Source organism: Deltaproteobacteria bacterium, assembly GCA_022340465.1.
Lineage (GTDB): Bacteria > Desulfobacterota > Desulfobacteria > Desulfobacterales > B30-G6 > JAJDNW01.
In genome coordinates, this window is sequence record JAJDNW010000056.1 from 1 (window position 1) to 57,671 (window position 57,671).

General features: G+C 54.8%; 53 protein-coding genes (1 of these 53 running past the window's edge). 29 read left to right on the forward strand and 24 right to left on the reverse strand.

Features of this window, described 5'->3' with window-relative positions:
• The 11 genes from LJE94_08540 to amrB form a co-directional block, all read left to right on the forward strand.
• The coding region (locus LJE94_08540) for a TetR/AcrR family transcriptional regulator (protein MCG6910154.1) at positions 1-498 on the forward strand (498 nt) is incomplete at its 5' end.
• An 82-nt stretch (positions 499-580) separates the two neighbouring features.
• Positions 581-2,710 carry a methylmalonyl-CoA mutase gene (gene scpA / locus LJE94_08545; protein MCG6910155.1) on the forward strand — a complete coding sequence of 710 codons (2,130 nt, stop codon included), beginning with the start codon at positions 581-583 and terminating at the stop codon, positions 2,708-2,710.
• Positions 2,707-3,696 carry a methylmalonyl Co-A mutase-associated GTPase MeaB gene (gene meaB / locus LJE94_08550; protein MCG6910156.1) on the forward strand — a complete coding sequence of 330 codons (990 nt, stop codon included), beginning with the start codon at positions 2,707-2,709 and terminating at the stop codon, positions 3,694-3,696. Before scpA ends, meaB begins: the two co-directional genes overlap by 4 nt.
• 110 nt (positions 3,697-3,806) lie before the next feature.
• On the forward strand, positions 3,807-5,360 hold the full coding sequence (locus LJE94_08555) for a methylmalonyl-CoA carboxyltransferase (GenBank protein MCG6910157.1): 1,554 nt from the start codon (positions 3,807-3,809) through the stop codon (positions 5,358-5,360).
• 151 nt (positions 5,361-5,511) lie between these two features.
• Complete coding sequence (locus LJE94_08560) at positions 5,512-5,730, forward strand: hypothetical protein (GenBank protein MCG6910158.1); 219 nt, start codon at positions 5,512-5,514, stop codon at positions 5,728-5,730.
• A 96-nt stretch (positions 5,731-5,826) separates the two neighbouring features.
• Positions 5,827-7,860 carry a pyruvate carboxylase subunit B gene (locus tag LJE94_08565; GenBank protein ID MCG6910159.1) on the forward strand — a complete coding sequence of 678 codons (2,034 nt, stop codon included), beginning with the start codon at positions 5,827-5,829 and terminating at the stop codon, positions 7,858-7,860.
• Positions 7,861-8,025: 165 nt separating this feature from the next.
• Entirely contained in the window at positions 8,026-9,186 is a 1,161-nt protein-coding gene (gene sucC, locus LJE94_08570) for an ADP-forming succinate--CoA ligase subunit beta (GenBank protein MCG6910160.1), read from the forward strand.
• Between the two features lie 184 nt (positions 9,187-9,370).
• Entirely contained in the window at positions 9,371-10,243 is an 873-nt protein-coding gene (gene sucD / locus LJE94_08575; GenBank protein MCG6910161.1) for a succinate--CoA ligase subunit alpha, read from the forward strand.
• Between the two features lie 208 nt (positions 10,244-10,451).
• On the forward strand, positions 10,452-10,817 hold the full coding sequence (hypA, locus tag LJE94_08580) for a hydrogenase maturation nickel metallochaperone HypA (protein MCG6910162.1): 366 nt from the start codon (positions 10,452-10,454) through the stop codon (positions 10,815-10,817).
• On the forward strand, positions 10,817-11,602 hold the full coding sequence (gene hypB, locus LJE94_08585; protein MCG6910163.1) for a hydrogenase nickel incorporation protein HypB: 786 nt from the start codon (positions 10,817-10,819) through the stop codon (positions 11,600-11,602). Before hypA ends, hypB begins: the two co-directional genes overlap by 1 nt.
• 258 nt (positions 11,603-11,860) lie before the next feature.
• Positions 11,861-12,706 (forward strand): AmmeMemoRadiSam system protein B, encoded by an 846-nt coding sequence (gene amrB, locus LJE94_08590; protein MCG6910164.1) that lies wholly within the window; start codon positions 11,861-11,863, stop codon positions 12,704-12,706.
• Between the two features lie 13 nt (positions 12,707-12,719).
• Here the strand turns inward: amrB and LJE94_08595 are convergent, their stop codons facing one another.
• From LJE94_08595 to LJE94_08605, 3 genes are all read right to left on the reverse strand, one after another.
• Positions 12,720-13,067, reverse strand: coding sequence for a hypothetical protein (locus tag LJE94_08595; protein MCG6910165.1), 348 nt, complete (start codon positions 13,065-13,067; stop codon positions 12,720-12,722).
• Positions 13,068-13,166: 99 nt separating this feature from the next.
• Complete coding sequence (locus LJE94_08600) at positions 13,167-14,882, reverse strand: glutamine--tRNA ligase/YqeY domain fusion protein (protein MCG6910166.1); 1,716 nt, start codon at positions 14,880-14,882, stop codon at positions 13,167-13,169.
• Between the two features lie 76 nt (positions 14,883-14,958).
• Complete coding sequence (locus LJE94_08605; protein MCG6910167.1) at positions 14,959-16,293, reverse strand: cobalamin-dependent protein; 1,335 nt, start codon at positions 16,291-16,293, stop codon at positions 14,959-14,961.
• A gap of 187 nt (positions 16,294-16,480) precedes the next feature.
• Between LJE94_08605 and LJE94_08610 the strand changes: the two genes are divergently transcribed.
• Genes LJE94_08610 through LJE94_08625 form a run of 4 tightly spaced genes read left to right on the forward strand, consistent with a single transcriptional unit; the run spans position 16,481 to position 21,798 of the window.
• Positions 16,481-17,848, forward strand: a complete 1,368-nt coding sequence (locus LJE94_08610; protein MCG6910168.1) for a cytochrome b N-terminal domain-containing protein — start codon at positions 16,481-16,483, stop codon at positions 17,846-17,848.
• A 5-nt stretch (positions 17,849-17,853) separates the two neighbouring features.
• Complete coding sequence (locus tag LJE94_08615; protein MCG6910169.1) at positions 17,854-18,387, forward strand: Rieske (2Fe-2S) protein; 534 nt, start codon at positions 17,854-17,856, stop codon at positions 18,385-18,387.
• Between the two features lie 18 nt (positions 18,388-18,405).
• Positions 18,406-20,706, forward strand: coding sequence for a tetratricopeptide repeat protein (locus LJE94_08620; GenBank protein MCG6910170.1), 2,301 nt, complete (start codon positions 18,406-18,408; stop codon positions 20,704-20,706).
• 9 nt (positions 20,707-20,715) lie between these two features.
• The gene (locus LJE94_08625; GenBank protein MCG6910171.1) at positions 20,716-21,798 is read left to right on the forward strand and encodes an AI-2E family transporter; all 1,083 of its coding nucleotides are present in this window, start codon (positions 20,716-20,718) and stop codon (positions 21,796-21,798) included.
• A gap of 388 nt (positions 21,799-22,186) precedes the next feature.
• Here the strand turns inward: LJE94_08625 and LJE94_08630 are convergent, their stop codons facing one another.
• Entirely contained in the window at positions 22,187-23,017 is an 831-nt protein-coding gene (locus LJE94_08630; GenBank protein ID MCG6910172.1) for a transporter substrate-binding domain-containing protein, read from the reverse strand.
• A 199-nt stretch (positions 23,018-23,216) separates the two neighbouring features.
• A complete protein-coding gene (locus LJE94_08635; protein MCG6910173.1) occupies positions 23,217-23,759 on the reverse strand; it encodes a DUF4124 domain-containing protein in 543 nt (180 codons plus the stop codon).
• Between the two features lie 666 nt (positions 23,760-24,425).
• Here LJE94_08635 and LJE94_08640 point away from each other — a divergent pair.
• From LJE94_08640 to LJE94_08650, 3 genes are all read left to right on the forward strand, one after another.
• Positions 24,426-25,184 carry a DUF3108 domain-containing protein gene (locus LJE94_08640; protein ID MCG6910174.1) on the forward strand — a complete coding sequence of 253 codons (759 nt, stop codon included), beginning with the start codon at positions 24,426-24,428 and terminating at the stop codon, positions 25,182-25,184.
• Between the two features lie 112 nt (positions 25,185-25,296).
• Positions 25,297-26,949: a glucose-6-phosphate isomerase gene (gene pgi, locus LJE94_08645; protein MCG6910175.1), complete on the forward strand. Its 1,653-nt coding sequence runs from the start codon at positions 25,297-25,299 to the stop codon at positions 26,947-26,949.
• Between the two features lie 105 nt (positions 26,950-27,054).
• Positions 27,055-27,834: an enoyl-CoA hydratase/isomerase family protein gene (locus LJE94_08650; protein ID MCG6910176.1), complete on the forward strand. Its 780-nt coding sequence runs from the start codon at positions 27,055-27,057 to the stop codon at positions 27,832-27,834.
• 128 nt (positions 27,835-27,962) lie between these two features.
• On the opposite strand, the gene LJE94_08655 is transcribed toward LJE94_08650, so the two are convergent.
• The 4 genes from LJE94_08655 to serS all read right to left on the reverse strand — a co-directional run bounded on the left by LJE94_08655 (position 27,963) and on the right by serS (position 33,460).
• Entirely contained in the window at positions 27,963-28,718 is a 756-nt protein-coding gene (locus tag LJE94_08655; protein MCG6910177.1) for a tetratricopeptide repeat protein, read from the reverse strand.
• Between the two features lie 139 nt (positions 28,719-28,857).
• Positions 28,858-30,669 (reverse strand): LysM peptidoglycan-binding domain-containing protein, encoded by a 1,812-nt coding sequence (locus LJE94_08660; GenBank protein ID MCG6910178.1) that lies wholly within the window; start codon positions 30,667-30,669, stop codon positions 28,858-28,860.
• 5 nt (positions 30,670-30,674) lie between these two features.
• Positions 30,675-32,189, reverse strand: coding sequence for a threonine synthase (gene thrC, locus LJE94_08665; GenBank protein ID MCG6910179.1), 1,515 nt, complete (start codon positions 32,187-32,189; stop codon positions 30,675-30,677).
• Complete coding sequence (serS, locus tag LJE94_08670; protein ID MCG6910180.1) at positions 32,186-33,460, reverse strand: serine--tRNA ligase; 1,275 nt, start codon at positions 33,458-33,460, stop codon at positions 32,186-32,188. Before serS ends, thrC begins: the two co-directional genes overlap by 4 nt.
• A gap of 298 nt (positions 33,461-33,758) precedes the next feature.
• Between serS and LJE94_08675 the strand changes: the two genes are divergently transcribed.
• Positions 33,759-34,346 (forward strand): 5-formyltetrahydrofolate cyclo-ligase, encoded by a 588-nt coding sequence (locus tag LJE94_08675; protein MCG6910181.1) that lies wholly within the window; start codon positions 33,759-33,761, stop codon positions 34,344-34,346.
• A gap of 17 nt (positions 34,347-34,363) precedes the next feature.
• Here LJE94_08675 and LJE94_08680 read toward each other — a convergent pair whose 3' ends face one another.
• Positions 34,364-35,389: a potassium channel protein gene (locus tag LJE94_08680; GenBank protein MCG6910182.1), complete on the reverse strand. Its 1,026-nt coding sequence runs from the start codon at positions 35,387-35,389 to the stop codon at positions 34,364-34,366.
• 85 nt (positions 35,390-35,474) lie between these two features.
• On the opposite strand from LJE94_08680, the gene LJE94_08685 reads away from it, so the two are divergent.
• Together LJE94_08685 and LJE94_08690 are read left to right on the forward strand one after the other, a co-directional pair.
• A complete protein-coding gene (locus tag LJE94_08685) occupies positions 35,475-36,134 on the forward strand; it encodes a protein-L-isoaspartate(D-aspartate) O-methyltransferase (protein MCG6910183.1) in 660 nt (219 codons plus the stop codon).
• Positions 36,134-36,724: a DedA family protein gene (locus tag LJE94_08690; GenBank protein MCG6910184.1), complete on the forward strand. Its 591-nt coding sequence runs from the start codon at positions 36,134-36,136 to the stop codon at positions 36,722-36,724. Before LJE94_08685 ends, LJE94_08690 begins: the two co-directional genes overlap by 1 nt.
• Positions 36,725-36,754: 30 nt before the next feature.
• Here the strand turns inward: LJE94_08690 and coaD are convergent, their stop codons facing one another.
• The 7 genes from coaD to LJE94_08725 all read right to left on the reverse strand — a co-directional run bounded on the left by coaD (position 36,755) and on the right by LJE94_08725 (position 43,852).
• Positions 36,755-37,243, reverse strand: coding sequence for a pantetheine-phosphate adenylyltransferase (coaD, locus tag LJE94_08695; protein ID MCG6910185.1), 489 nt, complete (start codon positions 37,241-37,243; stop codon positions 36,755-36,757).
• A gap of 65 nt (positions 37,244-37,308) precedes the next feature.
• Positions 37,309-37,863 (reverse strand): 16S rRNA (guanine(966)-N(2))-methyltransferase RsmD, encoded by a 555-nt coding sequence (gene rsmD / locus LJE94_08700; protein MCG6910186.1) that lies wholly within the window; start codon positions 37,861-37,863, stop codon positions 37,309-37,311.
• Between the two features lie 14 nt (positions 37,864-37,877).
• Positions 37,878-39,245: a sigma-54 dependent transcriptional regulator gene (locus LJE94_08705; protein ID MCG6910187.1), complete on the reverse strand. Its 1,368-nt coding sequence runs from the start codon at positions 39,243-39,245 to the stop codon at positions 37,878-37,880.
• Positions 39,246-39,329: 84 nt separating this feature from the next.
• A complete protein-coding gene (locus LJE94_08710) occupies positions 39,330-41,561 on the reverse strand; it encodes a PAS domain-containing protein (GenBank protein MCG6910188.1) in 2,232 nt (743 codons plus the stop codon).
• 19 nt (positions 41,562-41,580) lie between these two features.
• A complete protein-coding gene (locus LJE94_08715) occupies positions 41,581-42,150 on the reverse strand; it encodes a DUF4390 domain-containing protein (protein MCG6910189.1) in 570 nt (189 codons plus the stop codon).
• An 84-nt stretch (positions 42,151-42,234) separates the two neighbouring features.
• Positions 42,235-43,098, reverse strand: coding sequence for a UDP-3-O-acyl-N-acetylglucosamine deacetylase (lpxC, locus tag LJE94_08720; GenBank protein MCG6910190.1), 864 nt, complete (start codon positions 43,096-43,098; stop codon positions 42,235-42,237).
• 109 nt (positions 43,099-43,207) lie between these two features.
• Positions 43,208-43,852 (reverse strand): lactate utilization protein, encoded by a 645-nt coding sequence (locus LJE94_08725; GenBank protein ID MCG6910191.1) that lies wholly within the window; start codon positions 43,850-43,852, stop codon positions 43,208-43,210.
• Between the two features lie 371 nt (positions 43,853-44,223).
• Between LJE94_08725 and tsaA the strand changes: the two genes are divergently transcribed.
• On the forward strand, positions 44,224-44,655 hold the full coding sequence (tsaA, locus tag LJE94_08730) for a tRNA (N6-threonylcarbamoyladenosine(37)-N6)-methyltransferase TrmO (protein ID MCG6910192.1): 432 nt from the start codon (positions 44,224-44,226) through the stop codon (positions 44,653-44,655).
• A gap of 236 nt (positions 44,656-44,891) precedes the next feature.
• Here the strand turns inward: tsaA and LJE94_08735 are convergent, their stop codons facing one another.
• The 7 genes from LJE94_08735 to LJE94_08765 form a co-directional block, all read right to left on the reverse strand.
• Positions 44,892-45,122 (reverse strand): thioredoxin family protein, encoded by a 231-nt coding sequence (locus LJE94_08735; GenBank protein ID MCG6910193.1) that lies wholly within the window; start codon positions 45,120-45,122, stop codon positions 44,892-44,894.
• Positions 45,123-45,182: 60 nt separating this feature from the next.
• Complete coding sequence (locus tag LJE94_08740) at positions 45,183-46,298, reverse strand: permease (protein ID MCG6910194.1); 1,116 nt, start codon at positions 46,296-46,298, stop codon at positions 45,183-45,185.
• Between the two features lie 181 nt (positions 46,299-46,479).
• A complete protein-coding gene (locus tag LJE94_08745; protein MCG6910195.1) occupies positions 46,480-46,824 on the reverse strand; it encodes a metalloregulator ArsR/SmtB family transcription factor in 345 nt (114 codons plus the stop codon).
• A gap of 267 nt (positions 46,825-47,091) precedes the next feature.
• A complete protein-coding gene (locus LJE94_08750) occupies positions 47,092-47,361 on the reverse strand; it encodes an HU family DNA-binding protein (protein ID MCG6910196.1) in 270 nt (89 codons plus the stop codon).
• A gap of 83 nt (positions 47,362-47,444) precedes the next feature.
• Positions 47,445-48,902 carry a glycosyltransferase family 39 protein gene (locus LJE94_08755; GenBank protein ID MCG6910197.1) on the reverse strand — a complete coding sequence of 486 codons (1,458 nt, stop codon included), beginning with the start codon at positions 48,900-48,902 and terminating at the stop codon, positions 47,445-47,447.
• Positions 48,903-49,039: 137 nt separating this feature from the next.
• Positions 49,040-49,330: a lipid-A-disaccharide synthase N-terminal domain-containing protein gene (locus LJE94_08760; GenBank protein ID MCG6910198.1), complete on the reverse strand. Its 291-nt coding sequence runs from the start codon at positions 49,328-49,330 to the stop codon at positions 49,040-49,042.
• A 37-nt stretch (positions 49,331-49,367) separates the two neighbouring features.
• Entirely contained in the window at positions 49,368-50,099 is a 732-nt protein-coding gene (locus LJE94_08765) for a glycosyltransferase (protein ID MCG6910199.1), read from the reverse strand.
• A gap of 625 nt (positions 50,100-50,724) precedes the next feature.
• On the opposite strand from LJE94_08765, the gene LJE94_08770 reads away from it, so the two are divergent.
• The 7 genes from LJE94_08770 to LJE94_08800 form a co-directional block, all read left to right on the forward strand.
• The gene (locus LJE94_08770; protein ID MCG6910200.1) at positions 50,725-52,263 is read left to right on the forward strand and encodes a YifB family Mg chelatase-like AAA ATPase; all 1,539 of its coding nucleotides are present in this window, start codon (positions 50,725-50,727) and stop codon (positions 52,261-52,263) included.
• A 212-nt stretch (positions 52,264-52,475) separates the two neighbouring features.
• Entirely contained in the window at positions 52,476-53,441 is a 966-nt protein-coding gene (locus LJE94_08775) for a MoxR family ATPase (GenBank protein MCG6910201.1), read from the forward strand.
• A gap of 76 nt (positions 53,442-53,517) precedes the next feature.
• Positions 53,518-54,501, forward strand: a complete 984-nt coding sequence (locus LJE94_08780) for a DUF58 domain-containing protein (GenBank protein ID MCG6910202.1) — start codon at positions 53,518-53,520, stop codon at positions 54,499-54,501.
• A gap of 20 nt (positions 54,502-54,521) precedes the next feature.
• Positions 54,522-55,088 (forward strand): DUF4381 domain-containing protein, encoded by a 567-nt coding sequence (locus LJE94_08785; protein MCG6910203.1) that lies wholly within the window; start codon positions 54,522-54,524, stop codon positions 55,086-55,088.
• 3 nt (positions 55,089-55,091) lie between these two features.
• Positions 55,092-56,069 (forward strand): VWA domain-containing protein, encoded by a 978-nt coding sequence (locus LJE94_08790; GenBank protein ID MCG6910204.1) that lies wholly within the window; start codon positions 55,092-55,094, stop codon positions 56,067-56,069.
• A complete protein-coding gene (locus tag LJE94_08795; protein ID MCG6910205.1) occupies positions 56,069-57,034 on the forward strand; it encodes a VWA domain-containing protein in 966 nt (321 codons plus the stop codon). Before LJE94_08790 ends, LJE94_08795 begins: the two co-directional genes overlap by 1 nt.
• Positions 57,027-57,671, forward strand: the 5' portion of a protein-coding gene (locus tag LJE94_08800) for a hypothetical protein (GenBank protein ID MCG6910206.1). Its footprint extends 27 nt past the window's final position; 645 of the gene's 672 nt are visible here — the first part of the coding sequence; it begins with the start codon at positions 57,027-57,029; its stop codon lies off the right edge, out of view. The genes LJE94_08795 and LJE94_08800 overlap by 8 nt, the downstream gene beginning before the upstream one ends.

Below are 57,671 nucleotides of genomic sequence, written 5' to 3' on the forward strand. Positions count from 1 at the left end.
GTCAGCTTCAGCACCATCTACAGCCATTATGGCAGCAAGGAGCGGCTTCTTTTCGCGTTCGTCGACGTCTGGCTCGGGAAGCTCACGGACAGAATCGTGGACCACCTTAAAGGCATCGAGGATCTTAAAGAAAAGATGAGAAAGGTTCTCTGGCTCCAACTCGATTACTACGAGCGCCATCCCGGTTTAGGGAGAATCCTTTTCATGACGGTTCCCATGAAAACATGGATGGCGGATGAAAGCTTCCGTCAGAAAAAGATGATCAATCTGTATCTGGACGTGCTCAAAGAAGGCCAGCGATCGAGAGTCCTGAACCCGAACGTGCGGGCCGGTGTCCTGCTCGATTTCATGCTGGGGCTTGTTCAACGGTCCTTTTTTATGTGGGTGTCGCGCGGACAGAGGGAAAGCCTGGCTGGGCAGTCCAACGTTCTTTTTGAAATGGTCTGGCGGGCCATTTCAAATCCCGACAACCGGGAGACTGCAACCGCCGCAGCATGAGTCATACACCCCCGGAGCGAAGGCGGGGTACGAATTACGGCCTAATTTGGGTATTGCAAAATCAAAGCATAAGGAGCTGGAGATGACAGAACTTTCGAACAAACAGAAATGGGACGATTTAGCAACCAAGCAGCTCAGGGGCAAACCCCTGGAGTCGCTTAACTGGGAAACCCCTGAGGGGATAAACGTAAAGCCGCTCTACACCGCTGAGGATCTTGAAAAAATGGAGCATCTCGGATCCCTGCCGGGGTTTGCACCCTATGTGCGCGGCCCCATGGCTACCATGTACGCCGGCCGGCCGTGGACCATTCGCCAGTACGCCGGTTTTTCCACGGCCAAGGACTCCAATGCCTTTTACCGGCGCAACCTAGCCGCCGGCCAGAAAGGGCTTTCGGTGGCCTTTGACCTGGCAACGCACCGGGGATACGATTCGGACCATCCACGGGTGGTGGGCGACATCGGCAAAGCCGGTGTGGCTATCGATTCGGTTGAGGACATGAAAATTCTGTTCGACCAGATTCCCCTGGATCAGATGTCGGTATCCATGACCATGAATGGCGCGGTTCTGCCCATCCTGGCAGGCTACATCGTGGCGGCCGAGGAGCAGGGGGTCAAACAGGAGCAGCTGGCCGGAACGATCCAGAACGACATTCTCAAGGAGTACCTCACGCGCAATACCTACATTTACCCGCCCGAGCCCTCCATGCGCATTGTTTCGGATATCATCGGATACTGTTCGCAACACATGCCCAAGTACAACACGGTCAGCATCAGCGGGTACCACATGATGGAGGCGGGCGCCAATTCCGTTTTGCAGACGGCGTTTACCCTGGCTGACGGGCTCGAGTATGTCAAGGCTGCTTTGGCAGCCGGGTTGGACATCGATACGTTCGCGCCGCGCCTTTCCTTCTTTTTCGGTGTGGGGATGAATTTTTTCATGGAGATTGCCATGCTGCGTGCCGCCCGTTTCCTGTGGCACGAGTTGATCAGCCCCTTCAACCCCAAGAACCCCAAGTCGACCATGCTGCGCACCCATGTGCAGACATCGGGCTGGAGCCTGACGGAGCAGGATCCCTACAACAACATCATCCGCACGACCCTGGAAGCGCTGGCCGCAGCCCTGGGGGGGACGCAGTCTCTGCACACCAATTCGTTCGACGAGGCCGTGGGCTTGCCTACCGATTTTTCGGCCAGGATCGCCAGAAATACCCAGATTATCATTCAGGAAGAGTCCCAGGTTTGCCATGTGGTGGATCCCCTGGGCGGTTCCTACTATATCGAAGCCTTGACAGACGGCATCATCCGCGAGTCACGCAAGATCATCAAGGAAGTGGAGGAGATGGGAGGCATGGCCAAAGCCATCGAAACCGGCATGCCCAAGATGCGCATCGAAGAGTCTGCCGCCAAAAAGCAGGCCAGAATCGATCAGGGACTGGACGTGATCGTGGGGGTCAATAAATATAAAATCGAGGAGGAGCCCCTGGATGACGTTCTCGAGGTGTCCGATACGGTGCGTAACGAGCAGGTACAGCGCCTGAACGAGATCAAGGCCGCAAGGGACGCGGCTGCCGTCGAAAAGGCACTGTCCGATCTCACCCGGGCGGCGGAGTCGGGGGCGAATCTTCTGGAAGCCTGCATCCCGGCGGTACGGGCACGGGCCACCGTGGGCGAGATATCCGATGCCATGGAAAAGACCTTTGGCCGCTTTGTGGCGACGACACAGTGTATATCAGGGGTGTATGCCGCCGAATACGGCGACAGCGAGGTGTTTGCCTCGGTGCGCAAGCGGACGGATGCGTTTCTCGAAAAGGAGGGCAGGCGCCCCCGCATTCTGGTCACCAAGATGGGGCAGGATGGGCATGACCGCGGCATCAAGGTGATTGCCACCGCTTTTGCCGACCTCGGGTTCGACGTGGACATAAGCCCCATGTTTCAGACACCCGCGGAGGCAGCCCGGATGGCCGTGGAGAACGATGTGCATGTGGTGGGGGCTTCGAGCCTGGCGGCCGGACACAAGACCCTGGTGCCTCAGCTGGTGGAACAACTGAAAAAAGAGGGCGGTGAAGACATTCTGGTCGTGGTGGGGGGCGTCATTCCGCCCGGCGACTATCAATTTCTTTATGACAGCGGGGCGGTCGGCGTGTTCGGGCCCGGGACCGTGGTGACGGATTCCGCCAACCAGATCCTCAACGCCCTGGAAAAACAGACATGACCCTGAAAGACGAACCATATTACGTTCAGGGGGTTTTGGGCGGCGACAAGCGCGTCGTCGCCAAGACCATCACCCTGATAGAAAGCTCCCTGAGCAGCCACCAGAAGGTTGCGCGCCGCGTCATCAACCGGCTGCTGCCGGAAACCGGCAAGGCCGTCCGACTGGGAATCAGCGGTGTGCCCGGCGCGGGGAAAAGCACGTTTATCGAAAGCCTGGGCACCATGCTGGTGGAAAAAGGGCACAAGGTGGCGGTGCTGGCGGTCGACCCGAGCAGCAAAAGAAGCGGCGGCAGCGTCCTGGCGGACAAAACCCGCATGGAAAAGCTTTCGGTGGCTGACGGCGCCTTTATACGGCCGTCGCCGTCCGGTGGCACCCTTGGAGGCGTGGCCAGAAAAACGCGTGAAACCATGCTGGTGTGCGAGGCGGCCGGATACGATGTGATGATCGTCGAAACCGTTGGTGTGGGCCAGTCGGAAACGACGGTGGCTTCCATGGTGGATTTTTTTCTCCTGCTGATGATTGCCGGCGCCGGAGACGAACTGCAGGGGATCAAAAAGGGGGTGTTGGAGGTGGCCGATGCCATCGCCGTCAACAAGGCGGACGGGGACAATGTCAAGAATGCCGAAAGGGCCCGCAGGCAGTACGAGAACGCCCTGCATTACCTGACGCCCGCGTCTCCCATATGGAAGACCGAGGTATTGACTTGCAGCTCGCTGGAAGCCGATAATGCCAGCGTCCGCCGGATATGGGACACCGTGCTCGAGCACCGCCGGCGCTATGTGGAGAGCGGTGCCCTGGTCAGTAAACGCCGGCAGCAGGCCCTCGACTGGATGTGGTCGCTGTTGGAAGAGGGGCTCAAAGACCGTTTTTTCAGCAATCCGAAAATAGCCGCCAGATTGCCACAGATTGTCAGAAGCGTTGAAAACGGAGAAACCGCGCCAACGGTCGCGGCCGATGAGCTGCTTTTTTCCCTTGACATTCAATAGGCACTTTAGGATTATTTTTGTTTGGCTAAATGCTGGTGGCTCGAACCACAAAGACACAACGTGCACAGAGGATTCGCATCTTTTTTATCATAACGTGAAAGGAAAGAACCATGGGTATCGTGGGAGATAAAATCAAGGATCTGAAGGAGCGGGAAAAAAAGATCCGGCAGATGGGCGGTGAAAAGGCTGTCGCCAAGCACAAGGAGAAAGGCAAGCTCACGGCTCGCGAGCGTCTGAACGTCCTGTTTGACCCGGGCACGTTCAGGGAGATCGACTTGTTTGTCAGCCACCGTTGTGTCAACTTCGGCATGGAGGCTGTGGAGATTCCTTCCGACGGGGTCGTCACCGGTCATGGCCTGGTTGAAGGCCGGCAGGTATTTGCCTTTGCCCAGGATTTTACCGCAAGAGCGGGCAGCCTGGGTGAAATGCACGCCAAGAAAATATGCAAGGTCATGGACATGGCGTTGAAAGCAGGGGTGCCGTTTGTCGGTTTGAACGATTCGGGCGGCGCCCGCATACAGGAAGGCGTGGATGCGCTTTCCGGCTACGGCCAGATTTTTTACCGCAATTCGGTGGCATCCGGTGTCATCCCGCAGGTGTCGGCCATCATGGGCCCCACCGCCGGCGGGGCCGTGTACTCGCCGGCCATGACCGATTTTATCTTCATGGTCAAGAAGTCCAGTTATATGTTCATCACCGGGCCGGAAGTCATCAAGTCCGTTACCGGTGAGGAGATCACTTTCGAAGACCTCGGCGGCGCCATGGCGCACAATGAAAAGAGCGGCGTGGCCCAGTTTGCCTGTGAAAGCGACCAGGACGCCATCGAGAAGATTAAAAAGCTGCTCTCATACCTCCCGTCTAACAACATGGAAGACCCGCCCATTGTCGAAACGGGCGACAGCCCCAAACGGGTGGATGCGGCCCTGAATGCCATCATCCCGGACAGCCCCAATCAGTCCTACGACATCAAGGATGTTATCCGTTCCATCGTTGACGGCGGCGAATTTTTCGAGCCGCACGAACATTTTGCACGCAATATTGTCACCGGTTTCGCCCGTTTGAACGGACGCAGCATCGGCATCATCGCCAACCAGCCCAAAGAACTGGCCGGGTGTTTGGACATCAATGCTTCGGACAAGGCGACGCGTTTCATTCGTTTCTGCGACGCGTTCAATGTGCCCATGCTGACCATCGCCGATGTACCCGGTTACCTTCCGGGCAGCGACCAGGAGTGGGGCGGCATCATCCGGCACGGCGCCAAGCTGCTGTGGTGCTATTCGGAGGCAACCGTCCCCAAACTTCTCCTGGTCACACGCAAGGATTATGGCGGCAGCTATCTGGCCATGTGCGCCAAAGATCTTGGGGCAGACATGGCCTTTGCATGGCCCACGGCGGAAATAGCCGTTATGGGCGCCTCCGGCGCCGCAAACATCATTCACCGCAAGGAGATAAAAGCCGCGGACGACCCGAAGGCCAAACGGGAGGAGAAAATCGAAGAATACAATGAGCTGTTTTCGAATCCTTACTGTGCAGCCAGCAGGGGGTATATCGACGCCGTTCTGGTACCCAGCGAAACCCGCCCGCGCCTTATCGAAGCGCTCGAAATTATGTGCGGGAAGCGTGAAATCAGGCCGCCGAAAAAGCACGGCAACATTCCCGTCTAATATCGCCACGGAACGAAATTAGTAAACGCGGCTTCCGTCTTTGCTCTTCAAGCTACGCCGGACAAGCCGCCGCAATGATCGCAAGCGGGATCAGCGCCCCTGACGATCGATACGTAAAAGAGGGAAATCCACCAAGTGAAGAGGTTTATCGATGAAAGATAAAAGCAAATTAGCGGCTATAGCGGGGGTCATGGCCTACATTCAGGCGGAAGAGGAGGCCGCGTGTCTCGCGGCCGCGCAGGTGCCGGCCGCTGCCCAGGTCAAGCCACCCCCGGCACCGGTAAAACTGTGGGGCATCAGCGGACGCCAGGCCCAGATGCAGTTTCGCAGCCTGATGCAGGCCAAAGCTTTTCACGGCTTCAAGCACTGATGGGAGACATTCAGGTTTTTACATATAAAATGGCGGCGCAGCCGCGTATTATAAAATCGTTGAACGACGATTTTATCGTAAAGAGGAGACCGTAAAATGAGTGATCACGATCAAGTCAAGATGAGGGCCATGGAATACGACGCAGATCGCCCCAAGGCGGAAAATCCGGTACTGGTGGAGGATCTGACGTTGCGCGACGGCCACCAGTCTCTGTTTGCCACACGCGGTAGAACCGAGGACATGATCCCCGTTGCGGAGATGATGGATGAGATCGGCTTCTGGGCCGTAGAAACATGGGGTGGTGCCACCTTCGACACCATGCACCGCTTTCTCAATGAGGATCCCTGGGAAAGAATCAGGACGTTGAAACGGTATATGAAGAAGACGCCGTTTTCCATGCTGCTGCGGGCCCAGAACCTGGTGGGCTACCGGAATTACGCAGACGATGTGGCCGAAGCATTCGTTGAACGGGCCGCGGCCAACGGTATGGACATCTTCAGAACCTTTGACGCCCTGAACGACTACCGCAATTTCGAAACGGTGGTGCCGGTGATCAAGAAGTGCGGCAAGCACTTTCAGGGATGCATCTGCTACACCATGACCGAACCGCGCATGGGCGGAGACGTGTACAATCTGGACTACTACGTCAAAAAGGCCAAGGATCTGGAAGCCATGGGAGCCGACAGCATCTGTGTCAAGGACATGGCAGGCCTCATCGCACCCTATGACGCTTACGAGATTGTCAAGGCCCTGAAAGCGGCGGTCGATGCACCCGTTCATCTGCACAGTCATTTCACCTCGGGCATGTCGCCCATGAGCCATTTGAAAGCTATCGAGGCAGGGGTGGACATCATCGACACCTGTATGACGCCGTATGCCTACCGCACGTCCCATGCGGCCATCGAACCGCTGGTGATGACGCTTCTGGGAACCAACCGCGACACCGGCTTCGACATAAAGAAGCTGGCCGCCATCAACGAGGTTTTTGAACGGGACGTGATGCCCAAATACAAGCACCTCCTGGACGACTCCAAGGTTTCAATCGTCGACATCAATGTACTGCTGCACCAGACGCCTGGCGGCATGCTTTCCAACCTGGTCAATCAGCTGCGCCAGATGGATGCCCTGGATCGCATCGATGAAGTTTACAAGGAACTGCCGCGGGTGCGGAAGGACCTGGGTCAGGTACCGCTGGTTACGCCGACCAGCCAGATCGTGGGAATCCAGACCGTCAACAACGTGCTTTTTGACGACGAAAACGAACGCTACAAGATGATTACCGCCCAGGTCAAGGACCTCTGCTACGGTCTCTACGGCAAGACGGCCGTCCCCATCGATCCGGATGTGCAGAAAAAGGCGCTGAAAGGCTACGAAAGGGGTGAGACGCCCATCACCTGCCGGCCCGCCGAGGTCCTGGAGCCCGAACTGCCCAAGGCCGAGGAGGATGTCAAGGGGCTGGCCGTGGATCTGGATGACAAGCTCATCTACGCGCTTTACCCGGTAACCGGAAAGAAATTCCTGAAATGGAAGTACGGCAAGGAGGAGCCCCCTGAAGAGGTCAAACCGAGAACGATGGATCAGGTCAAAGCCGAAGACGAACTGATCAAGAAAGCCAAAGCCGGTCTGCTAGTCGAAAAGACGGCCCAGACGGCCCCGGCGAAGAGTGATAACCTGCGGACCTTCAACGTTTTCGTGGGGGATGAGTTTTTTGAAGTCGGCGTGGATCCCCAGGGCGAGTCGCCGGTGATCAGCTACCTGCAACAGATGCCTCAGGCACCCATGGCTCCGGCAGCCCCGGTCCCGGCGGCACCTGCCCCGTCGGCCCCGGCTCCGGCAGCCCCGGCCCCGGCGGCCCCGGCCGATGCAGCGCCTGCCAAGGAAAAAGCGGCGGCACCTGCCCCCGCAGCGCCTGCAGACGGGACAGCGCTCAAGGCGCCCATGCCCGGCATGATCGTGAAATATGCAAAAGAGGTGGGCGACACGGTGGATGAAGGCGAAACCGTCGTGGTGCTCGAAGCCATGAAAATGGAAAACGCACTTCCGGCACCGGTTGGCGGCACCATCCAGGCGATTAACTACGGCAGCGGAGACTCGGTGGCCAAGGGAGACGTTCTCCTGGTGATCGGTTGACCATCGGAGGACTTACAACAAGCCCTAATATCGAAATACCTAAATTCTGAACGAGTCATAAAAAGCGAATGCTGCATTAGCTATTGCGGACATTTGCGCTTTGAAATTGTTTAGGTTTTGGGAAATTAGAAGTGCGTATTTTTCATAAAAAGGAGTTGCAGGTTAATGAAGATCCATGAATACCAGGCAAAAGAATTGTTTAGAAAGTACGGCGTGCCGGTACCGGAGGGAAGTGTCGCCTTCAATCCCGGGGAAGCGCTTGCGGCTGCCGAAAAACTCGGCGCTTTTCCCGTGGTAGTCAAAGCGCAGATTCATGCGGGCGGCCGCGGGAAGGGCGGCGGCGTGAAGCTCGCAGGCAGTGCTGCAGAAGTAACATCGGTTGCCGGCGAGATCATCGGTATGAATCTGGTGACCCATCAGACCGGCCCCGAGGGACGTGAGGTCAAGAAGGTCCTGGTGGAGCAGGGGCTCACTATCGAAAAGGAGCTGTATTTGAGCATTCTCCCGGACCGGGCCACGGCCATGATGGTCATCATGGCCAGTGAAGCGGGCGGCATGGACATCGAAGCGGTGGCCGAAGAAACGCCGGAAAAAATCATCAAGGTGTACGTCGATCCGCTGGCGGGCATCAGCCCCTTTCACTGCAGGGAGGCGGCCTTCGGTCTCAATCTGCCGGCGGCTGTCGTCAAACCCTTCAGCCAGATGCTGACCAGGCTTTACCATTTGGCGGTGGATTATGATTGCTCCCTGGTGGAGATAAATCCCCTGGTGATTACCGCCGAAAAAGCGGTGATCGCCCTGGACGCCAAGGTGAATGTCGATGACAATGCCATGTTCCGCCACAAGGATATTCTCGCATACCGCGACCTCGACGAAGAGGACCCCCTGGAGATCGAGGCTTCCAAGTACAATCTGAACTACATCAATCTGGACGGGAATGTCGGCAACATGGTCAACGGCGCGGGGCTTGCCATGGCAACCATGGACATTATCAAGCTCGCCGGCGCGGAGCCGGCCAACTTCCTGGATGTGGGGGGCGGTGCCAATGCGGAGATGGTTGAAAACGGATTTCGCATCATCCTCAGCGATAAAAATGTCAAGGGAATTCTCATCAATATTTTCGGGGGGATCCTGCGGTGTGACGTGCTTGCGGAAGGTGTTGTTCAAGCCGCCCGGAAGGCCGGTATCGATGTGCCGGTGGTGGTGCGCATGGAAGGTACCAACGTGGAAGAGGGGCGGCGGATTCTAGCGGAGTCCGGACTGAACCTTACCACGGCGGTGGACCTGAAGGATGCGGCCGGCAAAGTCGCCGAGATTGTGAGCTAGTGTTTGGTGTTTGGAGATTTCTTCGCGGGGTGTGCTGATTCCATCGTTTTTTTGACCCATAATGTCACGCAGACAAAATAAAAATCTTTGTGTCCTCTGTGCCTTTGCGGTGAAATTTATAACGAAGCACGCAGCATTTTACAGACAATCCATACACGGAAAAGATTAAAGCGGGAGAAATATAGTGAGCATTTTCGTAAATAAGGAAACACGCCTTCTGGTTCAGGGCATCACGGGTAAAGAGGGACAGTTTCACACGCAGCAGTGCGTGGCCTATGGAACCAAGGTCGTTGCCGGCGTTACGCCGGGCAAGGGCGGCCAGAAAATGGACGCGGTGCCGGTTTTCAACACGGTGGGCCAGGCAGCTGCCGAAACCGGGGCCAACTGCAGCATGATCTTCGTACCGCCGCCATTCGCGGCCGATGCCATCATGGAAGCGGCGGATGCGGGCATGGACATAATCGTGGCCATTACCGAAGGCATTCCGGTAATGGACATGATGCGGGTCAAGAACTACTTGAAGGGAAAGCCGTCGCGCCTGATCGGACCGAACTGCCCGGGCATTATCACCCCGGGGGAATGCAAGATCGGCATTATGCCGGCGCCGATTCACCAACCGGGGGGCCCCATCGGTGTGGTCTCCCGCTCCGGAACGCTCACCTACGAAGTCGTTCACCAGCTCACCCGGAAGGGCATTGGGCAAACAACCTGCCTGGGAATCGGCGGAGACCCGGTGAACGGCACCAATTTCATCGATTGCCTGGACGCGTTTGAAAAGGACGAGGCCACAGAGGGAATCGTCATGGTGGGTGAAATCGGAGGCACGGCCGAGGAAGAGGCCGCAGCATTCATCAAAAAGAACCTGACGAAGCCGGTGGTCGGTTTTATCGCCGGTTTGACGGCCCCCCCCGGCCGACGCATGGGGCACGCGGGGGCCATCATCAGCGGCAAGAGCGGCACGGCTCAGGGCAAACTGGCTGCCATGCGGGAGAGCGGTATCCACATCTGCGAGAATTTAGGCACGCTCGGCGAGCTGTGTACAGAAGTGTTTAAATAGAATTGTTTTAGTCACTTTCGTGTTTTCGTGATAAATGATCTTTATCTTTTCCGCTTTATCCGGGTTGGGTGTTAAGGGGACTATTTGCCTAAGGCTGAATGCGCATGCCCTGACACGTAAAATCTAAAACCTAAAACGGCGATGCCTGTAATTGCTATCATTGGATTAAAGGTTCATTCCGGCCGTCCAAGAAAAGGACTTTGTAGGTATGCACGAGATGGGCATCGCCATGCAGATTATCGAAATTGCCACGAATTCCATCCCCCCGGACGAGGGGGCGGTGACGGTTGCCAGGGTGAACCTCAAGGTGGGCAAGCTGGCGGCTGTCGTGGCCGACAGTCTGCGGTTCTGCTTCGAGATCGCCGCTAAGGAAACGCCGCTGGAAGGGGCCGAACTGGGGATCGAGGAAATACCGGTGAGGGCCAGATGCAACGCGTGCAGTACCGAGTGGACCATTCAAGGCCCGGCTTTCAATTGTGAAAAGTGCGGCAGTGGCAACATTGACATTTTGTCGGGCCGGGAATTAAACATCGAATCGATAGAGATTGCCGACGATCGGGGAGGACTTCAATAATGTTACTGCCGGGTGAAAAATTGCAGACGGCCCGCCACCACAAGAACGGTCATCCTCATACGCACCCTCACTCCCATGGGGACACGGCGGTGCACAGTGTCAAATCGGGCAGGCGGGAAATCAAAGTGGTGAGGCGTGTTCTGGACGTCAACGAGAAAATGGCCGACGAGAACCGGGCGCGGTTCAACCGGTACGGCATCTTCGTTCTGAACCTGATGAGTTCGCCCGGTTCGGGAAAAACGACCACCCTGGAAAAAACACTGGCTGCCATCATGCCGGAAATCAGATGCGCCGTCATCGTGGGCGACATCTGCACCACCAACGATGCCGACCGCTTGGCCGTATCCGGCGCACCGGTCGTTCAAATCAATACCGATGAATTCGGAGGTGACTGCCACCTGGCAGCCCACGTCATCGAAAAAGCGGCGCAAAGCATCGATCTGGACGCCGTCGACCTTTTAATCGTCGAAAATGTGGGCAATCTGGTTTGCCCGGCGGAGTTCGACATCGGTGAAGATGCCCGTGCGGTGATCCTCAGCGTGACCGAAGGAGAGGACAAACCCCTGAAATATCCCCTCATGTTTCGAGAAAGCGATATTGCCATTCTGAATAAGATCGATCTGTTGCCCTACCTGGACTACGATGTAAAGGAAGCCGTCGACAGCATCCGCAAGGTGCACCCCGATATGCCCGTTTTTCAGATGTCTTCCAAAACCGAGGAGGGGATGGAGCCCTGGCTGGACTGGCTGAGGGATCGGCTCCGGGACAAACGCCGGCAGGTTTAATCAAGTATTGAAATCCTGGTCCACTGGACCAGGTTAGAGATGTTTGGTTTTGCCGGTAAGAGCGATAGAAAAACGCCAAGCACGAAATCCGAAATTCTAAACAATATCGAATGCCCTAAACCCGCCACCTGCCAATCCAATGTTGAAACGGAACATATATATGGCAAATGCTATAGGATTTCGATATTAGGATTTAGGTCAGGGGTACGCTGTATTCATGCAATGGGGGTGAGCATAAATACCTGAAAGGGGGTGCCCATGGACGTGAGAAGAGCAGCATTTGCCGGCAGCTGGTATCCTGAAAACGCCGACGAATGTGAAGCCGAGATCCAACGCTTCATCGCTGCGGCCGACCCATCGGAAAATGCCTTTGTGGGCGGCATCGTTCCGCACGCGGGATGGTATTTTTCGGGAGAGATTGCCTGCCGGGTCATTTACGGACTGAGCCGTTTGCCTCATCCGGATGTCATGGTCCTGTTCGGTATGCACCTTCACCCGGGGTCTCCCAATCATATCATGCTGGATGGCGCCTGGGAAACGCCTTTCGGTGATCTTGTCATCGAAACGGAATTGCCCCGCAGGCTAGCTGAACGGTTTGACTTCCAGGTGGAAACCGTCCACCGTCACACCCAGGACAACACGATCGAACTGCAGCTGCCCTTCATCAAGTATTTTTTTCCGGACACGAAAATCGTGCCTCTGGGCGTTCCCCCGGCAGGCACATCCGTCGAGATCGGGAGGGCGGTTGCCGAGATCGCCCTCGAACTGGGGCTGGGGATTAAAATCATCGGATCCACCGATCTTACCCACTACGGGCTCAACTACGATTTTTCACCCAAGGGTAGTGGAATGCAGGCCCTTCGCTGGGTGAAGAAGGACAACGACCGCCGGGCGGTGGATGCCATGCTGTCTCTGGACGCAGAAGGCGTGATCAGAGAAGGGCTGGCCAACCAAAATGCCTGCTGTGCCGGCGCGGCCGCCGCGGCGATTGCCGCTGCCGTCAGGCTCGGTGCCGCCCGGGGAGTGGAGGTGGCCTACGCCACCAGTTATGACAAGCACCCGGGTGACAGCTTTGTCGGCTACGTGGGGGTTTTGTTTGGATAACCCCCCATGATATTCACCTTTTCTCTCTGTAGAGGGTGTACATCAATTCCAGGGTGTCTCTACCCGGGCCGGGTTTTTTGTCGATCAGGACGTTCCAGGACGAGTTGTTTTCCAGCACGCTCAACACCTGCATGATTTTTGAAATGACGTTGGCGGGATCATTCCCCTGGGTGCCAATCATCTCACTTTCCTGAAAAGAGACGGCCTCATTTTCATGGGTGCCCGGTCCCAGACCTACTAAAACAGACCCTTCGCCAATGTCCAGAAGCGCACGGTTCAGGGCCGCGGAAAGCTTGGGGGCGAAAGGCGACAAGTCTCGATGCATTGTTTTTGCCAATTCGTAGGGAGTCATTTTTTGCATTTTCCATTTCTATTTAAATACCCAATAATCAACATCCAATATCCAATTATCAAGTTGATATGTTAACTTGATAATTAATAATTCATGACTGGATATTGATTATTTTATTTTTTTCTGAATTTTGGCCCAGGTGTCCCGCAACGTCGTCGTGCGATTGAAAACCGGTTTTTCCGGTGTGCTTTCCACCGCATCCAGACAGAAATATCCCTGCCTCAAAAATTGGAAATAGGTGCCCGGCTGTGCGCTTTTCAGCGAAGGCTCCAGCATGCAGCCGGAAAGGATCGTCAGCGAGTCGGGGTTCAGAGAATCCTTGAAGCCGAGGCCGCCTTTGGTGTCGGCGGGATTTTCACGGTCGAAAAGGTGGTCGTACAAACGCACCTCTGCCTGAATCGCATGGGCGGCGGAGACCCAGTGAAGCGTACCCTTCACCTTTCTGCCGTCTTCGGACCACCCGCCGCGGGTGGCCGGGTCATAGGTGCAGTGCAGTTCGGTAATTTCACCGGTCCGGTCGTCTTTTACCACAGCGACGCAGGTGATGTAATAGGCGTGTTTCAGTCTGACTTCGCGTCCCGGCGCAAGCCTGAAAAATTTTTTGGGCGCTTCTTCCAGGAAATCTTCCTGTTCGATGTATAGCTCCCGGGAAAAGGGCAGGTGCCGTTTTCCCAGGCCCGGGTCTTCGGGGCTGTTGTCCGCCTCGAGCTCTTCCACCCTGCCCTCCGGGTAGTTGTCGATAATCACCTTGAGGGGCCGCAGGACACCCATGACACGCAGCGCTCTTTTGTTGAGGTCCTCCCTGAGGCTGTATTCCAGCAGCGCCATGTCCACGGTGCTGTCTCTTTTGGCCACGCCGATGCGTTCACAGAAGTTACGGATGGATTCAGGTGTGTATCCGCGCCGGCGCATGCCCGACAGGGTCGGCATCCTGGGGTCGTCCCAGCCGGCTACGTGGCCTTCCTCGACCAGTTGAATCAGCTTCCTTTTGCTCAAAACCGTGTAGGTTAGATTGAGCCGGGCAAATTCGATCTGCTGGGGGTGGTAGACGTCGAGTTCATCCAGAACCCAGTCGTACAACTGCCGGTTGTTTTCAAACTCCAGGGTGCAGATGGAATGCGTAATGCCTTCGATGGAATCCGAGAGACAGTGAGTGAAATCGTACATGGGGTAGATGCACCATTTGTCGCCTGTACGATGGTGGGACGCTTTGCGGATGCGGTAAATCGTCGGATCGCGCATTAACAGATTGGGATGGGCCATGTCGATTTTGGCCCGGAGCACGTGGGCTCCCTCTTCGAATTCACCGTCACGCATGCGTGTGAAAAGATCCAGGTTTTCTTCGATGGAGCGATTGCGGTAAGGGCTTTCCTTACCAGGCTCGGTGAGGGTGCCCCGGTGGGATCGGATGTCCTCGGCACTCAGACTGTCCACGTAAGCGTTGCCTTTTTGGATGAGGTCGACAGCGTGACCATAGAGCTTTTCGAAGTAGTCGGAGGCAAAAAACAGACGGTCTTCCCAGTCAAACCCCAACCAGCGCACGTCCTGCTTGATCGATTCCACATATTCCACACTTTCTTTGGTAGGATTGGTGTCATCAAATCTGAGGTTGCAGGTGCCGTTGTTTTCGGCGGCCAGCCCGAAGTTGAGGCATATGGATTTGGCATGGCCGATGTGAAGGTAGCCATTGGGCTCCGGCGGAAATCGTGTGGCGACCCGGCCGCCGTATTTTCCCGATGCTTCGTCTTCCTTGATGATGTTGCGAATGAAGTTGGGTGGGGGCGCCACCGTTGCATTCACTGGTTGTGCTTTCTCCTTGGTCATGCTGAGATTCCTTTTATGTTGATGACGGCTTCAAGCCACGCACGCGTCAAGATGTCCTGCTCTCTCTTTTTTAGGCTTACAAGTCGAATGCATGCAGCTTTTGCCAGAGGGCTTCCTCTTTTGCTTTCCTGTTGAACGCTTTCACCATCTTCGATGTTTCCTTCAATGGCACGTGGAAGGGTTGGCCGTGTTCGTCCACGGAAGGGATTATCTCTCTGGAGCTCAAATAGTGATCTCCCGCCCGCCGCCACCATTCCGGATGAATCGCCTTAAATCCGTACTGCCTGGCATAGTCTTCCTGATGGTTGAAGATGTAGTTTCCAGGATAGTAGGAAAACCGCTGGTATTTCACCCTGAGATGCCCGCCTTCCAGCCGCTGCCTGACGACGTCCTGGAAGAATTGCTTGAATTCCGCATAGGTTTCGCGGGTCTCGCCAGGGTGATCGAAAATCAGATAAACATCGTGGAGGATGTCGAGCCGATTGCAGATTGACGAAATTTTTACAAACGTCTTCAGAAAGGCATCCGGGTTCCTGGTTTTATTCATGATGTTAAGCATGGTTCTTGAAAAAGAGTCAACACCAAAATCCATTTTGATCTTCAGGCCGGACATCAGCTCCAGATCTTCTTCGTCGACGACGTCAACCCGCGTTTCCAGCCAGAAATAGCAGTCCAGGTCGGCTTTGCTCAGAGCGGATAGAAAGGCCTTGCGCCATCGGTTGTTTAAACCGAAGCAGGCGTCGAAGATGGTGAAGTAGTGCGGATCGTAGTCGCGCTTCAGCCGCAGGATCAAGTCAATGGCCTCTTCTACCCGCAGGCTGCTCCATTTTCTTTTGTATTCCATGCAGTAGCGGCAGTTAAAGGGACAGCCGGCCCCCAGGAAAATGCCCAGGGTTTTCTGATGGTCGAAATAGGGGTAGGTACGAAAATCGGGTACGATTCTGTACGTTTCGATGGCTTCGAAGCGGTCTTTGTGGATCGCCTTGAATATGTTCTGTATTTCTCCCTGGACGACAACGTCGAAAGGGCTTTCGGGATAGGTAAAATCCCGGGGCAGGAAGGTCGGGTGGTATCCGCCGACGATAATGGGTGTGTCGGGGCGCTCTTTTTTGATCGCCTCGGCAAAAAAGACGGAAGACAGGTAGTTGAGGCTCGACCAGCAGGATATGGCTACCATGTCCGCATCGATACCCTGGATGCGTTTCAGAGATTTAGTTTTGAAGACAGCCAGTTCCTCCGGTGTTTGCGGCCGCGAAAATTCATTTTCCAGGTCGAGGACCGTGACATCGAAAAACCGCTGGAGATAGGAATAGATGTAAACCATGTGCGGCTTGAGGCATATAAACCGGCCCCATCCTTGAGAGTGAAACTCACCGGGATAGAGCAGCAAAATTTTTTCTTTTCTTTTCATTGAATTATCTCGAAGTTTATCCTTGATCGAATGGGCAGCTATATAATACAGAATGTGCGAACATGAAAGCGTAAAAGCCGATTTGGAAGATCGGACAGGATCACCGATAAAAGACAATTTATCACGAAAAGGCAAAATCACGAAAAACAACGTGATCATTTCGTGCGTTTTAATTAAACAATAAAATATGCCAGTCAACATACCACCGCCAGAAGATTCCCTGTTCAACCGGGGGAGCCATTCCGCTGCAGGGGGAAGGAGCGGGAGCCAAAGAAAGTATCTGCCGGGGACCCTGGTGTTCCATTTTCGCCCGCGGAGCGTTCCGGAAGCGGCCGCGCGCTTTACACACACGTGGGGACTGGGGGGGACGGCCTTCGTTCTGATCATGCTTTTATTCGGCACCGGGCTCTTGTTGAAGCTGGTTTACAAGCCCTTCCCGGACATGGCTTATGATTCCATCCTGACCATTCAGCACGACATTCAATTCGGCCTGTGGGTGCGCAACATTCATCACTGGAGCGCCAACTTTCTGGTCATCATCCTTTTTCTGCACATGCAGCGCGTGTTTTTTACCGGCGGTTATCATTCCCCGCGGCAGTTCAACTGGATCGTCGGGATAGCGCTGTTTTTGCTTGTCCTGGCATCCAATTTTACCGGCTACCTGCTTCCCTGGGACCAGCTGGCCTACTGGGCTGTTACGATCAGCACCGGGATGCTCGATTACGTTCCCCTTGTCGGGAACTGGCTGCAGTTGGTCATCCGCGGGGGGCCGGATATCGGCCCGACATCCCTGCTGCTTTTTTTCGCGCTGCACACCGCCGTTCTTCCAGCCGGTATCTCGATGCTGGCCATGTTTCACTTCTGGCGGGTCAGAAAGGCGGGCGGCGTGGTCGTGCCGCAGGTTCAGGGGGGAGGGAATGCGAAACGGCAGCGCATACCGGTCTTTCCCGACCTGTTGCTGAAGGAGCTGGCGGTGGCCCTGGTGGTTCTGGCGGTTACCCTGCTGATTTCAATCGTGTTCGATGCGCCTCTGGGCATGAAGGCCAACCCCGGCTTGAGCCCCAACCCGGCCAAGGCCCCCTGGTTCTTTATCGGCCTGCAGGAAATGCTTCTGCACATCCATCCCGTGTTTTCGGTTTTGATCATTCCGGCGCTGATGCTCGGTGGATTGCTGATGCTTCCCTACGTGAATGCCGGATCCAGTCGAAGCGGGGTGTGGTTTTATTCAAAAAACGGCCGTCGCATGGGGACGGTAAGCATCCTGGCGGCCGTCTGTTTGACGGCATCCGGCATATGGGGAGATGCCTTTTTGTTCAAATTCGCCTCGGCCCTGCCGGCCCTGCCGCCGGTTATCGGCAGCGGTTTTTTGCCCGTCTTCCTTTTTGCGGGTGTGACGGTCATCTTTCTGCTTGTCCTGCAAAGACGATTTTCCGCCGACAGAAACGAGGTGATCCAGAGCTTCTATATCTATTTGATGGCAACGTATGTCGTTTTGACCATCGTATGCTTGTGGTTCCGGGGTACGGACATGGCCCTGACGTGGCCCTTATGGTGAGCGCATTGAAACGCAAGACAATCGAACGAACGGATGAAAAAGAGCATGCCTCCCGGGGCGGCCCAACCCCCAGGAGACGATTTCTGAACAGGCTTTGGATGATTCTGGGGGGGATCGCCGCGGCCGAGGTGATCGGACTGGTCATCGCCTTTCTCAAACCGGGAAAAAACGCGTCGCCGGTCGAAGGCTACGGCGGTCTGATCGCATGCGGCCCGGCAAGCGATTTTTCCGCAGGCACGGTAACCGCGTTTCAGCGGGGACACTTCTATCTCTCGAGGATGGAAAGCGGCGGCTTTCTGGCACTCTCACGCAAGTGCACCCATTTGGGGTGCACGGTGATCTGGGACGAAGAAAAAGGGCGTTTCGAGTGTCCCTGTCATGCATCCGCGTTCGACCGGACCGGCGACGTCATCAGCAAGCCGGCTCCCCGGGCACTGGACTACTATTCCATCATCATCGAGAACGGCATGGTGACGGTTGATACGGGCAAACGGCTGAAACGGAAACACTTTCGCACCGAACAGGTGACATCGGTTTAGGGCTTCGCGGCGATATTTATGACGAGCTGGAAAATAACGGGCATCATCGCGACACTGATCATCGTACTGTCGCCGCCTGTGTATCTGTTGAAATCCAGATACATGCCGGGGGCTGGGGCTTTGTCGAGCGCTGCGTCCGCGGCCCTCTTCGTGGGGCGTGAAAAATGTCTTGAATGCCACCGGGAGCAATACCGGCAGTGGCGGGGATCGGATCATGACCTCGCCATGGCCGTGGCGGACGAATCCACCGTTCTCGGGGATTTCGACGGCGCCCTGTTCGAGCACCAGGGAGTGGTTTCCCGTTTTTATCGAAAAGGAGAGAAATTTTTCGTCAACACGGCAGGGCCGGATGGTATCATGGGTGACTTTGAAATCAAGTACACTTTCGGATACTGGCCGCTGCAGCAGTATCTGGTGCCCTTTCCGGGAGGGCGGCTCCAGTGTCTGCCCCTTGCCTGGGATGTGAACAAAAAAAGCTGGTACCACCTTTATGCGGAAGAAAAGCTGCACCCGGGGGATTGGCTCTACTGGACGAACAGCGCCCAGACCTGGAACGGCATGTGCGCAGAATGCCATTCCACAAATCTGAAAAAGGGCTACGACCCGGAAAAAAATGTTTACCACACCACCTGGTCCGAAATCGATGTCAGCTGTGAAGCCTGCCATGGACCCGGGTCAAAGCATGTGGCCTGGGCCGCTGCCCCTCCCATGGCCAGGTCGGCGTCCGTGAAAAATTATAACCTGATGGTGAACACGGGAACAATGACTGCCGGCGAGCAGGTGGTCATGTGTGCCCGCTGCCACGCACGCCGGTCCCAACTGGGAGATTTCAAACACCGGTACGACGATTTTCTGGAAAGCATGGTTCCCCAACTGTTGATCGATCCCCTTTATTTTGTCGATGGTCAGATATTGGATGAAGTTTACGTTTACGGTTCTTTTACCCAGAGCAAAATGTTCAGCAAGGGGGTCCGATGCAGCGATTGCCACGATGTACATTCCTGCAAGCCGCTCAAGCAGGGAAACCGCCTCTGCCTCCAGTGCCATCGGGGCGACATTTATGACACCGGCAACCATCACTTCCACAAGCAGAAAGGTGAGCCCGGAAAAGCCCTCCATATCGATGGCGACGTCATCGCCGTGGGAACCGGTGCCGAGTGCAAACATTGCCACATGCCGGGCAGATATTACATGGGCATCGATTTCCGTTTCGATCACAGCCTGCGAATTCCGCGGCCGGATTTGAGCCTGACCTGCAAGACCCCCAACGCCTGCACCCAGTGTCATCGCGACAAGACCGATAAGTGGGCTGTGGACCATATTACCAAGTGGTACGGCATTCGACGCAGGCCCCATTACGGCACCGTATTTGCCCGGGCGAGCCGCAGGGAACCCGACGCCATGCAAGGCCTTGTCCATATCATCAATGATGTTCTTTATCCGCCGATCGTCCGATCGACGGCCCTGGCGCTGTTGAGTCCCTACCGGGGTGTTGAAAGGGACCGGGCGTTCAGACGGTCGCTGGAGGACGAGCACGCCCTGCTTCGGCACACGGCCCTGCGGTACTATGCTCCCGCGGATCCTGAAACGGCCGTAAAGGTCCTGGCTCCCCTATTGTACGACCCCGTAAGGGGCGTGCGCATGGAGGCCGCGGCCAAGCTTGTTCCGGCTTCGGCGCACCTGACATCCAAGCGGGTGGAAAAGGCTTTCCAAAGGGCTCTGGAGGAGTATAAGGCGGCCATGCGCTATTCCCTGGACTTTGCCTTTGCCGGACACAATCTGGGGAACATGTATCGTGACATGGGGGAGGTCGAGAAAGCCGAGGCGAATTATCTGAGGGCGATTCGGATCGACGATGCTTTTTTGCCGGCCAAGATCAATCTGGCCATGCTTTACAATCAGGAAGGCAAAAACGATGCGGCGGAAAAGCTGTTTCGCGAGGTCATTGCAACCAATCCCGAGTTCCATGAGGCTTCCTATTCTCTCGGGCTGCTGCTGGCGGAGAAAAAGGATTATCAGGGAGCGGCCGTTTTTCTGGAGAGGGCGGCGGACGGCATGCCGGAGAGGCCTCGCGTACAGTATAATCTGGGGCTTCTCATGCGCTATCTGAACCGGCCGGATGAAGCCGAGGCAGCCCTCAAGAGGGCGGTGGGACTGGACCCGCAAAATCTCGACTTTCTTTACGCCCTGGCTGATTTCTACATGGGCCGGAAGCGCTGGGCGGAGGCCGAGGCCGTTGCCAACCACATGGTGAAAACCCATCCGCAGGAAAAAATCGGTCACGATTTGTTGAAGTTCATACATTCAAAACGTTCGTAGGGAAGATTTATGCTGCCGTTATTTAAAGACTGGCGAAAAAAGTACCTTTCAGACCCGCAGATGATCATTCTTGCGTTGATGCTGATTCTGGGGTTCGGCATCGTCTTTTTTCTAGGTAAAATACTCATGCCGGTGTTTGCCAGCCTCGTGATTGCCTATCTGTTAGAGGGGCTCGTGACCCACCTGCAGCGCTGGAAAATACCGCGGCTGGCAGCGGTGGTGATCGTTTTCCTCTCGTTCATTGCCGGTCTTTTCGTTTTGTTCATCTGGTTTTTTCCCATGCTTTCGCGCCAGATAAGCCAGTTTATCCAGCAGCTGCCCGCCATGCTTGTCCAAGGGCAGAAACAGTTGATGCAGCTGCCGGAAAGATATCCGGATTTTATCAGCGCGGCCCAGATTCAGCAGATCTTCGACACCATCAGTGCCAACCTGACCGTAGTGGCAAAGCGACTGCTTTCCTGGTCACTGGCATCGGTCATGGGCATCTTCACCCTGGTTGTTTATCTTATCCTGGTGCCCTTTCTGGTTTTTTTCTTTTTAAAAGACAAGGCCCGCATTCTGACGTGGGTCAGAAAACTGCTGCCGGACAATCTCGATTTGACCACCACCGTCTGGTTCGAGGTCAACAAACAGCTTGCCAACTACATTCGGGGAAAAGGCTGGGAAATTTTAATCGTCTGGGTCATCAGCTACATCGTGTTCAAGGTCCTGGGCATGGAGTATACGCTGCTCCTGTCTTTTTTTATCGGGCTATCCGTCATTCTGCCCTACATCGGTGTAACGGTGATGTTTTTACCGGTAGCGATGATTGCCTATTTTCAATGGGGATGGGGAGGGTATATGGTCTATGCCCTGATTGCCTATGCCGCGATCCAAATCGTAGACGGTAATATCCTGGCCCCGCTTTTGTTGTCCGGCGTGATCGATCTGCATCCGACGGCCATCATCATCTCTGTGTTGATGTTCGGCGGACTGTGGGGAATTTGGGGTGTGTTTTTTGCCATTCCCCTGGCAACCCTGGTCAACACCTTGATCAAGACATGGTTGCTGCGGCTGGAAACGGATGCTGGAGAAAAGGGGCAGGAGAGCTGAGTATCGGTGCCTGTACCCATTTATCTCTGGGGTCTGATTTATTCCAACAAGCGGCACAGCGCATCAGATCATAAGAGATTTATACCGATCGCCATAAGTCTATTCCGTACAAGTAGAGGCCGTCCCTGATATTTTCAAGGCAACATATCGAAAGGATGCCTTTTTTGTGCCCGCCGGATTGATGATGAAGGCTGGCAGATTGTTAATAAAACAAGGTGTTGGAACCATCATCAAGCCGGCGGATCACTGCGACAGCCGTGCAGAATGGTAATGATATGCCGCCTTGAAAATATCAGGGACGGCCATGCAAGCCATTCGGAACGTTGGTCCGGCAACCATGCTAGAACACAGCGAGCAAATTACACCGCCCGGCCACGGGCGGGGCAATTTACTCGGGCAGGTTTTGGAGCCAGGATGGGTCCTCGAGCCAGTGGTTGGCGATCGTTTTTAGGTTGCCGCTGGCCCTCAAGCTGTTCAGAAAATTTTCCAGCCAGTTAACCAGCAGCGGGTCGCCCGGAGGCACGGCGATACCGATGGGCTCATAGGTCAGCGGCGTCACCACCGTCAGGAGCCCCTCTTCGGGATAGCGGAGTACGGAAATCAGACAGATGGGGTAATCGGCAACCATTGCGTGGGCTTTGCCCTGGCGGACGAGATCGACAGCGGCATCGTAATCCTCGGTGGTGATGAGCTTGGCGTCGGGGATGAATTTTTCGGCGAAGTACTGGCTGGTCGACCCCTTCAAGGCCACCAGCGTGGTGTCGGGACTGTTGATTTCAGCGGCGTCCTTGGCCAGGGCAATGGTTTCCAGCTTGGTTAAAAACGCTTTTCCGGACACGTAGTAGGGGCCGACAAAAGCCGCTTTCAGGTTTCTTTCGGCGGTGATGGTCATGTTGGAAAGAACCATGTCCACTTTGCCCGCTTCAAGCGTCGGCAGCAGCTGGGAAAAGGGCATGGTTTCTATTCTGAGCTTGACGCCCATGGCCCCGGCGGCGGCACGGGCGATATCGGGCTCGATGCCCACCACCCGACCGTCTTTGGTAGTCATGTTCATTGGGGGCATGGTCCCGGCCGTACCGACCACGAGTTCGCCGCGTTGGGCGATGCGATCCAGAACCGGCGAGGTTTGCGTCTGCGCGGTGTTGGCGTTCATTCCGGCGCAGCCCGTGATCAGGGCCAAAAAAAGCATACCAATCAATGTCAACGTTGCTTTTTTCATGGTTAACGAGTTCCTTGTTATTTTAGGTTCAGGTGATTTGCAGGCGGTAAAAACCGTATTTTTCGACACAGACAAGAAACGCAATCCTGAATCAACTCAGGTTTACATTGGTGAGACAATAACCATTGCGGTTGGATTGTCAATTGTGTCCGGTCGGGGGAAAGCGTCGCCTTGAATGCGGCGCACGGTATCTTCGGTTTCATTTTTCCATAGCGGGCCGATTCAGGTCTTTCAGTGCCTCTTCGGCTTCGCGGGCCTTTGCTTCGGCTTCCGTGGCGGTTTTTATCAACCGCTCCGATTCGGCAACGGCCTGGTTCGTGGCATCCTTTCGGCGGTCTATTTTGGCTTTGACGCTTTTGCGATACTTGGCCCAGCCACCCCACTGCCGGATATACGCATCGGTGTCCGCCTTCATTTTATTGGCCGCTTCGACGGCCGCTTCCATTGCCTTTCTGGCTTGGTCCGCTTCCCGCCTCAGTCTCCGGGCCTTTTGGCTGGCCTCGATTTCCAGAATCAATTCCCTTTGCCGGTCGGCGCCTTGTTTATGAACCTGCGTGGTTTTCCTTTCGGGTTTGGCCGTGTAGGTGAGCTTGTCGGTATGATCGATGCCGTTGGGTGGTTTGGTTGGGGTGATGTGGACGACACCGTCTTTATCCGTCCAGGTATAGAGCGTTCCGGCGGCGGCAATCGGACCCGAAAAAAATAAGAGGATTACAATGACGCATCGCAGCATTTTTTGCATATCGGGTTTCCTCGCTTATCGGATTTGCCGACCAACCCCCCGGCCTCTTGTCGCTGAACCCCTGTAGGGTACAAAAATCGGGCTGCGGTCGTCAACCGGAATGTGCTTGCAGGCCGCAAACGATTGCATTCGTACCTTGTGTTTCCAACACCGGTGTTTTCGTGTATGATATCATGACCTGAATGTAGAGCATTTGCCATATATATGATCTGTTTTAACATTGGATTGGCAGGTGGCGGGTTTATTTTTCAAAGCACCATATCATCAATATTTTGCACGGCTGTCGTAGTGCCCTGCCGGATTGATGATGTTTCCACTAGCTGATTTTATTAAATATCTGCATTTTTTCATCAACAATCCGGCGGGCACAGGCTATGCCTTGGTTTGATATGGTGCTTTGAAAAATAAACCCGCCACCCGCTTAAGGCATACGGAACGGTATTCTGACAAACACTATAGTACCTATTTATTCAAATCCCATCATGTTTGCTAGAGATGTTGGTTTCGGATTATTTGAAATGGTTTAGCGTTTTGATATTAGATGTTATTATTTCCGGTTATCCGGGTTAGGTATGATCTCCGTGGTTCGGGGCGGATGTCGCGAGGGGCACGGATAGGCCGTAAGGTGGATAGATGTTTCCCGGTATTTGGAGGAGGGGGATTTTAATGCTTTTGGGGGCATGCCTGTGCCTTTGTCCGTGTGTAGCGACGGATGGCGCCACGCCCCGTGCATTTGTCCCGGGGGAAACGTTGACCTTCGATTTGCGTTGGGGGTACGTCGGCGCGGGCACTGCCGTTTTGAGCGTGCTGCCCATGGCCAGGCTGAACGGGTCTGATGCCTACCATTTCGAATTGACGGCACGAACCAACGAAACCATTGACCGGATATTCAAAATCAGAGACCGGCTGGAATCGTATGCGGATGCCGACATGGCCCATTCGCTGCTGTTCAAACAAGAGATTCGCGAAGGGGAATACCGGAATGACAGGGTGATAACCTTTGACTGGAAAAAAGGACGGCTCAAATGCGTCAGCGATGAAAACACGCCCAGGTATCGCCCGGTGATGCCGGGGACCTTCGATCTTTTGGCGGCCTTTTTTTATCTCCGCCTTCAGCCTGTGATGCCGTCATCTCAACTCGAATGCCCGATTACCGACGGGAAAAGGAATGTCATCGGCAAGGTAAACATCCTGCGCAGGGAAAAGATCGAGGTACAAAACAAGGTATACGACACCTACGTGCTCGAACCCCTCATGGACGAGGTCGAGGTTTTCAACAGCAATGAGGAATCCGCCATCCGCCTATGGGTAACCGCGGATGAGAGACGGCTTCCCGTACGGGTCGAAAGCCGCCTGCTATTGGGCTATTTCAGTGCCGAACTTCGCAATACGGAGCCGTTGCTTCAGGATTCCTCGAAAAATTGAACGTTTCATTCAAGGCAGGTTCAATGGCGCAACGTTGAGATTCGGATCACGGTATTGGAAGCAAGCGTTTAAACGAACAAATAAGATGGTAAAAAACCGCGGGGGGCCGGCCATGCTAAAATCGATTGCGCCTCAGGAAACGGAAAACTGGAGAAAGCTGAAAGCCCACTATGAACGGGTAAAGGATGCCCACATGCGGGATCTGTTTGCCACGGATGTGAAGCGGTTTGATACATTTTCCGTTTCCTTTGAGGATATGCTGGTGGACTATTCCAAGAACCGCATTACGGAAAAGACCCTTGATCTGCTGATTGGGTTGGCGGAGGAACTCGGTTTGGAAGAAGCTATTGATCAGATGTTTTCAGGCGAACGCATCAACGTCACCGAGAACCGGCCGGTATTGCACGTCGCACTGCGCAATAGGGAAAACCGGCCGATAATGGTGGATGGCCGTGACGTGATGCCCGATGTGAATCGCGTGCTCGACCAGATGCGCGGGTTTTGCAGCCGGATCGCCTCCGGGAAATGGCGGGGGTACAGTGGCAGGCCAATCAGTGATATCGTCAACATCGGCATCGGCGGGTCGGACCTGGGACCGGCCATGGCGGCCGAATGCCTGCGGCCGTATGCCCGGAACGGCCTGTCGGTGCATTTTGTTTCCAATGTGGATGGAACCCACCTCGTGGAAACGTTGAAGGGGCTTAATCCGCAAACCACCTTGTTCATTGTGGCGTCCAAAACGTTCACCACCCAGGAGACCATGGCCAATGCGTTTTCGGCCCGGCGGTGGCTTTTGGAAACATCCGGCGGGGAAGCCGAGATAGCCAGGCATTTTGTGGCGGTTTCCACGAATTCGGAAGCCGTGGAAGCCTTCGGCATCGACCGTGCCAACATGTTCCGGTTTTGGGATTGGGTCGGGGGACGATATTCCCTCTGGTCCGCCATCGGCCTTTCCGTTGCCTGCTTTATCGGCTTCGAGCACTTCGTGGCCCTGCTGGAGGGTGCCTATGCAATGGACAGGCATTTTCACGACACGCCTTTCAGGCAGAACATTCCCGTGCTTCTGGCCCTGATCGGCATCTGGTACGTGAATTTTTTCAAGGCGGAATCGGAGGTGATTCTGCCGTATGATCAGTACATGAAACGCTTTCCGGCCTATTTTCAGCAGGGCAACATGGAAAGCAACGGCAAGTCCGTGGACAGGCAGGGGCGCAGGGTGGCACACGCCACAGGACCCATCGTGTGGGGTGAACCCGGCACCAATGGGCAGCACGCCTTTTATCAGCTCATTCACCAGGGGACCCGCATGGTGCCGGCCGATTTCCTGATACCCGCCAGGAGCCACAATCCCGTCGGGGACCATCACACCATTCTGGTGTCTCATTTTCTGGCCCAAACCGAGGCGTTGATGAACGGCAAAAAGGCGGAAGCGGTGATCGGGGAGATGAAGACGGCTGGCAAAAGCGAGGCGGATATCGATCGTCTGGTCCCGCACAAGGTGTTCGCGGGAAACCGGCCCAGCAACTCCATTCTTTTCAAGATGCTGACGCCCCGGGTACTGGGAAGCCTGATCGCCATGTACGAACACAAGATTTTCGTTCAGGGTGTCATCTGGAACATTTTCAGCTTTGATCAGTGGGGGGTGGAACTGGGCAAGCAACTGGCAGCGCAGATCATGCCGGAACTGCGAGACGAGCGGCCGGTTCATTCCCACGATGCTTCAACCAACGGACTGATGAACGCTTACAAGGCCATGCGGGGGTAACCGCATCGTTGAACAAGCAACATGGCAAATAATATACCGTTTTCATCTCAGGTAATGGTTAGATATTACAGTTTAAATTGAAAGCAGCGGAGAAAGGAACCGGTTATGAACGACCAGCCTGTCATCAAAGAAGTTAAAAACAGGATTTGCATACTGACGCTGAACGACCCCGATCTGTTAAATCCCCTGGGTGAAGAGATGTCGCTGGCGTTTAAAAAAACGATCGAGGAACTCAAGGACGATAACGAACCAAAGGTGCTCATTGTCACTGGTGCCGGCCGCGCCTTCAGTGCCGGCGGTAAGCTTGAGGAAATTGCGTCCGCTTACGGCGCTGATCCGGGAATTCAAAAGAAGCGCGCATTCGATTTCTACAACCGGTTTCTATGCGTCAGAAGGCTGGGGATTCCAACCATCGCCGCCATAAACGGATATGCCGTCGGGGCCGGGGCCTGCCTGGCGATTGCATGCAACATGCGTATTGCCGCCAGAGGGGCTAAGATCGGCTTTCCTTTCGCCAGGCTCGGGCTGCACCCCGGGATGGGCTCGGAGTACCTGCTGCTCAACACGGTCGGAGAAGCGAAAACATACGAACTCCTGATGACAGGGGATACCATTCCGGCAACGGAGGCGCTGCGAATTGGGTTGGTCAACCACGTGGTTCCCGGCGAGGTGTTGATGGAAAGCGCCATGGAACTGGCCGATAAAATATGCGCCCTTCCGGACCTGCCGATTAAAATGATGAAGGATTCCATTCCCGCCGCCAGGAACAGCACCCTCGAAGAAACACTGCACCGGCAGGCAACGTATCAGGCCATCAACTATATGTCGCGGGAATTCAAAGAAAGCATCGACGCCTTGATGGCGAGGAATACCCCGAAATCTTAAACCGACCGTCACTTCTATATGCCGCCTTGAAAATATCAGGGATGGCCGCAGATGCTATTCGGAATGTTTTTCCGGCAACCACTCTGACTGCTCTCAAGCGAAAGGGGCTTTGGAGCGGCGAAGCACTTTTATTGCAGTTGCTTTATTTTTTCCTGGGCCCGGTCGGCGACGTCTGATTCCGGCGCCAGCTCGATGACCTTTTTGAAGGCAAGCAGGGCCTTGGTGTACTCTCCTGCCATGTGGTATGCGGTTCCCATGTCCAGATAAAGCTCCGGCCAGGCAGGCGCCTCCTTGACCGCTTTTTCCAGTACCGATACGGCTTCGGGTATTTTCAGCATGGCGATGTAGGTTCGTCCGAGGCCCCTCAAGGCGATCACGAAGCGGGGCTCGATATCCAGGGCTTTGAGGTAATATTTTTCGGCCGTGGCGTATTCCCCCAGATTGTAATAAGCCAGACCAAGATTGGACAAGGGGTAGTGGGGAGTTGCGTAAAGCAGATTTCCCTCGAGGGATTTAAAGGTTTGAATGGCCGCGCGCCAATCTTTAACGGCCAGGTACACCGTTCCCAGATTGTTTTTTGCCGCTGCGTAGTCCGGCTTTAGCTGGATAGCTTTCTTGAAGTGCTTTTCAGCCAGATCATAGCGATATTTGGACATGTAGATGAGCCCGAGGTCGTTTTGAATCAGGTGGTCCCCGGTGTGAAGCTTTTCGGCTTTTAAAAGTTCTTTCAGGGCCTCGATATAGTTCCCTTGACGCATGTAAGCCTCGCCAAGTTCGCGGGCCGCCTTTGCCTGGGCGTGCCTTTTTTCCTGGCTGGCAGCACAGGAAAGAATGCAGATCACACCGATGATGGTAAGCAACCACGCAAATCCCTTATATTTCATGAAGCGAACCCCCCATATTTCTTTACCCTAAACCGAGCGTCCGGTTTAGGTTTACATATCTATCCATATATCGCATATCGGAGACAACTGCCAGCATATTTCCGTTAAAGCCGGTCTGCCTTCAGCCGGGACACTTGTTTCAAATTTGCCCGTTGATCCCGGTCAGAATGACCCTGACATTCCTGTCATTGAAAAATTGAAGGATTCGGTTATGCAGCGGAACGGCTGACAGCAGTTCATCATGCTTGCCCGGGCGTGTGACCAGATAGCCGGGCACTTTCAGGATGGTGTTGAATGTGGACGGCCGGGGTGCGGCAATAAACAAGGGGTCAACGGCAAAGGGGACATCGAAGGTGGTCAGCATTTTCCGCGCCGCATCGTCAAGGCTGTCCTGGTGGGAGATGCGTACCACGCCCAGGCCGGTTTTTCTGATCTCCAGAGCAGCATCGCCGTACAATTCTCCGAAATCGACCAGGAAGTCGTTTCCATTACCCGTGGTTACCAGGTTCGATACCGCTTCCACCTGTATGCCGGCATAGGGAAACGTCACCGACACGTTTTCGGAATAGGTGTAGCCGAGGGCCTCGACCAATGATTTTATGAACGTTTTCTGGTTCGTCGGCTTCAATGTGGCGACGTCCGGTTTGGCAGATCCCCCACTGCCGGATGTGTCGCTTTCAGACGATTCCCGACCCCCTTTGACCAGCTCCTTGATGACGATGCCGCGTTCATCCAGATAGCGGACAATCGTTTCCGGGGTCCGCTGCCGGTCGCTCTCGATCATGGTAATGGCGATGTACCGGACCTTCCCGTCGTTGTCCACCGCTTTGGATTTGGTCCACTGGGCTCGCACCGTTACGCTCAGCCCCTTGTCGGAGAAGGACAGGGCGGTTTTCTGTGCGGGTTCTTCGCCCCGGGACTGGAATAGGGAACCGAGGATCTGTTCGGTCGACGCTTTTTCGGGAAGGCTCACTACCTCCACCTTCTGCCAGCCCCTCCTGATGGCCGTCATGTCCAATCCTTCGTCATCGCCACCGGGCCTGAACACAATGTGTCGCCCGTCATCCATTTCCAGAACCGGATAGCGCGACAGGTCCAGTTCGAAATCGCCCCGCGGCTTGTTTGCCCCCGTTGTTCCGTCCTGCGGCGATCTGGGGAAGAAAAAGGTTCCTTTATTCATAAGGCGGGCATCGAGAAGGGATGCGGTTTCAGACAACGGCGTCGGCGGCGGCTGGCGGCGAGCGGCCTGGACCGGCTGCGTTCTTTCATTTTTTGCCTGTTGCGTTTCTTTGCTCAGGTTTTTGATGTTTCCGTGGGCGTCGAAGAGCGAATCGTACCAGGGGCGGTTGCGCATGGCCGGGTCGGGCAGGAGGATGTTTTTCCCGCTGACAATGAGGTCGAGGTTGGTGATACCCGGATTGAGCGCTTTGAAAAGGCTCAACCCTTCCCGGTAAGATCGGGAGCCGTAGTCGCCAAACCGGGCGGCGATGAGTTTTGATACGCTGTCACCTTGTTTGACGCGGTATGGTGTGGCGTGGGATCCCAGAATTTCCGAAATTTTCGCAATGGTCACAAAGGGGATGGTGACCAGGCCGGTTTCCTGTCCTGGCAGCGTTCCGGGTTCCAGCTTTTTCAGCGGTATGAGAATGTTCTGGTTGGGACGGATGCGGTCGATATCGCGGATGTGCGGATTGAGTCGCTTGAAGATACTTAAAAATTCCTGAAAATCCGCTCTGGATATTTCACCCTTCTGGCGAAAAATTTTATAGACCCAGTCGTTCTTTTGTACGATGTAGGGGTCGCACAGAATGTCCCAGCCTCGATCGTATTTTACCACATAGCTGCGATAGAGGACGGCACAGAAACCCGACGGGGGCAGCGCGATGGCCAGGCAGCAAATAAGAGACACGGTGCCGGCGATCACGTGGAAGTGGCCCAATTTTTTTTTCAAACCCCTCAATCCCCCTGGTCGATTTTTTCAAGAGAAAGCGCTGTGGCGATCTCTTCGGAAACACGTTTGATGAAAAGGGCGAGATCGTCGCCCTGCAGCGGCTTTCCCGGCGCAGGCACCTTTGTAAGATCGGCCGGGTGCACGAGAACCGGTGAATTCATCAGGCTTTTGTCAGGCGTAATCTCGAATTCATCCGGAAAACGGTCATTAAAATACATCTCCTGAAATCCGGAAAATTTCAGGGCGTGGGCAGTGGAGTCGATGACGGCAATCTCATCCCCGTCGATCATCCCCAATTTCCGGGCTACCGTGACACCGGCCAGGCATTCGCCGCCATGGGTGCAGGCGATGTGGCCGTGGCGGTTGGCCGTCAACTGCCAGTCCATGATCGACTGTTCGTCAACCTCCACGAAAAAGACCTTCTGCCTGTCGCTCAGCTCGTTGTAGAGGGTTTCCAGGTGGATCACTCTGGGCATCGAAACCGGGTTGCCGATCATGGCTGCCTGGGCGACACTGGAGCGTACGGTGATGGGTTCGAACGTTCGTTTATCAGGGGACGGCTCCCGGTAGTAGCGGTAGACCGGGTTTGCGTGACTGGACTGGACCCCGATGATTTTAGGAAGCGTTTTAATGATGCCGGCCCGATAAAATTTGATGAATCCGTTCATTACGGCGGTAATGTTGCCGGCATTGCCGATGGGCACCACGATAACCTTGTTGTCCAGGTCGTATTCGAAATCCTGCGCAATTTCATAGGAATAGGATTCCTGCCCCAGGATGCGCCAGGCATTTTTGGAATTCAGGAGCGCTACGCGGTATTTTTCCGAAAGGGCCTCGACGACTTTCATGCAGTCGTCAAAAACACCCGGTATTTCAAAAACGGCGGCGCCGCTGCCCAGCGGCTGAGACAGCTGTTGCGGGGTTACCTTTTTGTGCGGCAGCAGCACGGCCGAAATGATGTGCGGTTTGAGATAGGCGGCATACAATGCGGCCGCGGCGGAGGTGTCCCCCGTGGAGGCACAGACGGCAAGGATGTCGGAGATCCCTTTTCTGTTCACCAGGCTGTTCAGGTAGCTCAGGGCGCTGGCCATTCCCCTGTCTTTGAAGGAAGCGCTGGGATTCTGTCCGTCGTTTTTAAAGTAGAAATCGACACCGGCCTTGTCCTTCAGTACGGTGCTGGCCGCTATCATCGGTGTGTGTCCTTCGCCCAGGTAGACAATGTCTTCCAGCGGGACCATGGGGCCGATGAACTCGTGGTAGCGGTATATACCCCTCAGGGCAGGGGTGTTCAGCATTTTTCGATAATCGAAAATCCGGTGCCACAACGTGCCGGAAATGCTCTTCAACCGATCGAAATCGAGATCCTCGAGCAGCAGCACCTGGCCGCAATCGGGGCAGGTGTACAGCAGCGCATCTATGCCGTGGGAACGACCGCATCCCAGACAGCGGTAGACGAATTTTCCGGCTATCTGCGGGTAGAGAAACGGCTGAATGTCGTCCGGGAAATCGTTTGTTTTCATGGCTCGATTTTTTTCAGGCCGCCCATGTAGGGGCGCAGCGCTTTCGGGATGGCAACGGTCCCGTCCGCCTGTTGACAGTTTTCCAGGATGGCTGCGACCGTTCTTCCGACGGCCAGCCCCGATCCGTTCAAGGTATGCACGAGCAGTGTGCCTTTCCTGCCCTTGCGGCGGAAGCGGATACCGCTCCGTCTGGCCTGAAAATCTTCGAAATTGCTGCAGGAAGAGATTTCCCGGTAAACCCCCTGGGCAGGCATCCATACCTCGATATCGTAGGTTTTGGCGGCTGAAAATCCCAGGTCGCCGGTGCAGAGGGTGATGACCCGATAGGGAAGTTCCAGGCGTTCCAATATGAGTTCCGCGTTCTGGAGCAGTTTTTCCAGTTCTTCGTAGGAGTCCTCGGGTGTGGTCAATTTGACGAGCTCGACTTTGTTGAACTGGTGCTGACGGATCAGGCCGCGGGTGTCCTTTCCATAAGAGCCGGCCTCCGACCGGAAGCAGGGCGTGTACGCCGTATACAAAACCGGCAGCTCTTCCTCGTTCAGAATTTCGCCCTGATGAATGTTGGTGACCGGGACTTCGGCCGTCGGGATCAGGTAATAGTTCCATCCCTCGAGCTTGAACAGGTCTTCTTCGAATTTGGGCAGCTGTCCTGTGTTGGTCATGCTTTGGGCATTCACAATGAAAGGCGGCAGGATTTCCGTGTAGCCGTTTTCGGTGGTATGGATGTCGAGCATGAAATTGATCAGTGCGCGTTCAAGCCGGGCGCCGGCGCCGCTCGAGAGGGAAAAGCGCGCTCCCGTTATTTTTGCGGCGCGATCGAAGTCGAGGATGCCCAGGCGACTGCCGATATCCCAGTGCGCCCCGGGTTCAAAGTCGAAGAGTGGCGGCTGTCCGACCTTTTTCACCACCGGGTTGTCGGCTTCATCTTGTCCGACAGGTACGGACGCATGGGGTATGTTGGGCAGCCCCAGCAGAAATTCGTCGATTTTGGCCATATTTTCTGTCAGGGATTTATCGAGCTCTTTTATACGTCCGGAAACCTTGCGCATTTCAGCAATGAGCGCGTCGGCATTGTCACCGGCTTTTTTCATGGCGGCGATGTCGTCGGATACGACGTTGCGACGGTGTCTGAGCTCTTCCAGCTCGAAAAGGATGGCCCGTCGTCTTTCATCCCAGGCTTCGAACGGTGCCAAATCGACGTTGCCACCCCTCTTCGACAGGGCTTCCTGAACGTCGGACAGATGTTCTCTTACAAATTTGATCTCCAGCATGGTGGACCTTATGGTGTCGTGGTTGGTTTATCCTAAACCGAACGTTTCCAATGGCGTTAAGGCATCTGTGGCTGACGTGGTTATGCGTGAACCTCATAGCTGCAACGTCGGGGTGAAATGAGTGCCGTCGGTCACTCGAGGGCATTGATTTAGATGGTTTTCCTATCATGCACCGGTTATTTAGTCAATGATTATTAGATCTTGACTTTTTTTAGATATTAAGTTATACTGAGTGTTTAAATTTTAGTAATTTAATATGGCCTATGTCAACTTAGGTAGGAGGAATCTGGAGAAGCATATGGAAGAAATTCAAGATACTAAGCATGAAATTCGAAACGATGTCGCCAGGGCCATGGATGCGCTTTCCGAAAAAGAGGTCGAAGAGAAGACCCGCCAGATCGAGGCCAGGCTGTTTGAATTTGCCAATTTTCTCGAGTCAAACATATCACTGCTGTATATCAACCACGGCGTTGAGGTAAATACCCGCGGCATTCTCGATCGCTGTCTGGGATACAATAAGATTGCCGTACTGCCGGCATTCAATATGGATACCTACAAAATGACGCTGATGAAGGTCGACAATCTGGATACCGACCTGAAACCCGGTCCCCGGGGCATGTTGGAGCCGGATCCGGAAAAATGCAAAATCGTCCCCATCGAACGCATCGATATCGCCATTATACCGGGCGTCGCTTTGGACGAAAAGGGTGGAAGAATCGGATCCGGTGAAGGCTTTTACGACCGGCTGATCCCCAAGCTGCCGATAACGACCCGCAAGGTCAGTCTGGCGTTCGAAAATCAGATCGTTCCCTTGGTGCCCATGGAATCCCATGACAAATACGTGGACATCATTATCACCGAAAAGCGCATCATTTATAAAATATAGATCTTAGCCCGCTGCCATCAAGCCCGCGGGTTCAACTCTTTTTCGAGCCGTTTCAGATTTTCAGGTTCGCCTACCGCCAGAACGGTTTCTCCCGCCTTGATGAGGCTTTCAAATGAAGGGTTGAACATCATGGTGTCGTCGGACGCCTTGATGGCGAGGATGATGAGGTTGTAGTTTTGCCTGATGCCGGAGTTTTTCAGCGTGACATTGTTCAGGGGGCTCGAGGCGCTGACCGGTATTTCTTCCATGCGTATGTCCTTGCTTTTTGACGAGAATGTCAGGTCGAAAAAGCTGGTAACCGAAGGACGTATAATGCGCTGGGCCATCCTGACGGCGCCCATCTCGTAAGGCGATTCAATAAAATCCGCACCGGCGGCTTCGAACTTGATTTTTGAACTTCTTCCCGATGCCCTGGCCATGATCTTTATCCGAGGGGCAAGCTGCTTGGCGGTCAGAATCAGAAAGACGTTGTCCGTATCCGTGGCGAGTGCGGCCACCAGACCCTTGGCGTGCGTAATGCCCGCTTTGGCGAGCACACTCTCGTCCGAGGCGTTGCCGCAGATATAGAGGACCTTGTCTGCGTCCATGACCGGCAACCGTCTTTCGTCGTTTTCGATGGCGACAAACGCGATGCCGGCATCTTTCAGGGTTTCGCACAAAACCCTGCCGATGCGGCCGTAGCCGCAGATAACGTAGTGGTTCTTTAACCGGTTGATGTCCCTGTCCAATTTTTTTCTCCCCATGATCAGTCGTATTTTGCCTTCCACCATGAACTGGATGACCGCGCCGGCAGCATAGAGATAAAACCCAACGCCCAGGAAGATGAGGCACATGGTGTAGATTTCTCCGGCTTTGCTGATGGCGTGCACCTCGCCGTAGCCGACGGTCGAGTAGGTGATCACCGTCATGTAAAGGGCGTCGAGCAGATCCCATCCCTCGATGACCATGTAGCCCATGGCCCCGGCGATGACGATCAGCAGCCAGATGAGGATGGATGCAATGACGTGCCGGAAGTTGTTCATAGCGCCTTGCATAATGGTCATATATTCTTGAAATATCAAGATGTTTTTTTGATATACGTGTTAATCGGCTTGACGGGGTAAAGCGGTTTTGATAGATACCCGAAACATGGTGAAGGAGCCGATCATATATAAGCGTCAGCGGTTGGAGATGGTGAAAAAGCAGATCGAGGCGCGAGGTGTTTCCGATCGGCTGGTCCTGGATGCCATGCGCAAGGTGCCCCGCCATCTTTTCGTGAGCGAGGCGCTGGCGGACCAGGCCTACGGTGATTTTCCCCTGCCCATTGGGGATCAGCAGACAATTTCGCAACCGTACATCGTGGCCGAGATGACCCAGGCGCTGGAACTCAAGCCGGATGACAGGGTGCTTGAAATCGGGACCGGTTCCGGATATCAGGCCGCTATTCTGGCGGAGGTCGTTTTTCGGGTATACACCGTCGAACGACTTCACCGTCTGTTTATCAAGACCAGACGTCTTTTTGACGAGCTGCGCTACCACAACATCGTGACCCGCTACTCGGACGGCACGATGGGGTGGCAGGATGAAAGCCCTTTTGACGCCATCGTCATCACAGCCGGGGCTCCCAGGATTCCAGAGGCCCTTGTCGGCCAGCTGGCAATCGGGGGGCGCATGGTGCTCCCGGTGGGCGATCAACGCTCACAGGAGTTGATCAAAATCCGCAAAGAAGAGGACGGCATTCACCAGAGTAGTCTCGGCGGCTGCCGGTTCGTCAAGCTGGTAGGCGAACAGGGCTGGAAAGCAAACTGATGGCAGCCGGCGTTAAAAAGCTCTATCACTGGGTGCTTCATTGGTCAGAATCGCCTTACGGCACATGGGCGCTTTTCCTGCTGGCTTTCGCGGAATCTTCCTTTTTCCCCATTCCACCGGATGTTCTTCTGATCGCCCTGGCCATCGGCAAGCCTGAAAAATCATTCAAATTTGCAGTTGTGTGCGCGTTGGGATCGATTTTAGGGGGGATGCTCGGGTATCTTATCGGCTGGCAGTTCATGGCCGCAATCGGGGACAGGATCGTCGCATTTTACGGCCTTGCCGATAAAGTCGAATATATTGAAGCGCTTTACAATCGGTACGATGCCTGGGCAGTGGGTATTGCCGGATTCACACCCATCCCCTATAAGGTGTTTACCATTGCAGCCGGGGTTTTTAAAATCAGTTTTCCAATTTTTCTCGCTGCATCCGCCGTTTCAAGGTCAGCCAGATTTTTTCTGGTCGGCGGTTTAATCTATTTTTTCGGTCCGGGGATCCAGACGTTCATCGAGAGGTATTTCAACCTGCTGGCCGTGATTTTCACCATACTGCTTGTGGCTTCCTTTGTGCTCCTCAAATATCTCTTTTAACCCCACAGTTGCAACGCTGGGGGGTAACGCTTATCCCGTTTTGAACTTTTCCTTGATCTTTTCATTCACAAAATCCGGGACCATGTCTTCGATATTGCCGCCGAACTTGGCCGCTTCCTTGATAATGGAAGAGCTGGTGAATATCCACCGCAAACCCGTCATCAGAAAGAGCGTCTGAATTTCACGGTTCAGCCGGCGGTTCATCAGAGCCATTTGAAATTCATACTCGAAATCGGAAACGGCGCGCAGTCCTCTCAGGATGGCGTGGGCTTTCCTCTTGGCGGCGTAATCGACGGTCAGGCCGTAAAAGGAAGCGAACTCGACGCGGTTGTTGAAATCCTGCATGCTTTTTTTCAGCATGGTAAAGCGTTCATCCACGCTGAAAAGGGATGTCTTGGTCGGATTGTGCATGATAGCCACGATAATCTTGTCGAAAATTTTCAGGCCTCTTTCCACTATGTCGAGATGGCCGTTGGTAACAGGGTCGAAGGAACCGGGATAAATGGCAATTTTTTCCATGGCACACAGACCTCAGGCTATTGAGTTCAAAGGGGGATGACGGCGTCATTCGGAAACCACGGGAGCTATAGCACATAATCTATAAACGAAACAAGGGTTTTGCCGTAGGTCCGCTGATCTACCAACTCAAAATGGTCAGTCTTCAGCGGCAGGGATTCTTCGGAAGCGTGCTCCACGACGATGCGCGCTTCGGGAGCGGCGGCCCCGCTTGCGTGCAGATTCCTCAGGCCGGGCTCGATCAGCCCCCTGTTGTAGGGCGGATCCATGAAAACGAGATCGAACCCGGCACGCACCACCTTCAGACAGTTCAGGCTTCTTTCGATGTCCCACCTGATTATGCGCGTCGCTTCAGGCATGCGGCACGCTTCTATGTTTTTCTTCAGCAGGTTGAGCGAACGTTCCTGGTTGTCGATGAAAACAGCTGCCCGGGCACCCCGGCTGAGGGCTTCGAGCCCTAAAGCGCCGGAGCCTGCAAAAAGGTCCAGCACCATGGCGTCATGCACCCGGCTGGAAAGAATGTTGAAGATGGATTCGCGCATCCGGTCGGTGGTGGGCCGGATCTGTTTTCCTGCGAAGGTGTGGAGCTTTCTGCCCCGGCATTTTCCACTGATGATCCGCAATCTGAGAAAAGCACCTATTCAGCCATTAGGCCAAACTGTTTGATTTTTTTTTGCAGGAAGTTGCGCTGGACGCCGATGGCTTTGGCAGTTTGGGTAACACTGCCGTCGTTTTCCATCAGTTTCCTCCCAAAGTACGCTTTTTCAAACGATCTTTTCGCCTGTTTGAAGGATTTTGCCTGCAAAAAGGCTATGTCCGCATCCGTGGTGTCGTCGGAGGTGGCCGGATTGTAGGGGGCGGGGATGTCGGCGGCGCGAATGGTTTCGCCTTTTACCATGATGGTCAAGCGTTCCGTGAGATTCTTCAGCTCGCGCACGTTTCCCGGCCAGTGATAGTTGCCCAGGATGGCAAGCGCATCCTCCTCCATCGTTTTGCTCGAGCCCAGGCCTTTGCGCGTGTTTTCATCCAGAAAGGTTTCCACCAGCAAAGGGATGTCCTGGCTGCGTTCTCTCAGGGAGGGAACCCTGACAGGGACCACATTGATCCGGTAGTAGAGATCCTCGCGGAACGTTCCCGCCTGGATCTCCTTTTCGAGATCCTTGTTGGAGGCTGCAATTACCCTGGCGTTTACCTTGAGGGTCCTGCTGCCCCCCACCCTCTGAAACTGCTGTTCCTGGAGCGTCCGCAGTATTTTTGCCTGGGTGCCCAGACTCATGTCGCCGATTTCATCCAGAAAGATGGTGCCCTTGCTGGCCAGTTCGAACTTGCCTATTTTTTTGGTCATCGCGCCGGCGAAGGATCCTTTTTCGTGTCCGAACAACTCGCTTTCAATGAGCTCTTCCGGAATAGCCGCACAATTGACGTCGACGAGGGGATACTCGCTTCTCGTACTCAGCTGATGAATGGTCCGGGCGACCAGTTCTTTGCCGGTTCCATTTTCCCCTACGATGAGAACCGAGGAATCCGTGGGAGCCACAGAATCGATCTGGTTCCTCAATTCGGCCAGCAGGGGACTGCTGCCGGTAATGGAATGCTTTTCAAGCATTTTCTTGCGCAGGTAGCGGTTTTCTTCTTCGAGCCGCCGAAAATTCAAGGCATTGTTGATGGAAAGGATGACCTTGTCGATGGAAAGGGGCTTCTGGATCATATCGAAGGCGCCCAGCTTGGTGGCTTTGACGGCCGTTTCCACCGATCCGTGCCCGGTGATGATGATGACCTGGATATACGGGTTGGATTTTTTTATTTCCTTGAGGGTTTCGATACCGTCGAGGCCGGGCATCCAGATGTCCAGCAGCACCAGGTCCGGGAAATCCTTGTCCAATACCTTCAGGGCTTCATACCCGTTGGCGGCGGTCAGTATCTCAAATCCTTCGTCCGATAAAAGCCCGCCTAAAGAGTTGCGGATCGAGGGCTCGTCGTCGACGATCAATATGGATGGGAACATAGCTTGCCCCCATTGCCAGTGTTAACGGTTCGTTTCATCGTTTCTCCTCGAGTGACGTAAAAAGGGATTTTCGAAGCTGCCGTTTCATACGGGCAGTTCGATGCTGAAGATGGCACCGTGAGGATCGTTGTCCCTGACACGGATCACGCCGTTATGATCGTTTACAATGGTGCTGACGATGGTCAAGCCCAGCCCCATACCGGTTTTTTTTGTGGAAAAATTGGGTTCGAACAGCCGCGACTTGTCCTCGTCGGAAATACCCTGGCCGTTGTCGGCAACCTCGACCCTGACCTTGTTGGCGTCCTTGTCGTGTATCAGGGTGATGGCGATATCACCCGCCTCTTTGAGTGCCGATATGGCATTGTCCACTAAATTGATCATGGCCTGCTTGAGTTGCTGCCGGTCGAGATTCAGTGTGGGCACCTCGGACGGGGCCTGAATGCTGAAGCGGATATTCTGGTGCCCTTCCCTGTAAAGCGCTACGGTTTCTTCGATGATCGGAAGAATGTCGCAGGGTTTGGGGTCCGCCGTGGGGAAGCGGGCAAAGGATGAGAACTCGTTGACCAGGTTTTGAATCAGGTCTACATGATCGATGATGGTCTGGGTGCATTCATCGAAGATCGGTTCGTTGAGATCCTTTGAATACTTGCGCTTCAATCGCTGGGCGGACAGCGTAATGGGCGTCAGGGGATTTTTTACCTCGTGAGCTATCCTGCGGGCAACCTCACGCCAGGCCGCCATGCGCTGCGCTTTTTCCAGCTCGGTGAGATCATCGAAAACCATAACGATACCCATGTGCTCCCCGGCATCGCCTTTCAACGCGTTGAGGTTGACCAGAAAACTGCGCGGGCGGCCTTTGATGATCAGCTTCAGCGGCAGTTCAACGGCATTTTCTTCGGCATTCATCAATCGCTCCATCACGTCACGGGCCATATTCAAATGCTGTCCCCACAGGAGGCTGCGATAGCTTTCCTTGAGTACATCCTCGGATTTAAGGGACAGCATCTTCTCTGCAGACGTGTTGATGGTCGTGATGTAACCGCGGGCGTCGAGGGTGATGACACCGGTGGAGACATTCTTCAACACGATCTCCATGTACTGCCGCCGGGCTTCAATCTCGATGTTGCGCTCTCGCAGCATGCGGGCGGACAGTTCGAGCTGCTCCCGGCTGCCGCGCAGATCTTTGGTCATCTTGTTGAATGAATTTACAAGGCTGCCTATCTCGTCATCGGCAACGGCTCCGATGGAAAAACTCAGGTCTCCTTCCGCTACTTTTTTAGTGCCTTCGGCCAGGGCCATGATGGGAATGGTAATCGATTTGGCCAGATAGAAACCGAACCACACGGCGCAAAAAACAACCAGCAGGCCTACAATGGAAAGGGTTATGTAATAGGTAATTTTTATCGGCCTTTTCAGAAGTTTAATCTGCTGATATTCTTCAAAGCCCCTGGATATGGACGACATTTTTTCGGAGAGATCGGGCGGAATGATCACGTTCAAGACGACGAAAGCGTTGGCTTCCGTGTGCTTGACACCAAAGGGGACGGTTGCGATGGTGCGGATGAGCTGACCGTGGTCCGTCATTTCGGTGATCGTGCGAACATTGTTGGCGTCCATCTCCTTCTGTAAATCATTGGCGGAAACCACGCTGAACGGCTTGTTTTCCAGTTTCGGAAGGAGGGCATAGGTCAAGCGTTTGGAATTGGCCCCGTAAACCTCCACCCCGTCGATGTTGAAAGCATTCTGCACCACCTGGACATAATGGGAAAGCGCCTTGTGTTTGGCCGGTTCATACAGTTTCTTGGTTTTGATCTGATAGGCTACGCGGTCCAGAAAGAACCGATTGCTGTCCTCGGTGATGGTGTAGATTTTGCGCCCCACGCTCAGGGAATTTTCGAGGGCCTGTTCCACGGGAACGTTAAACCAGAATTCAATGCTGGTGGTGATGAAGTTGATGGAAAAGAAAAAGAGAACGATTGCCGGTATCAGGGTCAGCGCGATAAAGGCGATGACGAGTTTGGTGCGCAGCCTTGCACCCATCACCTTGCGTTTGCGGTCGTAGAGCAGTTTGACCAGATTCCTGAGAACGAGAAAAATCAGCAACAGCAACAGGAGCATGTTGATGTTGATCAGAATGAACATCAGGATGGTGTTGGAGATGGGAAAGTCGGCCCCGAAGTGAATGATCCTGTTTTCCGCGAACGTCAGGATAGCGACGATCGTAACAATGGCCAGGATGATGACCACCTCCCGCTTGCGCCGCTTGCGGTCCGCGATGGATAGGGACGATAGGTTTTTTATAGTTTTTTTATCCATGCCGTCCGGTTTTTTCAGATCAGTAAATGAAGTCGATGGTGTACCAATCGGTTTCAAAATCCCACATGGAAACGAAGAAGAGGACGTAATGCAGGTATAGGGGTAGCGTGACCTTGCTCAACTGCGCCTTGGTTCTTATCTGATACCGGTCGCCCTTGTTCAGCCGATTCAAGGGAACCACCTTGAGGCTGTCGATCTCTGTCATCATTTTTTCGGCTTCTTCGATCGATTTTACGATGATCGGTTTTCCGTCTTCCCAGGAACGTTGAATAACGAATTCATTCTTCAGGTTGTCGTATTTGACGGTGTTGGTTATTTTCAACTCCGCAAGTTTCTTGTCAAACCACAGGGAGCGCGTACGGTACAGATTGACATAAAAGGAAAAAGTGGTCGGGACGCCACTCAAAATAGCTGTTTGCATGTCTTCGGTAAAGGCTCCTTCAACGGTCAGGTAGATCAGCAGATCGTCACGGGTGTTGGTGACGATGATATTCTTAAGCCGGGCATCCAGGGCATGCGCCTGATCGGCAAACAGGAGCAGGAGGCACATGGATATGGCAATGGCCGTTCTTTTAAAGACAGGGGTCATGTGGAAAAAATAAAGGATAATCGGTTAAATGGCAAGCAATTTCAGCTGTGAAGGGCGTCGGGGAGCCGTTGCGGGGGTACCGGCCTAGTCGGCCAGCGTACAGGTTTCCCAGGATTCCTTCTCCACGAAAAATTTTTTAAGAAAAGCGTGGTTAAAGGCATGCCCCGATTTTTCAACAACCACGTGGCCGATGATGGGCATGCCGATCAGGGAAAAGTCTCCGATGCAATCCAGTATTTTGTGCCGCACGAATTCATCGGGGAACCGCAGCCCTTCGGGATTCATGACATGGTCTTCGGCGATGACGACGACGTTGTCGAGGGAGCTTCCCCTGCCCAGGCCGTACCGCTTGAGCAGTTCGTATTCATTGAGGAAGCCAAAGGTTCGAGCCCGACTGATTTCTTCGACAAAAGAGGTTTCGTGGACGGTCACGGAACAGGATTGTCTGTTGATCAAGGGGTGGTCGAATTCAATGGTGCCGGTCACCCGGTAACAATCAGACGGATAAATGCCCACGAACTTGCCGTCCTCCTTTATTTCGATGGGTTCCTGGACTTTGAAATAGCAGCGGGGCATAGCCTGGGTCTCGATGCCGGCAGTCTGTATAAGATCGGCAAAGGGGCCGGCGCTGCCATCCATGATCGGCATTTCGTAGGCATCGATCTCCACCAGCGCGTTGTCCACGCTCATGCCTGAAAAGGCGGCCATAAGGTGCTCTACGGTGGAAACGATAAAGCCTTCGTAACCGATCACCGTGGCGAGGCTGGTATCCACCACCATGTTGAAGTGGGCGGAAATTTCCGGGCTGTCCAAAAGGTCGGTGCGCACAAACTTGATGCCGTGGTTTACCGGTGCAGGGCCTATTTTCAGGTTGACGGTCTTTCCGGAGTGCACCCCGACACCCGTACAGGATACCTTTTTCGCCAGGGTTCTTTGATGTGTATGCATATGGTTTGTCACGGCTTATACTGGCTGCTGGAGATGACTTCTATATATTCCACAACTACGAAAACATGCAACCCAAAAAGCGAAAGCGACCGGTTTGAGGTATGTCCGCCTAATATCCAACCGTCTCCCCAATCAGTTTGACATGGATGCGTTTGTCAATCATGTGGCCCTCGATGATGCTCCACATGTTACAGATGCGCGTACGGGTCTTGCAGTCGCTGCACAGCCCGGTTGCAACACAGGGGTTATCGAGGCCATAACGGATATTGTTGATGGGGGATGCATAGTGCTTGACTCTGGCCATGGCCGATTCCAGATCGGGCGCGACCTTGTTCATTCCCACCATCAGAATGACCTTTTTAGGCCCGAAACACATGGCCGCCACGCGGTTGCCCATGCCGTCTAAGTTCACCAGTTTCCCGTCCAGGGTGATCGCGTTGGTGCTGGCGATCATGAAATCGGCGGACATCCCCTGGCGGCGGCGTTCCAAGCCTTCCTCGGGTTGTATGCCCGGTTCATAAGGGTCGATGAGCGTTACCTCCGGAATTTCGGCAACGGATTCCCAGAGTCCTGCATAGGTTGTGGTCATGCTTCCACATCGATACACCGACGAACCCGGTGCGATCATGGCGGTGACTTCGTCTTTGGCCAGAGAGGCCGTTGCCGCATAGCTTCCTTCCATACGCCGCTTTTCAAGGTGCTTTATCAGTTTTTCAGCGACCTTTTCATTCCAGGCAATCTGATGTTCATCCATGGGGTTTTCCTTTCCAAAGGTTACCGTGACCGGTTGATGATAAAAGCCAGGTTGAGCGTTTTAAATCAGGTGAAAACAGAGCGGCTCGCGACAGCGGGCACATTGCCTTCACCCCGCTGCGAGAGCGGTCACTATACCATGACCGTGTCCGGGAGTCCAGCAGCGAGGACGCGCGAAATCGAAACAAATCGGCGTCGACTGCCCAAGGTCGCGGATTCAGGTAAAAGAGTGCTTGACCCGACCACCGGGAAGGGTGATATCTTCTACGTTGAGTTTAGGTATCTGTATGGAGGGCGAAATAAGCTCATTTCGCATGAGATTGAAGTCTCGGCCGCTAGCCGCGGGGGAGATCCACCGAAGGAGAAACGACAGTGACGATCATATTAAAACCCATTGGAACGGCGCACACGGATGCGGCCGACATTCCCCGACACTGGACCGTGTCGGATGTCGAGGGCACGCTGAATATCGATTCTGAATATACCGAAGCACTTGCGGACATCACCGTTGGCCAGCGGATCGTTGTGTTGTTCCATTTTCACAAGAGCGCCCCTTTTTCACCGGATCTGTTGAAGCAGACCCCGCCGCATCGGGATAAAGCCATGGGGGTGTTCAGCATCTGTTCCCCCAGGCGGCCGAACCCCATAGGGCTGTCGGTTCTGGAGGTGCTTGCGAAAAAAGACAACGTGCTGCATGTACGCTGCATGGACATGTTGGACGGCACACCGATTCTGGACATCAAACCCTTTGTCGACAACAGGAAGACGCTCCCGAGCCGTGAAGATATCTCCCAGACGCAATAACCTAAGCTGATTCTTAAAGAATTTTTTCAAGGGCTTCTCTGGAATGTTCGAGCGTTTTTTTCGCAGTTGCGCCAAAAATCAGGATGGGTATCTTTCCAGTTTTCACCATAGCGTTTATCGCGGGTTCTCAGCCGCTTGTCAAATTAGGCCACGTTGAGCGTTTCAAAAATTCAAAAATGGCTTCAGGGCCATTGGTTCTCTTCCGGAGTCCCGCCGGCCCCCGGTGAACGGCCCGGCTATTGCAGCCAGGCCATAACATCCTTTTTTTTAGGAACCTTGCCCGACGATTTCACTTCGCCGTTCACGACCACCGCGGGGGTTCCGAAAACGCCGTAACCGGCAATTTTCATCATATCGGTCACCTTTTCGATATCGGCGTCAACCCCGGATTCGGCGACGGCCTCCTTGACGACCTTTTCTGTTTTCTGGCATTTTGCACAGCCCGGTCCCAGCACTTTGATTTCCATGATAACCTTCCTTTATTTGTTTTCTGCCGTGTTTCAGCCCGGTTGCATCCGGGCCGCTTGTTAGACAAAGTAATTGAAAATGTATCCGACGATCAGAATGCCCGTGCCGACCACGCCGATAAAGGTTGCGATCAAGCGCGGTTTGAGCACTTTTCGCAGGATGATCGCCTCGGGCAGCGACAAGGCGATGACCGACATCATGAAGGCCAGGACGGTGCCAAGCGCCGCACCTTTTTCCAGCAGCGCCTGCACGATGGGGATGATGCCGGCGGCATTGGAATACATGGGAATGCCCAGGACAACCGAAGCGGGCACCGACCACCAGGCCGATTTTCCCATAAACGACGCCAGGAAACCTTCCGGTACATACCCGTGAATGCCGGCACCCACGGCGATTCCCAATACGACGTACAACCACACCTTGCCGACGATATCGCGGACGGCATCGAAACCATAGCCAATACGCTCGCCCCAGCCTTCCGGCCCTTTCTCCACCGCGGCCTCACCGGCCTGGATCTGGTACACCCAGTCCTCGAGATGGCGCTCCATTTTAAGGCGGCCGATGACCCAGCCGGCGACAATGGCGATGGCGAGTCCGGTGCTCAAGTAGATGGCGGCGACTTTCCACCCGAAAAGCCCATACAGCAGCACCAGGGCAACCTCATTCACCATGGGGGCCGCGATGAGGAACGAAAAGGTCACCCCCAGCGGTATGCCCGTGGTAACGAAACCCAGAAACAGCGGAACGGCCGAGCAGGAGCAAAACGGCGTCACAATCCCCAGGCCGGCCGCCAGGAAATTGCCCACCGATTCACGCTTGCCGTCCAGGATGGCACGCGTTCGGGTGGGGGTAAAAAAAGAACGCACGATTCCGACGCCGAACACCACCAGGGTCAGCAACATCAGCACCTTTGGGGTGTCATACAGAAAAAAGGCGATCGCATCCCCCAAATGGCCTTGGGGCGCAAACCCGGTCCATCGGGACAGCGTCAGGGTGAGAAAGTCGGCCAGCGGTTTCAGTTGACCGTAGATCAGCCACCAGGCGGCAATCATGACCGCTACGCCGGCGACATATTTGGCGACGGGTGAACGGGTCGGTTCGCTCATCTGATCGATGGCGGCGACAGCCGCGTGGCCTGTACTGCAAGCGCAGGCCTTTTCCTGAGCGTTATGCATGTGAAAACCTCCGTATCCGGGGAAGATGGTGGCCCCCGTTTAAAAATCGATCTTTCAAACCTGCAGCGGTCTGTAGGCGCCTCGATACGGCCTATGTCGAGCGTTTCAAATTTACGTTTATCTTTTGAAGACCGCTTTATTCATAATTCGTCATACAGTGATATAATGAGGCCAAAAAAAATTAGCCGCCGCAAATGGTTTCACGGCTGATTGCGGGCAGCTGGGCAACCAGCGCCGCAACGTCGCTATCCGCTTCGAGCCAGTGTCGCAGGTTGCCGAGCATATTGGCCACATACGGATTCCTGCCCCCGTCGGCAAGGCGGTAGTTGACCCACAGCCCTTCTCGCGAATAAGTAATTAAACCGGCTTCTTCCAGAATTTTGAGATGCTTGCTGGCCGTAGACTGGGCCAACCCCATGGCTTCCTGAATCTCACACACGCACAGGACACGGCGCTGCAGCAGCTTGATCATTTTTACCCGGTTTGCATCCGACAAGGCTTTCATGACCTTTATGAAATCTTTCATGGCTCCTCCATATCGTTAATTTAGAATATAATAGGTTTTTGTGAATTGTCAACCAAAAAAGGCAAGCAGGCTTTCACAGGACGATGTAAAAAAAAGGAGAATCGGTTTGGCCGACTCTCCGTTTGATACCATGAAGGTGCCGATGGACTGACGATTGTCCCGGCGGTGATAGGCTAAAAACTGTTAATATCGTGGAAAATTAATAGGTTGGAGATATATACGATTATTGAAGGACCCTGCCTATGTATCCAATCCAACAGTGAATAGCTATTTCACTGCATCTTTCAGTGCTTTGCCGGCTGCAAATTTTGGCACTCTGCTTGCCGGAATGTGCATCGCTTCCCCTGTTTGTGGGTTTCTGCCTTGACGTGCACTTCTTTCAGCAACCTTAAAGGTGCCGAATCCAACCAATGATACGGAATCGCCATTTTTCAGTGCATTGGTAATGCTCGATAAAACACCGTCCACAGCTGCCTGGGCATCCTTTTTCGTTTCCAACACCTTTGCCAACTCGTTGACCAAGTCTCCCTTGTTCATAATTTTCTCCCTTTTTTGTTGTAAGATGGTAAGCTGAATATATCATTGGATGATTTTATTCAATAAAAATTATCACAATTTCTTCATCCCTTTTTGGGCGTAACATAGATCTGCCAGAATCGATTCTCATGCGCTTCGAAGGTAACCCCCTGCCGATCCAGCATTCCTTTTAATTTTTCGGCATGTGCAGGGCGCATGACGAAAAGATGCCTGACGGTTGTATCTTTTCCCAACTCATTGGCAATGAAGTTTTCAGCGAGATCATCACTCCACGGCTTCTTGCGGTCTGATAGGCGGGTGAGGTTTCCATTCAGATAGAACTGCAACCCGTTGAGATTGTGCTCCTTGTAGCTTGCAATTTTTGCGTTCGCGCCTCCCAGGTTCATGCATGCCGCATACAATGCCTTCATGTCGTTTTTATCGCTGTAGTATACCGACGCCCCCTTCAAACCGATCAGGAAAACGGCCGAAATTCCGGCGATTATCGTAATTTTTTTCAGCCGGTACCCATCGCTCAATCCATATCCGATAATCAGGGAAACAGGTGCAACCAACGGAAGCACGTAGAGTGGAAGACGGCTTTTCGATATAAAAAAAATGAGCAGGGGGATCAGTATCCATAACAGTAAAAATGCTGCATACGTTCCCTGGAGGAGATAATTCCAAATTGTTTTTATTCTGAACAGCTTTTTGGCGATGACGACTTTCAGCAGATAAATCGACCAAACACCTGCTCCAACCGTTAAAAAAGGGAGATAGATTGCCAGGGGTTTGTACCACTCCGAGTTTCTATGAAAGGAATCTGATGCCACCCGGGCAATAACCTCTGTTCCTAAAAAATAGGTCAGAAGCTCCGGATGGCGGAAACAAACCAGAAGGTACCACCACAAAGCGACCACCAGAAACAGCAACACGCCCTGGACATTGAAAAGGCGCCATTTTTGTCTGCTCAAACGGTGCCAGATCCATATCGCCGGAAGTGGCAGCAGTGCCGGCGGACCTTTCGTTAAGAAGCCCAGGCCGAAAAATACCCACATAAGCAGGCGCCACCCGTTACGATTTTGGGCAGTGGTTACCCGCCCCGCCTTGAGATAGCAAAAAACCGCGGTGATTTCCCATAAGGTCAGCAGGGTGTCGGTACTGATGGAGTTCATGCCGAAAATGGTATTCGCAGAGGTCGCGTAAACAAGGCCCGCCATGACTCCGGCACGTTTATTCCACAGAAGGGCGCCTATGTGAAACACGATCCAGGTCGTTAAAACAAAGGCAACCGCATTGGAAAAGCGCACCCCCCATTCATTCCTGCCGAGCAGCCGCATGCCGCCCGCAATGGTCCAATAGGCGAGGGGCGGCTTTGTCCAATGGGCCCGATAGCCGATGGTCGGTTCCAGGTAATTGCCGCTGTCCAGCATCTCACGCGCAACTTCAGCATACCGACCCTCGGTGGTTTCGAACAACCCTCGTGAACCCTGGAATGCAAAAGCCACGATAAGAGACAGGCCCAGCATGATCCAAAAAAATCGATTTGTGGTGTTATTCAACTGTCTGCCTCGAAGCGGGTTGTGAAGAATCACCCCACGGATGGAACTTCCCCACCGCAAACTCAAGGGGTGTGTTCCGCCGTACGGCCGTGCTGCGCATCACCGTAAGGATCGATGCCTGTTATGATGCGTGCGCTTCAACCGTTGACGGGTTGCCGGGTTTTGGCGGCATTTTTTTCTTTATGAATAAAGTATAGATTGCGGCCGTAAACGATGATGCCGGCTGACTGGCCGACGATAAAAACAGGGTCCTTGCGATATATGGAATAGATCAAGAGCAACAGGGAGCCTGCAATGCTGAAATACCAGAACAAAACCGGCATGACACTTTTTTTGGCTTTTTCGCTTGCTATCCATTGAATGATGAAGCGAAATGAAAAAAGCAGTTGAGCGCAAAATCCCAGGGCAATCCAGAAATATTCTTTCACCTGTTGTACTCCTTTTCTTCAACCAAGACGGTCGCTTTCAGAGGCTTTTTTTTGATATGCGGTATCGGATGTATCTTTTTTTTATCCAGATAAATGCAAGCGTGTCTATAAAGGGGCCGATCAAACGGTTGCGCAGATTGTATTTGGCCGTGCCGGCATATCGCGGAAAGTGCTGTACGGGGACCTGTTTGACGCTGCCGCCCTGAAGTTGTACCAGGGCCGGGATGAAGCGGTGCATACCGATAAAAAAGGGCATACTGCGTGCGTAATCGGTTTTCATTACCTTCAGGGGGCAACACGTGTCTTCGATGCCGTCATCGATCATCACTCTGCGGGCGGTATTGGCGACCCGGGAAGATATTTTCTTAACGACGCTGTCGTTGCGTTGATGGCGGATACCGTTCACGAGGTCATATTGCGGAAAAAATTCGAAAAATTTCAAAAAATCAACCGGCGATGTCTGGACATCGGCGTCGATATAGCCGACAAGCGCACTTTCAGTGCTGTCAATGCCCGCTTTGAGCGCGGTGCTCAAGCCCGTGTTCTTGTCCAGGGCGATAAATTTGTAGCAATCATCCGCAGCACATATGGTCTGGATCATCGCCTGGCTGTCATCTGTCGAGCCGTCATTGACGAACATAACCGTCGTTGGAACAGGCGCTTGCGTTAAGAATCGATCCATTTCATTTTTGAAATGATCCAGGCAGGGTTCCTCGTTAAATATGGGTACGACAATTGTTAAACTGTCGATTTGTTGTGTTGCAGGCATCTTTTGTCCTCAACGGTGTGTCGGGCAGCCCAAGGGAATCCCATTCCCGGGCTCGCATGGATCCATTTGCGAATGTGTCGATTCAGACGGCCACGGCTACCTATACGACATAAACCGAATGGTTTCAAGCTGACAGGGCAAGAAATCCGGGCCCTCCGGGTTCACCGCACCTTCGGTGTCAAGAGTCATCACGCATGGAACACGATTCGGTCTTCGCTCTTCAAGCGCCAGCGCTTCCTGGATCATCGCCATGCGGACACCCGGTGCCGATCTGCCGATATGGGGGGCGGTTTCGATTGTTTCATAGGATTATTGGATCTGTTTGTGACATCAGAAAACGGATTTTTGAGGCCATGTTGTGAAAAAACCGACACCGGAACGGTTTTCGGCTTTATAAAGTCATTGTGGCCGCATGAACTAGCCAATAATTAAAGGCGCTCAGCTTAGGAAGGAAATATATTTCTGTTAATCATGCAGCCAGTTGTTGCTCCCTATTGGGAAAATGGTAAATGTATACGGGATTATAAACCGTATTGATGCCCTAATCATCCAGTATTGTGTGCCTGCCCCATTCCTGCCATCATTTTCCGACGACGACTATTAATTCCAAGCAGCAGGAGACAGTGTGCTTGCCAAGGTGCTGAGCAGTGCCGTTATCGGCATCGATGCCTACCTGGTGGAGGTGGAGGTGGACATCATCCAGGGGTTGCCTTCCTTTACCACGGTGGGCCTGCCGGAAACCGCCGTCAAGGAGAGCAAGGAAAGGGTCAAGTCCGCCATTCACAATTCCGGGTACACCTTTCCCGACGACCGCATCACCGTCAACCTGGCACCGGCCAACATCAAGAAGGACGGCACCGGTTTCGACCTGCCCATCGCCCTGGGGATTCTCACCGCCACGGGCATCGTTCCCAAGCGGGCGGTGGAGCGGTTTCTGGCCATGGGCGAGCTTTCCCTGGACGGGCGCGTCAAACCGGTGAACGGGTCGCTGCCCATGGCCCTGGCGGCGAAGGAGGCGGGCTATGCCGGTATCATGGTTCCCTTCGACAATCGCCTGGAAGCTTCGGTCGTCGAGGGCATCCCGGTCTATCCGGTCAAAACCCTGGGGCATGTGGTGGCGTTCCTGGGCGGGTTTACGGAAATAGCCCCTTTGGAGACGGACGTCGCCACCTATTTCAAAGCGGGGGAACGCTTCGAAGCCGACTTTTCCGAAGTGATGGGCCAGGAGCATGTCAAACGGGCCATGGAGGTGGCGGCCGCCGGCGGCCACAACATCCTCATGATCGGACCGCCGGGATCCGGCAAGACCATGGTGGCCAAACGCCTGGCAACCATCCTGCCGTCCCTCACATTCGACGAAGCCATCGAAACCACCAAGGTCTACAGCGTGGTGGGGCTGCTGGAAAAGGACCAGGCCCTGGTCACCTGGCGGCCCTTCAGGGCGCCCCACCACACCATATCCGATGCCGGCCTGATCGGCGGCGGGCACGTTCCCCGCCCCGGCGAGGTCAGCCTGGCGCACAACGGCGTTTTGTTTCTGGATGAACTCGCCGAATACAAGAAGCACGTCCTGGAGGTTTTGCGCCAGCCCCTGGAAGACCTAAGGGTCACCATCTCCCGGGCGCGCTCCACCATCACCTACCCTGCGAGTTTCATGCTGGTGGCGGCCATGAATCCCTGCCCCTGCGGCTACCTCTCAGACCCCAAGCACGAGTGCCGCTGTTCCGTTCACCAGATCCAGCGCTACCGGGCCAAGATCAGCGGCCCCCTGATGGACCGCATCGACATCCACGTCGAGGTGCCGGCCGTGCCCTACAAGCATCTGGGATCCAAACGGACTTCGGAATTGTCCGTCGACATAAGAAAGCGCGTTACCGCGGCGCGCAATATTCAATCCCTGCGGTTTCGCAACACCGGCATTTTCTGCAATGCCCAGATGAGCAACCGACACCTCAAAGTGCACTGCAGCATCGATGAATCTTCTCACCGGTTGCTGGAAACGGCCATCGACACCCTGGGCCTGTCCGCCCGCGCCTTTTCCCGCATCCTCAAGATCGCCCGCACCATTGCCGACCTGGAAGCATCTGAAAAAATGTCATCCGCCCACGTTGCCGAGGCGATTCAGTACCGCAGCCTGGACCGGGGCCGTAAAAATGGGGTTTGAATGATGATATAAAAATTGCGTTCGTAATTGACTTGAGATATGAATCGCGTGGATACCGATGTTTTGCTAAGACTGGAATCGGCTGCGGGCTGCGGCCATTAATCTGAAATGAAAACCCGGCGAGGGTTTTGGGTGCATCCGAAGGATTTTCCGCGAACGGCGAGCGGCTTCGCGGAAAATTCTGACGTTGCTTCAATGTTTGGGAATACATCATGACGACGCTTGAATCGATAAAAGAACTGCAGGCACGGATGGAACAATCCATCATCGGTCAGAAACAGGTTGTCAACCGGTTGATTATCGGTCTGCTGGCCGACGGCAACCTGCTGCTCGAAGGGTTGCCCGGACTGGCCAAGACCAGGGCGGTCAAGAGCATGGCCGCAAATCTATCCGCAGGGCTCTCCCGCATCCAGTTCACTCCGGATCTGCTGCCGTCGGACATTACCGGCACGGAGGTATATCACGCCTCTGGTGGAAAGGATCTGTTTGAATTTCAGCCCGGCCCCATTTTTTCCAACCTGATTCTGGCCGACGAAATCAATCGGTCCCCGGCCAAGGTGCAGGCCGCACTGTTGGAGGCCATGGAAGAAAGACAGGTGACGGTGGCCGGAAAAACGCATAAAATGGAGCGGCTTTTCATGGTCCTGGCCACCCAGAACCCCATCGAGCAGGAGGGAACCTACCCCCTGCCCGAGGCCCAGATGGACCGCTTTCTCATGCATGTCAGGATCGACTATCCCGGCGATGCGGACGAACTGGAGATCATCCGTCTGGTGCGCGGTGAGCAGGGGGCGGGCCCGGATCGAAAGCCGGAAGCCATTGCCCAGGAGGCCGTGTTCTCCGCCCGGGATGAGATCAACGGGATCTATTCTTCGGAAACGATTGAACGCTATATTGTTGATTTGATCAGCGCCACCCGCTACCCCGGCAAATACGGCCAAGAACTTGCCGGCTGGCTGGAAGTCGGCGCCAGCCCCCGGGGCAGTCTCGCCATCGATAAATGTTCCCGGGTGCATGCCTGGCTGGAGGGCCGGGACCACGTCGTTCCGGATGACGTGCGGGCGGTGGTCCATGACTGCCTGCGCCACCGGTTGATATTGAGCTACGAAGCCAATGCCGCAGGCATGCATGCCGATCAGGTAATCGATGCTGTGGTCAAACAGGTAGCGGTAGCGTGAACCCCACAGTTGCAACACTGGGCCGAACCTAATTTGGAACGCTCGGCTTAGGTTGAAGTAAGGTGTAACGGTCATTATGCAGTCCCCGCAAAACGAGAACAAGCCTGGCGTCTATGCCACCCTGGAGGAATTGATCCGCCTTCAGCACAAAACGGCGGGGTTCAGCTTTCTCCCCAGGCAGCCGGTTCACAGCCTGCTGGCCGGCAGGCATGCATCGCGGCTTCGCGGCAGGGGGCTCGATTTCGAGGAACTCAGACAGTACCGGCCGGGGGACGATATCCGCACGATGGACTGGAAGGCGACCCGGCGAACCGGGCAGCCCTATGTACGGGTTTACACAGAGGACAGGGAACGGCCGGTTCTGCTGGTGGTGGATCAGCGCCTGTCCATGTTTTTCGGCTCGCAGGTCAACATGAAATCGGTCACGGCCGCCCACACGGCCGCCCTTGCGGCCTGGCGGGTGGTGACTGTCGGTGACCGAGTGGGCGCGGTCGTCTTCAACGACGATGACATACAGGTGATCCGGCACCGGCCTTCGAAAAAAACGGTAATGCAAATTCTCCGCATCATCGTGGAGCAGAACCATAAGCTGGGCATCGACCGGGGGATCTTTCCCGTTTCCGGCATGCTCAACCAGGCCCTTCGCAAGACCGTTTCCCTAACGGGTCATGACTATCTTGTCTGCGTGATCAGTGATTTTTTTGGAATGAACGATGAAACCCTGCAGCATGCAAAACAGCTCTGCCGGCACAACGACCTTATATTGGTGCCGGTGTACGACCCCCTGGCGAAAAAATTGCCGGAAAACGGTTCGCTGATCATCAGCGACGGCGGAAGCCAGATCAGGCTGGACTTTCACGACCGGCAATTGAAAGAACGTTTCCCGGAATTTCTCCAGGGCCGCCTGAAACCCCTGTCCGATTCCCTGAGCCGAATGGGTGCTCCGGTGCTTCCCGTCAACACGGCGGAAGACGTGGCCCAACAGGTTCGAAAAGCTCTTGGATTCGTTCCCGGCAAACAGGCGCGGGCAGGGAAGGTGGCCGTAAGGGGAGCCCGCTGATTTGTGCAAGCAGCCCATGAATGGTTGAATCACACATGCCCGCTTCGACCAGTTTAGAAAACCTGCACGACATCGTCGTTCCGGGGCCTGTCTCCTGGCTGCCCCCGGCACCGGGCTGGTACGCGCTGGGGGTGACCCTGCTGCTTTTACTTATCTGGGGAGCGGTTGCCTGGTATCGGCGTCGGCAGCGCAACGCATACCGGCGCCAGGCGCTGGCCGAGCTGGCGCGCATCGAAAAGGCCCTTGCCGAAGGCGGGGCCGCCGTCCATCGCCTGCTGCCCCGCCTGCCGGCGCTCCTCAAACGCACGGCCCTTGCCGCCTATGGCCGCGGGGAGGTCGCATCACTTTGCGGAAAACCATGGCTCGATTTTCTCGATCGCAGCATCGGCAAATCGCTTTTTTCCGGCGAGAACGGGCGACTGTTGCTGGCCTGTTCGTACGCTTCCGCAACCCTTCTCGATGGGATCAGCCGGAAACAGGTCCGCAGTCTTAGCCGGGCCGTGCGCGCCTGGCTGGCCGGTCACCGCGTGATCGCCGCGAACAGAGCCTATGCAACAAATGGCTTAAAAGCGAAGGGTTCCACCTGATTTATGTTTATTTTTGCCGATATATGGCTGTTTTGTCTTCTGCCCCTGCCGTTGCTCTTTCGGTGGTTTGCCCGGCCCTTTCGCGAAGAGCGGCCGGCGGTGCGGGTTCCCTTTTTTGACGACCTGGTAGCCCTTTCCGGCCAGGATCCGGGCAGCGGTAGCATCGTTCGCAGGCAACCGCTGTTGCGGCAGGTCGCGGTGAGCCTCGGATGGATACTGCTGGTTGCCGCCCTGGCCAGGCCCCAGTGGGTCGCACCGCCGATCAACAAGCAGATTCCTTCCCGGGACCTTCTCCTGGGTGTGGACCTTTCAGCTTCCATGAAAACGGAAGATTTTACGACCGCCGACGGCAGAAAAGGCACCCGGCTGGCGGCGGTCAAAGGCGTGCTCGACGAATTCCTCGAACGGCGCAAGGGGGACCGGGTCGGTCTCATCTTTTTTGGCACGGCGCCCTTTATCCAGGCGCCGTTTACCGAAGATCTCGACACCTGCCGAGAATTGATGCGCGAGGCCCAGGTGGGCATGGCCGGACCCAGGACGGCCCTGGGCGATACCATCGGCCTGGCCATCAACATGTTCAAGAAGAGCAAGGTCAAAGACAAGCTCCTGATCCTGCTCACCGACGGCAACGACACCAGTTCCGGGTTGGAGCCGAAAAAGGCCGCCGGAATCGCCAAAGAAGAGGGCATTGTCATCTACACCGTGGCAGTGGGCGATCCCAGAGCTGCGGGCGAGCAAAAGCTCGATGAAAAAGACCTGAAGGCCGTGGCCGAGATGACCGGCGGCTATTACTTCTGGGCCGGCGACCGCACGAGGCTCGAGGAGATCTACAACCGAATCGATCGCCTGAGCACCCACAAAATCGACAGTATCAGTTATCGGCCTAAAATAGATCTCTATTACTGGCCTCTGTCAATGGTGATCGTACTGAGCATGCTGCCGCTCACGGGACGGATCGTTCGAATGCGGAGGCCGGCTTGATGCACTTCTTCCACGACCTCCACTTCCTGCGTCCCTGGCTGTTCGTTTTACTGGTTCCGGCTGCCGGGCTGATCGGGTACGCATTGCGAAACCGGGAAAGCCGGTATGGCATGCAGACACTGATTGCCGGGCATCTGCTCGATCATTTGCTGATCGGCAGAGGACAGCAGCATCGGCGTTTTCCGCTTTATCTGCTGGCTGCATTCTGGGCAATCGGAATCGTGGCTGTTTCCGGCCCGACATGGAAAAAGGAACCGTCGCCGTTTGCACAGGATACCGCCGGACTGGTCATTGTCCTCAAGGTCACCCCCTCCATGATGGCCCGGGACATCCAGCCATCCCGCCTCACCCGGGCCACCCAGAAAATTCATGACCTGCTCAAACGGCGCCCCGGTGCGAAGACCGCACTCATCGCCTACAGCGCTTCGAGCCATCTGGTCATGCCCTTTACCGTTGACCCCGGTATCATCGACATGTTCAGCCAGGCCCTGAGTCCCGATGTCATGCCTGACAGCGGGGATAAACCGGTAGCGGGGCTCGAGCAGGCAGCCGCGCTCTTGGAACGGGCAGAGATGGCCGGATCTATTCTGCTCATTGCCGATTCGCTGCCCGGGTCGCAAACCGCGGTGTTGGAGCGATTTCGCCGGGAGAAAGAGATTCCGGTGCATCTTTACGCCATGGCTGCGCCCAAGGGCGTGCGCGTTCCACTGGACAGCCCGCCGGCGCCGGCCTTGAATCCCGGCGCATTGAAAAAAGCGGCCTCGGTCGTCGGCGCCGATTTGACGGTGGTGACCGCCGATGACGGGGACATCCGGAAACTGGCGGAACGGATCAAATCCAGCATGTCCACCGCCCGGGAGAATCAGGGGCAGCGCTGGCAGGATATGGGCTACTGGGCGTTGCCGGTGTTGTTGGCGATCGCGCTCTTTTTCTTCCGCCGGGGATGGATGGTGGCCTATGAATGACGTCGGGAAATACATGCCGCTGGCAGTAACGCTGATCGGCACCTGTTCTTTTCTCATCGCCCTCTCCCTTGTCAATTGGTCATCGGGGGATCTTTTTCTCACCCCGGACCAGCAGGGGAGAATCTACATGTCCCGCAAGGCGTACCGGAACGCCGCCCGGGTTTTCCAGGATCCCCTGCAGCGTGGCACCGCCTTGTACCGTGCCGGCGATTTCAAGGGTGCGGCCGCCTCGTTCGGCCAGGACGATTCCGTCGAGGCTTTGTACAACCGGGCCAATGCCCTGCTCATGCTGGGTGAATACGACCAGGCCGTTGTCGGTTACCGCAGAGCCCTGGCCGGAAAGCCCGGCTGGAAAGAGGCCGCCGACAATCTCGAACTCGCACTGCAGCGAAAAAATAGACTGCACCTCCCCAACGAAGGGGATGAGGGCACCGGCGGTATGCTGGCACCGGACAAGATCGTCTTTGACGAGCAGGCGGCCAATGCGACGGAGGATCAGAAAGAGACGGTCTCGGGGGGGAAACAGCGGCTCTCGGATGCAGAATTGAGCGCCATGTGGCTGCGCCGGGTGCAGACACGGCCGGCGGATTTTTTGCGCGCCAAATTCTCATACCAGGCTGCACGGCAAACGACAGGC

Coding starts and splice junctions, on each gene's coding strand:
- LJE94_08630 (MCG6910172.1), bottom strand. CDS start 23,017: ATGAAAAAAGCAACGTTGACATTGATTGGTATGCTTTTTTTGGCCCTG.
- sucC (MCG6910160.1), top strand. CDS start 8,026: ATGAAGATCCATGAATACCAGGCAAAAGAATTGTTTAGAAAGTACGGC.
- LJE94_08710 (MCG6910188.1), bottom strand. CDS start 41,561: ATGGATAAAAAAACTATAAAAAACCTATCGTCCCTATCCATCGCGGAC.
- LJE94_08620 (MCG6910170.1), top strand. CDS start 18,406: ATGACGAGCTGGAAAATAACGGGCATCATCGCGACACTGATCATCGTA.
- hypB (MCG6910163.1), top strand. CDS start 10,817: ATGTTACTGCCGGGTGAAAAATTGCAGACGGCCCGCCACCACAAGAAC.
- LJE94_08605 (MCG6910167.1), bottom strand. CDS start 16,293: ATGAAAAGAAAAGAAAAAATTTTGCTGCTCTATCCCGGTGAGTTTCAC.
- LJE94_08775 (MCG6910201.1), top strand. CDS start 52,476: ATGACGACGCTTGAATCGATAAAAGAACTGCAGGCACGGATGGAACAA.
- LJE94_08780 (MCG6910202.1), top strand. CDS start 53,518: ATGCAGTCCCCGCAAAACGAGAACAAGCCTGGCGTCTATGCCACCCTG.
- LJE94_08640 (MCG6910174.1), top strand. CDS start 24,426: ATGCTTTTGGGGGCATGCCTGTGCCTTTGTCCGTGTGTAGCGACGGAT.
- LJE94_08725 (MCG6910191.1), bottom strand. CDS start 43,852: ATGGATGAACATCAGATTGCCTGGAATGAAAAGGTCGCTGAAAAACTG.
- LJE94_08595 (MCG6910165.1), bottom strand. CDS start 13,067: ATGCAAAAAATGACTCCCTACGAATTGGCAAAAACAATGCATCGAGAC.
- LJE94_08790 (MCG6910204.1), top strand. CDS start 55,092: ATGTTTATTTTTGCCGATATATGGCTGTTTTGTCTTCTGCCCCTGCCG.
- LJE94_08625 (MCG6910171.1), top strand. CDS start 20,716: ATGCTGCCGTTATTTAAAGACTGGCGAAAAAAGTACCTTTCAGACCCG.
- LJE94_08735 (MCG6910193.1), bottom strand. CDS start 45,122: ATGGAAATCAAAGTGCTGGGACCGGGCTGTGCAAAATGCCAGAAAACA.
- LJE94_08740 (MCG6910194.1), bottom strand. CDS start 46,298: ATGCATAACGCTCAGGAAAAGGCCTGCGCTTGCAGTACAGGCCACGCG.
- LJE94_08565 (MCG6910159.1), top strand. CDS start 5,827: ATGAGTGATCACGATCAAGTCAAGATGAGGGCCATGGAATACGACGCA.
- meaB (MCG6910156.1), top strand. CDS start 2,707: ATGACCCTGAAAGACGAACCATATTACGTTCAGGGGGTTTTGGGCGGC.
- LJE94_08655 (MCG6910177.1), bottom strand. CDS start 28,718: ATGAAATATAAGGGATTTGCGTGGTTGCTTACCATCATCGGTGTGATC.
- serS (MCG6910180.1), bottom strand. CDS start 33,460: ATGCTGGAGATCAAATTTGTAAGAGAACATCTGTCCGACGTTCAGGAA.
- LJE94_08675 (MCG6910181.1), top strand. CDS start 33,759: ATGGAAGAAATTCAAGATACTAAGCATGAAATTCGAAACGATGTCGCC.
- LJE94_08705 (MCG6910187.1), bottom strand. CDS start 39,245: ATGTTCCCATCCATATTGATCGTCGACGACGAGCCCTCGATCCGCAAC.
- LJE94_08685 (MCG6910183.1), top strand. CDS start 35,475: ATGGTGAAGGAGCCGATCATATATAAGCGTCAGCGGTTGGAGATGGTG.
- scpA (MCG6910155.1), top strand. CDS start 581: ATGACAGAACTTTCGAACAAACAGAAATGGGACGATTTAGCAACCAAG.
- LJE94_08610 (MCG6910168.1), top strand. CDS start 16,481: ATGCCAGTCAACATACCACCGCCAGAAGATTCCCTGTTCAACCGGGGG.
- LJE94_08745 (MCG6910195.1), bottom strand. CDS start 46,824: ATGAAAGATTTCATAAAGGTCATGAAAGCCTTGTCGGATGCAAACCGG.
- LJE94_08680 (MCG6910182.1), bottom strand. CDS start 35,389: ATGACCATTATGCAAGGCGCTATGAACAACTTCCGGCACGTCATTGCA.
- lpxC (MCG6910190.1), bottom strand. CDS start 43,098: ATGCATACACATCAAAGAACCCTGGCGAAAAAGGTATCCTGTACGGGT.
- LJE94_08785 (MCG6910203.1), top strand. CDS start 54,522: ATGGTTGAATCACACATGCCCGCTTCGACCAGTTTAGAAAACCTGCAC.
- LJE94_08795 (MCG6910205.1), top strand. CDS start 56,069: ATGCACTTCTTCCACGACCTCCACTTCCTGCGTCCCTGGCTGTTCGTT.
- LJE94_08555 (MCG6910157.1), top strand. CDS start 3,807: ATGGGTATCGTGGGAGATAAAATCAAGGATCTGAAGGAGCGGGAAAAA.
- pgi (MCG6910175.1), top strand. CDS start 25,297: ATGCTAAAATCGATTGCGCCTCAGGAAACGGAAAACTGGAGAAAGCTG.
- LJE94_08650 (MCG6910176.1), top strand. CDS start 27,055: ATGAACGACCAGCCTGTCATCAAAGAAGTTAAAAACAGGATTTGCATA.
- coaD (MCG6910185.1), bottom strand. CDS start 37,243: ATGGAAAAAATTGCCATTTATCCCGGTTCCTTCGACCCTGTTACCAAC.
- LJE94_08765 (MCG6910199.1), bottom strand. CDS start 50,099: ATGCCTGCAACACAACAAATCGACAGTTTAACAATTGTCGTACCCATA.
- LJE94_08600 (MCG6910166.1), bottom strand. CDS start 14,882: ATGACCAAGGAGAAAGCACAACCAGTGAATGCAACGGTGGCGCCCCCA.
- hypA (MCG6910162.1), top strand. CDS start 10,452: ATGCACGAGATGGGCATCGCCATGCAGATTATCGAAATTGCCACGAAT.
- LJE94_08750 (MCG6910196.1), bottom strand. CDS start 47,361: ATGAACAAGGGAGACTTGGTCAACGAGTTGGCAAAGGTGTTGGAAACG.
- LJE94_08560 (MCG6910158.1), top strand. CDS start 5,512: ATGAAAGATAAAAGCAAATTAGCGGCTATAGCGGGGGTCATGGCCTAC.
- LJE94_08690 (MCG6910184.1), top strand. CDS start 36,134: ATGGCAGCCGGCGTTAAAAAGCTCTATCACTGGGTGCTTCATTGGTCA.
- amrB (MCG6910164.1), top strand. CDS start 11,861: ATGGACGTGAGAAGAGCAGCATTTGCCGGCAGCTGGTATCCTGAAAAC.
- LJE94_08635 (MCG6910173.1), bottom strand. CDS start 23,759: ATGCAAAAAATGCTGCGATGCGTCATTGTAATCCTCTTATTTTTTTCG.
- LJE94_08715 (MCG6910189.1), bottom strand. CDS start 42,150: ATGACCCCTGTCTTTAAAAGAACGGCCATTGCCATATCCATGTGCCTC.
- thrC (MCG6910179.1), bottom strand. CDS start 32,189: ATGAAAACAAACGATTTCCCGGACGACATTCAGCCGTTTCTCTACCCG.